The sequence below is a fragment of the Streptomyces sp. NPDC051664 genome (genome assembly GCF_044453545.1).
Classification (GTDB): domain Bacteria; phylum Actinomycetota; class Actinomycetes; order Streptomycetales; family Streptomycetaceae; genus Streptomyces.
This window is the reverse complement of sequence record NZ_JBITCU010000003.1, coordinates 56,095-113,765: the sequence shown is the minus strand read 5'-3', so window position 1 is coordinate 113,765 and position 57,671 is coordinate 56,095. Positions and strand designations below refer to the sequence as shown.

At 68.5% G+C, this 57,671-nt stretch carries 44 protein-coding genes and 1 pseudogene (2 of these 45 only partly in view); 7 read left to right on the top strand and 38 right to left on the bottom strand.

The features are described from left to right. The 4 genes from ACIA8E_RS06610 to ACIA8E_RS06595 form a co-directional block, all read right to left on the bottom strand. A protein-coding gene (locus ACIA8E_RS06610) for an LCP family protein (protein WP_399295232.1) crosses the window boundary here: on the bottom strand, positions 1 to 543 show its 5' end (the start). The gene continues 1,167 nt to the left of window position 1, outside the view; the window shows 543 of its 1,710 coding nt (coding positions 1–543); it begins with the start codon at positions 541 to 543; the stop codon falls past the left edge of the window. A 19-nt stretch (positions 544 to 562) separates the two neighbouring features. Next, positions 563 to 1,180, bottom strand: coding sequence for a nicotinate-nucleotide adenylyltransferase (nadD, locus tag ACIA8E_RS06605; protein ID WP_030970147.1), 618 nt, complete (start codon positions 1,178 to 1,180; stop codon positions 563 to 565). Positions 1,181 to 1,218: 38 nt separating this feature from the next. Next, a complete protein-coding gene (locus ACIA8E_RS06600) occupies positions 1,219 to 1,383 on the bottom strand; it encodes a hypothetical protein (RefSeq protein WP_030921167.1) in 165 nt (54 codons plus the stop codon). An 84-nt stretch (positions 1,384 to 1,467) separates the two neighbouring features. Next, positions 1,468 to 1,620, bottom strand: coding sequence for a hypothetical protein (locus ACIA8E_RS06595; protein ID WP_399295229.1), 153 nt, complete (start codon positions 1,618 to 1,620; stop codon positions 1,468 to 1,470). A gap of 112 nt (positions 1,621 to 1,732) precedes the next feature. On the opposite strand from ACIA8E_RS06595, the gene ACIA8E_RS06590 reads away from it, so the two are divergent. Further along, positions 1,733 to 2,878 carry a M48 family metallopeptidase gene (locus ACIA8E_RS06590; RefSeq protein ID WP_399295227.1) on the top strand — a complete coding sequence of 382 codons (1,146 nt, stop codon included), beginning with the start codon at positions 1,733 to 1,735 and terminating at the stop codon, positions 2,876 to 2,878. Here the strand turns inward: ACIA8E_RS06590 and ACIA8E_RS06585 are convergent. The 5 genes from ACIA8E_RS06585 to proB all read right to left on the bottom strand — a co-directional run bounded on the left by ACIA8E_RS06585 (position 2,796) and on the right by proB (position 7,947). Further along, a complete protein-coding gene (locus ACIA8E_RS06585) occupies positions 2,796 to 3,932 on the bottom strand; it encodes a hypothetical protein (RefSeq protein ID WP_399295225.1) in 1,137 nt (378 codons plus the stop codon). The genes ACIA8E_RS06590 and ACIA8E_RS06585 overlap by 83 nt on opposite strands. 228 nt (positions 3,933 to 4,160) lie before the next feature. After that, entirely contained in the window at positions 4,161 to 4,760 is a 600-nt protein-coding gene (locus ACIA8E_RS06580) for a hypothetical protein (protein WP_399295223.1), read from the bottom strand. A 66-nt stretch (positions 4,761 to 4,826) separates the two neighbouring features. Next, positions 4,827 to 6,110: a glutamate-5-semialdehyde dehydrogenase gene (locus ACIA8E_RS06575; protein WP_399295221.1), complete on the bottom strand. Its 1,284-nt coding sequence runs from the start codon at positions 6,108 to 6,110 to the stop codon at positions 4,827 to 4,829. A gap of 82 nt (positions 6,111 to 6,192) precedes the next feature. Further along, complete coding sequence (locus ACIA8E_RS06570) at positions 6,193 to 6,696, bottom strand: hypothetical protein (RefSeq protein ID WP_030921180.1); 504 nt, start codon at positions 6,694 to 6,696, stop codon at positions 6,193 to 6,195. A gap of 144 nt (positions 6,697 to 6,840) precedes the next feature. After that, a complete protein-coding gene (gene proB, locus ACIA8E_RS06565) occupies positions 6,841 to 7,947 on the bottom strand; it encodes a glutamate 5-kinase (RefSeq protein ID WP_030921183.1) in 1,107 nt (368 codons plus the stop codon). Positions 7,948 to 8,323: 376 nt separating this feature from the next. Between proB and ACIA8E_RS06560 the strand changes: the two genes are divergently transcribed. Then, on the top strand, positions 8,324 to 8,923 hold the full coding sequence (locus tag ACIA8E_RS06560; RefSeq protein WP_399295219.1) for a dTDP-4-dehydrorhamnose 3,5-epimerase family protein: 600 nt from the start codon (positions 8,324 to 8,326) through the stop codon (positions 8,921 to 8,923). A gap of 65 nt (positions 8,924 to 8,988) precedes the next feature. Here the strand turns inward: ACIA8E_RS06560 and rfbD are convergent, their stop codons facing one another. The 3 genes from rfbD to ACIA8E_RS06545 are packed head-to-tail and all read right to left on the bottom strand — an operon-like array spanning position 8,989 to position 11,935. Beyond that, entirely contained in the window at positions 8,989 to 9,885 is an 897-nt protein-coding gene (gene rfbD / locus ACIA8E_RS06555; protein WP_399295217.1) for a dTDP-4-dehydrorhamnose reductase, read from the bottom strand. After that, entirely contained in the window at positions 9,882 to 10,868 is a 987-nt protein-coding gene (gene rfbB, locus ACIA8E_RS06550) for a dTDP-glucose 4,6-dehydratase (RefSeq protein WP_399295215.1), read from the bottom strand. The genes rfbD and rfbB overlap by 4 nt, the downstream gene beginning before the upstream one ends. Next, the gene (locus ACIA8E_RS06545; protein ID WP_399295213.1) at positions 10,865 to 11,935 is read right to left on the bottom strand and encodes a glucose-1-phosphate thymidylyltransferase; all 1,071 of its coding nucleotides are present in this window, start codon (positions 11,933 to 11,935) and stop codon (positions 10,865 to 10,867) included. Before ACIA8E_RS06545 ends, rfbB begins: the two co-directional genes overlap by 4 nt. 529 nt (positions 11,936 to 12,464) lie before the next feature. Between ACIA8E_RS06545 and ACIA8E_RS06540 the strand changes: the two genes are divergently transcribed. Continuing rightward, on the top strand, positions 12,465 to 14,567 hold the full coding sequence (locus tag ACIA8E_RS06540) for a hypothetical protein (RefSeq protein ID WP_399295211.1): 2,103 nt from the start codon (positions 12,465 to 12,467) through the stop codon (positions 14,565 to 14,567). A 68-nt stretch (positions 14,568 to 14,635) separates the two neighbouring features. Here ACIA8E_RS06540 and galE read toward each other — a convergent pair whose 3' ends face one another. Next, positions 14,636 to 15,607 carry a UDP-glucose 4-epimerase GalE gene (gene galE, locus ACIA8E_RS06535; protein WP_399295209.1) on the bottom strand — a complete coding sequence of 324 codons (972 nt, stop codon included), beginning with the start codon at positions 15,605 to 15,607 and terminating at the stop codon, positions 14,636 to 14,638. Between the two features lie 280 nt (positions 15,608 to 15,887). Between galE and ACIA8E_RS06530 the strand changes: the two genes are divergently transcribed. Both ACIA8E_RS06530 and ACIA8E_RS06525 read left to right on the top strand, forming a co-directional pair. Beyond that, on the top strand, positions 15,888 to 18,119 hold the full coding sequence (locus tag ACIA8E_RS06530) for a CDP-glycerol glycerophosphotransferase family protein (RefSeq protein ID WP_399295207.1): 2,232 nt from the start codon (positions 15,888 to 15,890) through the stop codon (positions 18,117 to 18,119). Positions 18,120 to 18,142: 23 nt separating this feature from the next. Next, the gene (locus tag ACIA8E_RS06525; RefSeq protein WP_399295205.1) at positions 18,143 to 21,751 is read left to right on the top strand and encodes a CDP-glycerol glycerophosphotransferase family protein; all 3,609 of its coding nucleotides are present in this window, start codon (positions 18,143 to 18,145) and stop codon (positions 21,749 to 21,751) included. Positions 21,752 to 21,823: 72 nt separating this feature from the next. Here ACIA8E_RS06525 and ACIA8E_RS06520 read toward each other — a convergent pair. The 10 genes and pseudogenes from ACIA8E_RS06520 to ACIA8E_RS06475 form a co-directional block, all read right to left on the bottom strand. After that, positions 21,824 to 22,009, bottom strand: a pseudogene (locus ACIA8E_RS06520) (transposase); the annotation flags it as partial. A gap of 154 nt (positions 22,010 to 22,163) precedes the next feature. Further along, positions 22,164 to 24,188 carry a glycosyltransferase family 4 protein gene (locus ACIA8E_RS06515; RefSeq protein ID WP_399295203.1) on the bottom strand — a complete coding sequence of 675 codons (2,025 nt, stop codon included), beginning with the start codon at positions 24,186 to 24,188 and terminating at the stop codon, positions 22,164 to 22,166. Between the two features lie 320 nt (positions 24,189 to 24,508). Next, positions 24,509 to 25,948 carry a GTPase ObgE gene (gene obgE / locus ACIA8E_RS06510; protein ID WP_399295201.1) on the bottom strand — a complete coding sequence of 480 codons (1,440 nt, stop codon included), beginning with the start codon at positions 25,946 to 25,948 and terminating at the stop codon, positions 24,509 to 24,511. Between the two features lie 143 nt (positions 25,949 to 26,091). Continuing rightward, the gene (gene rpmA, locus ACIA8E_RS06505; RefSeq protein WP_028813462.1) at positions 26,092 to 26,349 is read right to left on the bottom strand and encodes a 50S ribosomal protein L27; all 258 of its coding nucleotides are present in this window, start codon (positions 26,347 to 26,349) and stop codon (positions 26,092 to 26,094) included. A 14-nt stretch (positions 26,350 to 26,363) separates the two neighbouring features. Continuing rightward, a complete protein-coding gene (rplU, locus tag ACIA8E_RS06500) occupies positions 26,364 to 26,684 on the bottom strand; it encodes a 50S ribosomal protein L21 (protein WP_030921216.1) in 321 nt (106 codons plus the stop codon). 195 nt (positions 26,685 to 26,879) lie between these two features. Further along, positions 26,880 to 27,941 (bottom strand): iron-containing alcohol dehydrogenase family protein, encoded by a 1,062-nt coding sequence (locus tag ACIA8E_RS06495; protein WP_329163824.1) that lies wholly within the window; start codon positions 27,939 to 27,941, stop codon positions 26,880 to 26,882. Further along, positions 27,929 to 28,681: a sugar phosphate nucleotidyltransferase gene (locus tag ACIA8E_RS06490; protein ID WP_399295200.1), complete on the bottom strand. Its 753-nt coding sequence runs from the start codon at positions 28,679 to 28,681 to the stop codon at positions 27,929 to 27,931. The genes ACIA8E_RS06495 and ACIA8E_RS06490 overlap by 13 nt, the downstream gene beginning before the upstream one ends. A gap of 273 nt (positions 28,682 to 28,954) precedes the next feature. Beyond that, complete coding sequence (locus tag ACIA8E_RS06485) at positions 28,955 to 32,974, bottom strand: Rne/Rng family ribonuclease (protein ID WP_399295199.1); 4,020 nt, start codon at positions 32,972 to 32,974, stop codon at positions 28,955 to 28,957. 232 nt (positions 32,975 to 33,206) lie between these two features. Continuing rightward, positions 33,207 to 33,989, bottom strand: coding sequence for a TIGR03936 family radical SAM-associated protein (locus tag ACIA8E_RS06480; protein WP_399295197.1), 783 nt, complete (start codon positions 33,987 to 33,989; stop codon positions 33,207 to 33,209). A 123-nt stretch (positions 33,990 to 34,112) separates the two neighbouring features. Next, complete coding sequence (locus ACIA8E_RS06475) at positions 34,113 to 35,342, bottom strand: hypothetical protein (RefSeq protein WP_399295195.1); 1,230 nt, start codon at positions 35,340 to 35,342, stop codon at positions 34,113 to 34,115. 603 nt (positions 35,343 to 35,945) lie between these two features. Between ACIA8E_RS06475 and ACIA8E_RS06470 the strand changes: the two genes are divergently transcribed. After that, positions 35,946 to 36,323, top strand: coding sequence for a hypothetical protein (locus tag ACIA8E_RS06470; RefSeq protein WP_399295194.1), 378 nt, complete (start codon positions 35,946 to 35,948; stop codon positions 36,321 to 36,323). Positions 36,324 to 36,383: 60 nt separating this feature from the next. On the opposite strand, the gene ACIA8E_RS06465 is transcribed toward ACIA8E_RS06470, so the two are convergent. The 11 genes from ACIA8E_RS06465 to ACIA8E_RS06415 all read right to left on the bottom strand — a co-directional run bounded on the left by ACIA8E_RS06465 (position 36,384) and on the right by ACIA8E_RS06415 (position 51,650). Continuing rightward, positions 36,384 to 38,309: a TIGR03960 family B12-binding radical SAM protein gene (locus tag ACIA8E_RS06465; RefSeq protein WP_399295192.1), complete on the bottom strand. Its 1,926-nt coding sequence runs from the start codon at positions 38,307 to 38,309 to the stop codon at positions 36,384 to 36,386. A gap of 50 nt (positions 38,310 to 38,359) precedes the next feature. After that, on the bottom strand, positions 38,360 to 39,901 hold the full coding sequence (locus tag ACIA8E_RS06460) for a CHAD domain-containing protein (protein WP_399295190.1): 1,542 nt from the start codon (positions 39,899 to 39,901) through the stop codon (positions 38,360 to 38,362). A gap of 61 nt (positions 39,902 to 39,962) precedes the next feature. Next, entirely contained in the window at positions 39,963 to 41,153 is a 1,191-nt protein-coding gene (rodA, locus tag ACIA8E_RS06455; RefSeq protein WP_399295188.1) for a rod shape-determining protein RodA, read from the bottom strand. Further along, on the bottom strand, positions 41,153 to 43,327 hold the full coding sequence (mrdA, locus tag ACIA8E_RS06450; RefSeq protein ID WP_399295186.1) for a penicillin-binding protein 2: 2,175 nt from the start codon (positions 43,325 to 43,327) through the stop codon (positions 41,153 to 41,155). Before mrdA ends, rodA begins: the two co-directional genes overlap by 1 nt. Positions 43,328 to 43,388: 61 nt before the next feature. Next, entirely contained in the window at positions 43,389 to 44,051 is a 663-nt protein-coding gene (gene mreD, locus ACIA8E_RS06445) for a rod shape-determining protein MreD (protein WP_399295184.1), read from the bottom strand. A gap of 11 nt (positions 44,052 to 44,062) precedes the next feature. Continuing rightward, positions 44,063 to 45,082, bottom strand: a complete 1,020-nt coding sequence (gene mreC, locus ACIA8E_RS06440) for a rod shape-determining protein MreC (RefSeq protein WP_354392162.1) — start codon at positions 45,080 to 45,082, stop codon at positions 44,063 to 44,065. Between the two features lie 108 nt (positions 45,083 to 45,190). Next, entirely contained in the window at positions 45,191 to 46,210 is a 1,020-nt protein-coding gene (locus tag ACIA8E_RS06435; protein WP_030970092.1) for a rod shape-determining protein, read from the bottom strand. Positions 46,211 to 46,502: 292 nt separating this feature from the next. After that, on the bottom strand, positions 46,503 to 46,916 hold the full coding sequence (gene ndk / locus ACIA8E_RS06430) for a nucleoside-diphosphate kinase (protein ID WP_399295182.1): 414 nt from the start codon (positions 46,914 to 46,916) through the stop codon (positions 46,503 to 46,505). Between the two features lie 112 nt (positions 46,917 to 47,028). After that, entirely contained in the window at positions 47,029 to 47,370 is a 342-nt protein-coding gene (locus ACIA8E_RS06425; protein WP_399295180.1) for a DUF4233 domain-containing protein, read from the bottom strand. Between the two features lie 4 nt (positions 47,371 to 47,374). After that, positions 47,375 to 48,898 carry a bifunctional folylpolyglutamate synthase/dihydrofolate synthase gene (locus ACIA8E_RS06420; protein WP_399295178.1) on the bottom strand — a complete coding sequence of 508 codons (1,524 nt, stop codon included), beginning with the start codon at positions 48,896 to 48,898 and terminating at the stop codon, positions 47,375 to 47,377. Positions 48,899 to 49,028: 130 nt separating this feature from the next. Further along, a complete protein-coding gene (locus tag ACIA8E_RS06415) occupies positions 49,029 to 51,650 on the bottom strand; it encodes a valine--tRNA ligase (protein ID WP_399295176.1) in 2,622 nt (873 codons plus the stop codon). Positions 51,651 to 51,788: 138 nt separating this feature from the next. Between ACIA8E_RS06415 and ACIA8E_RS06410 the strand changes: the two genes are divergently transcribed. Next, positions 51,789 to 52,802 carry a hypothetical protein gene (locus ACIA8E_RS06410; RefSeq protein WP_399295174.1) on the top strand — a complete coding sequence of 338 codons (1,014 nt, stop codon included), beginning with the start codon at positions 51,789 to 51,791 and terminating at the stop codon, positions 52,800 to 52,802. Between the two features lie 1,656 nt (positions 52,803 to 54,458). Here ACIA8E_RS06410 and clpX read toward each other — a convergent pair. The 4 genes from clpX to tig form a co-directional block, all read right to left on the bottom strand. Beyond that, a complete protein-coding gene (gene clpX, locus ACIA8E_RS06405) occupies positions 54,459 to 55,757 on the bottom strand; it encodes an ATP-dependent Clp protease ATP-binding subunit ClpX (RefSeq protein ID WP_399295172.1) in 1,299 nt (432 codons plus the stop codon). Positions 55,758 to 55,914: 157 nt separating this feature from the next. After that, positions 55,915 to 56,598 carry an ATP-dependent Clp protease proteolytic subunit gene (locus tag ACIA8E_RS06400; protein ID WP_030921266.1) on the bottom strand — a complete coding sequence of 228 codons (684 nt, stop codon included), beginning with the start codon at positions 56,596 to 56,598 and terminating at the stop codon, positions 55,915 to 55,917. Between the two features lie 47 nt (positions 56,599 to 56,645). Continuing rightward, positions 56,646 to 57,251: an ATP-dependent Clp protease proteolytic subunit gene (locus ACIA8E_RS06395; protein WP_018551584.1), complete on the bottom strand. Its 606-nt coding sequence runs from the start codon at positions 57,249 to 57,251 to the stop codon at positions 56,646 to 56,648. 264 nt (positions 57,252 to 57,515) lie between these two features. Further along, positions 57,516 to 57,671 carry the 3' portion of a trigger factor gene (gene tig, locus ACIA8E_RS06390; RefSeq protein ID WP_399295170.1) on the bottom strand. 1,230 nt of this gene lie beyond the right edge of the window, so only the last 156 of its 1,386 coding nucleotides appear in the window; its start codon lies off the right edge, out of view — the gene reads right to left on this strand; the stop codon is at positions 57,516 to 57,518.

The following is a 57,671-nucleotide window of genomic DNA, read 5'->3' as shown; positions in this document are numbered from 1 at the left end:
GCTCTCGGTGAACTTCAGCCAGTCGATGACGTCTTCGGAGTCCTCGTCAGGCTCCTCGATGAAGGAGAACTGCCCGGTGCCGTAGTCACGGTCCGCGCGGCGCTGCTCGGGAACGACCGGCTCCGGCTCGGACTCCGGCTCCCGCTCCTGCTGCGGGGCAGGGGCCGGCGCAGCCGTCGGCCTGGGAGCCTGCTGCGGGATGTTCCACTGCGCCGTGGTGTCGACCGCGGCCGGCTGCTGGCCGGTGTCATAGCCGTATCCGTCGTAGCCGTAGGGCTGCTGCTGAGGCTGCTGGGAGGCGTATGGGTCGTACTGCTGAGGCTGCTGGGAGTGCTGAGGCTGGGCATACGGGTCGTATCCGTACCCCGGCTGCCCCTGCCCCTCCCCCTGCTGTGCATACGGGTCGTACTGCCGCTGGGGCTGCTGGTGTTGCTGCTGCTCCTGCTGCCCAGGCTGCTGATACACCGGCTGCCCGTACTCGTCGTAGCCGACGATCTGCGGCTGCTGGTAGTACGGGTCGTACGGGTTCTGTCGGTCGTTCACCGGTGCCCCTCTCCGTGGCTCATTCGCCGCGGTACAGCTGGCGCTTGTCGATGTAGCGGACCACACCGTCCGGCACCAAGTACCAGACCGGCTCCCCCTGCGCGACTCTCGCACGACAGTCCGTGGACGAGATCGCGAGCGCCGGGACCTCCACGAGGGAGACACCGCCCTCCGGCAGCCCGTCGTCCGTGAGCACGTGCCCAGGCCGTGTCACACCGATGAAGTGGGACAGCGAGAACAGCTCCTCGGCGTCGCGCCAGGTGAGAATCTGCGAGAGCGCGTCGGCGCCGGTGATGAAGAAGAGGTCCGCGTCGCCATGGACCGCGCGCAGGTCCCGCAGCGTATCGATCGTGTACGTCGGTCCGCCACGGTCGATGTCACTGCGACTGACTGAGAACTGCGGATTGGACGCCGTCGCGATGACCGTCATCAGATAGCGGTCCTCGGCCGGGGAAACCTCCTTGTGGCTCTTCTGCCACGGCTGCCCGGTCGGAACGAAGACCACCTCGTCGAGGTGGAACTGGGCGGCCACTTCGCTGGCCGCCACCAGGTGTCCATGATGAATCGGGTCAAACGTCCCGCCCATCACACCGAGTCGGCGTTTGCCGCGGCCGGTAGGCACTTCCTGCTCTCCCATGCGTGCAGAGCCTACTGGCACAGCTGTACGCCTCCGCCTCAGCGGTCGCGGTTGAAGCGGGTGGTGATCCACAGCAGGAGCAGAAGCGTGACGAACGCACCGCCTCCGGTGAGGTACGGGCTGAGGCTTTCGTGGTTACCACCGTGCTCGCCACCCTCGGAGGCGAGAGTGACCAGCTGGTGTGCGGTGCTCGTGAGGCTCATCTTCGGCAGGACCTATCGATCGGGAGTCGGAAGGAAGACGTCGCGGACATCGTATGCGGGGGCCCTGGGCACGCTCACGCCGACTCAGTCGTTGTTGTCGTCGTTGCGGTATCCACGCAGCAGGAACCAGGCGAGCAGCGCCGCGCCGATGAGCGCGGCGAGCAGCACGATCCGAAGGGTGTTGCCCGGGCCCTGGTCCTCGGATCCGGCGGCGAGCAGAGCAACGGTGTGCGGCATGTTGGGCGTCTCCTCAGTTATCCACAGCCCCCCGCACACCGTAGCCCCAGCACCTACGCTGGGACTTGTCAGGGGGGCGAGCGACGTCTCGTACGAACAGGGGGCCCACTTCATGACCGACAACAGCCACGCGAGTCACGAGCACGTGCCGAGCAGGCAGCGCAGGCGCTTCTCGGGCATCTCGTCCCGGGCGTACGAACACCCGGCGGACCGGTCGGCTCTGGTGGCCCTGCGCAAGCTGAGCGGTTTCGACACGGTGTTCAAGGCACTGAGCGGCCTGCTGCCCGAGCGCAGCCTGCGGTTGCTCTTCCTCTCCGACTCCGTACGGGTGAGTGACGCCCAGTTCGCCCATCTCAATGACATGCTGCGCGACGCCTGTTACATCCTGGACCTGGAGAAGGTCCCCCCGATGTATGTGAACCAGGACCCGCAGCCGAATGCCATGTGCATCGGTCTCGACGAGCCGATCATCGTGGTGACGACGGGGCTCGTGGAGCTGCTCGACGAGGAGGAGATGCGGGCGGTCGTCGGCCATGAGGTGGGGCATGCCCTCTCCGGTCACGCCGTCTACCGCACGATTCTGCTGTTCCTCACCAATCTCGCACTGAAGGTCGCCTGGATCCCGCTCGGCAATGTGGCGATCATGACGATCGTGATGGCGCTGCGCGAGTGGTTCCGCAAGTCGGAGCTGTCCGCGGACCGGGCGGGGCTGCTGGTCGGCCAGGATTCGCAGGCCTCCATGCGCGGTCTGATGAAGATTGCCGGTGGCAATCATCTGCACGAGATGAATGTGGACGCCTTCCTCGCCCAGGCGGACGAGTACGAAAAGGGCGGCGACCTGCGCGATTCCGTACTCAAGATCCTCAATGTGCTGCCCCGCTCCCACCCGTTCACCACGGTGCGCGCGGCCGAGTTGAAGAAGTGGTCCGAGAGCCGCGACTACCAGCGGATCATGGACGGCCACTACCCGCGGCGCGAAGACGACAAGGACACGTCGGTGACGGACTCGTTCCGGGAGTCCGCCTCGCACTACGCCGACTCGGTGCGCACCAGCAAGGACCCGCTGATGAAGCTCGTGGGCGACATAGCCGGTGGCGCCGGGGACCTGGGCGGCAAGCTCCGCGACAAGTTCACCGGCGGCAGCCACGGCGGTGGTGCGGCAGGCAAGGGTGGCGCTACGGATGACTCCGGGGCGCCCCGGCAGTCGGGGACGGAGGACCCGGAGAGCCCTCAGGGGCCCGGGACAGCCGGGAGCTGACCTCCAGCGTCCCGCAGAGCGCCGTCGTGGGCCGGCCCGTCGCATACGGGTCGGTGCCCGCCGGCCCGCGGTAGGCCGCCCGTTCGCCGGCGAGCAGCGGGTGCAGGGTGCCGGTCGTGTCCGTCGAGCAGGCCTGCGGTCCGGCCTGGACGTAGCTGGTCCGCAGCTCCAGCCGGTGCAGCCGCAGGTCCTCCCGGTCGAAGCGGAAGTGCAGCTCGCGCCGTACGGTGAACAGCGAGACGCCGCCCGCTTTTTGAGGACCTGAGACGGCCGGGCGCAGGGCGTACGTGAAGGTGTGGTCCGACACCACCTCAAGGGTGTCGGACCCCGCCTCGGAGTAGGCCAGGGTCCCCTGGACCCGGATGTCCGGGTCTGCCAGCGTCACCTTCGTCGGGTCGAACCGCACCAGCCAGCCGGTCGCGGCATGCTGCCCGTCGTCGGCCGATCGGGTCATGCTCCGGTCGAACTGGTTCGCCTGGTCCGGGTCGAGCAGCAGCCCCACCGGCCGCACCGAGCCGCCGGTGAGGACGTCGGGGTCGAGGGAGGACGCCACCAGATAGTCCTTGACCGTGGTCAGGGCGGTGGTCACCTGGCTGTCCGAGAAGTTTTCGGTCCGCCGGGTCATCGGAAGGTTGATGCCTGCGGCACCTGTCCGGAAGTGGGCGGCGGGGCTCGTGGCGAAGAGGTCGGCGGCCTTGCCGCCGGGGACGGCACCGCGGGGCGCCAGGGGTATGACGGTCGACCGGAGCGGCTCGGCTCGTCTGCCGACGGGTGGCTGGTACGGATTGCTGAGACCCATGTAGACGGCAGTGGCGAAGGCGATGGCTATCAGGACGATCAGAGCGATGACGGCCCGGGATCCGGTGCGGAAGTGCCGGGCCGGGAGGCTGCGTACGGCGCGGGCGTGCTCGCCCATGCGTTCCTGAGCGGAGAATTCCTGGAGCCGGGCAGCACGGACGAACGACTCGTCGAAGACGACGGACCGGTACTCGTCCTCACCACCACCGGGGAGCCCCTCGGGTGCTCCTTCTGGCGGTTCTCCACGGCCTGTCATGACTTCTCCCGACTCCACGTCACCGGCCGAAGCCGACACGCTACGCTCTGCTTCGGCCGAAAGGGCCTCGGGCAGGGCCCGTCCGTCACGGGTTCGCTTGTGCGGACGAGTGAGAAGCCCCCTCCGGGGGAGGGGTCACACCTTCAGAGTAGGTCGATTGCCGCGAACGTAAACGCTCTGGCGTGTGAGAACTCGATCCGGGTTCCCACACGCCAGGGGCCGCGCGTATCAGGGCGTGCGTGGGACCGCAGACACCGTGGGGCGGAAATAGTCGGCGGTAGCGGACGGGGCGACACCGGAGCCGGGCGCGCTGTCCACGCCGGTCGTGGCGGGTGGTGGGATCTGGTCCTGACGGTTGGCCGAGGCACCCCGGTAGACGGCACTGAAGGCCAGCGCGACCATGCCGATGCCCATCAGCAGCGCGAGCAGCCAGGCCACCGGGCGGTGCCACCGGGCGGCACCCCGGTACGGGCGCAAGGAGCCGCCGTGGCGCCCGTACGGGCCGTTGTCGTAGTCGTCGAGCCCGTCGTTGTCCAGCGGGTCGCCGTAGGGGCTCCCACGGCCGTATGCGCCGCCCGGGCCGTATCCGTCGTCGTACAGGTCGTCGTCGGCGGGGCCGCCGCCGGCGCGGGCCCGGGCGGCCTCGGCCTCGGCACGCGCCTGGGCGGCCGCCAACAGCCGCTCGACCGCGGTGGCTTCATGGAACTCGGCAGCCCGGACGAAGTCCTCGTCGAACACCACGGAGGCGAAGTCCTCGTCCGCGCCCCCGCGGTCGTCGTCGGGCTCCCAGCCGTCCGGAAACGGCCTGCCCCCCACGTCGTCCGGCACAGCTTCAGCGTAGCCCCGGCGAGTCGTTTTGGGCAGGGAGACTGCAAACTCGCCGGGCACCGAAGATCACCGTACGTGACCGTCCCCGGTCACGATGTACTTCGTCGTGGTCAGTTCCGGCAGGCCCATCGGGCCCCTGGCGTGCAGCTTCTGGGTGGAGATTCCGATCTCCGCACCGAACCCGAACTGCCCCCCGTCGGTGAACCGGGTGGACGCGTTCACGGCGACCGTCGTGGAATCCACCAGTTGAGTGAACCGGCGGGCGGCAGCCTGCGACGTGGTGACGATCGCCTCGGTGTGGCCGGAGGACCAGAGCCGGATGTGGGCGACGGCGGCGTCCAGCGATTCGACGACGGCGGCCGCGATGTCGTACGAGAGGTACTCGGTCTCCCAGTCCGCCGGCGTCGCCGGCACGACGGTGGCCTTGGACCCCTCGGCGAACTCCAGCACCCGCTCGTCGCCGTGCACCGTCACCCCTGCCTCGGCCAGCGCGTCCAGCGCCCGGGGCAGGAACTCCGCGGCGATGTCCTTGTGGACCAGCAGCGTCTCGGCGGCGTTGCAGACACTCGGCCGCTGGGCCTTGGAGTTGATGAGGATGTCGACGGCCATGCCGAGGTCGGTCTGCGCGTCCACGTACACATGGCAGTTGCCGGTACCGGTCTCGATGACCGGAACGGTGGATTCCTCGACGACCGTGCGGATCAGGGAGGCACCACCGCGCGGGATCAGTACGTCGACGAGACCGCGGGCCCGCATCAGCTCCCGTACCGAGTCGCGGTTCTCGCCCGGCACCAGCTGCACCGCGTCGGCCGGCAGACCGGAGCCGCCGACCGCGTCGCGCAGCACCCGGACGAGTGCGGTGTTGGAGGCGTACGCGGAGGACGAGCCGCGCAGCAGAACGGCATTGCCGGACTTCAGGCAGAGCGCCGCGGCGTCCACCGTCACATTGGGCCGGGCCTCGTAGATGATCCCGACCACGCCGAGCGGCACCCGCACCTGGCGCAGGTCGATGCCGTTGGGCAGGGTCGAGCCGCGCACCACTTCGCCGACCGGGTCGGGCAGCGCCGCCACGTCCCGCACATCGGCGGCGATGGCCCGGATCCGCTCGGGAGTGAGGGTGAGCCGGTCGACGATCGATTCGCTGGTCCCGGCCTCGCGGGCGCGGGCCACGTCCTCGGCGTTGGCCGCGACGATCTCGGCCGTCCGCACTTCCAGCGCGTCCGCGATCGCCAGCAGCGCGTCGTCCTTCGCCGCGCGCGGCAGTGGCGCGATGTCGGCGGCGGCGGAGCGGGCCCGGTAGGCGGCCTGGGCGACCGGGGACATGTTGTCGTACGGCGAAAGCGTGGTCATGCCCGCAGAGTAGTGCGCACACTGCGGGCATTCCGCAGGTATCCCGTGATGCGAGACGGCCGTCCCGAGCGGAGCCGACCGGTCAGTACGGGTGCACGCCGACCGGGGCCGCCGGGGGCGGTCCGTATCCCTCGGCGATGCGCTGGTGGTACGTCTCCCGGTCGATGACCTCCAGGCCGACGATCTCCCAGGGCGGCAGCTTGGCGCTGGAGCGGTGCTCGCCCCACAGCCGCAGTGCGACCGCCGCCGCGTCGTGCAGGTCCCGTGCCTCTTCCCAGTAGCGGATCTCCGCATGGTCGTTGGCGTACCGGCTGGTCAGCAGGAAGGGATGGTCATTGGCGAGCTGTTCGAGACCGCGTCTGACCTCCTTCAGCGGTGTCTCGGTACCCGAGACGCTGAGCGTGATGTGCCACAGCTTCGACCGGGTGTGTTCCTCCTTCGCCGCCACCGGCTCGGGGTCGGTGGTGGTCCCGTCGGCGGTCCGGTCGACGGACCGGACCTCGTCGAAGCCGACACCTGCTCCGACGCTGGTCAAGGCGCGGCCACCCGTTCCTCGGGGCGGCGCCCCCGGGCGAGCTCGTCTCACCGGCGGCCTCCTGTGAATGCGTTGCTGTGCTGTACCCCCGCTGTGTCCCCGTTACAAAGTTGACCAGCCCGGGGCCTGGCGTGGGGCGGTTTTCATGAAGGTCCCTGCCCGAAGTCCGGACTTTCAGCCGTTTCAGGGGGCCGGTCAGGGGTGCAGGATGACGAGATCGTCCCTGTGTACGACCTCGCGCTCGTACGCCGGGCCGAGTTCGCGCGCCAGGTCCCGGGTGGACCGGCCGAGCAGTTGTGGAATCTCCTTGGCGTCGAAGTTGACGAGCCCGCGGGCCACGGGGCGGCCTTGGAGGTCGCGCAGTTCCACCGGGTCCCCCGCGGTGAATTCGCCCTCGACGGCGGCGATCCCGGCCGGCAGCAGCGAGCTGTGGCGTTCGACGACGGCCTGCACCGCCCCGTCGTCGAGCGTCAGCGACCCCTGCGGGGTGGAGGCGTGGGCCAGCCAGAGCAGCCGGTCCGCCGAACGGCGTCCGGTGCGGCGGAAGTACGTACCGGTGTCGCGGCCCGCGAGGGCGTCGGCGGCTCGGCTCGCGGAGGTCAGGACGACGGGCACTCCGGCGGCCGTGGCGATTCGGGCGGCTTCGACCTTGGTGACCATGCCACCCGTGCCGACGCCCGCCTTTCCCGCGCTGCCGATGGTGACATCGGCCAGATCGGCCGGGCCGGTCACTTCGGCGATGCGTGAGGTGCCAGGGGTGCTGGGATCGCCGTCGTAGAGACCGTCCACATCGGAGAGGAGGACCAGCAGATCGGCGCGGACGAGATGGGCGACGAGCGCGGCGAGCCGGTCGTTGTCGCCGAACCGGATCTCGTCGGTGGCGACGGTGTCGTTCTCGTTGACGATCGGGAGCGCACCCATCGCCAGGAGCTGGTCCAGGGTGCGGTAGGCGTTGCGGTAGTGAGCGCGGCGGCTGGTGTCGTTGCTGGTGAGCAGCACCTGGCCGACGCGTACGCCGTAGCGCGCGAAGGAGGCGGTGTAGCGGGCGACGAGCAGCCCCTGGCCGACGCTGGCGGCGGCCTGCTGCCTGGCCAGGTCCCGAGGCCGGCGGTGCAGGCCGAGCGGGGCGAGTCCGGCGGCGATGGCTCCGGAGGAGACGAGGACGATCTCCTTCTCCCCGCCGCTCCTGACCTTGGCGAGGACATCGACGAGCGCGTCGACCCGGTCGGCGTCGAGGCCGCCGGCCGCGGTGGTCAGGGACGAGGAACCGACCTTGATCACGATCCTGCGCGCTTCGGTCACGCCCTGCCTTGCCCCTGCCACGTGCACGTTCCTGCCCTCGTCGTCTTCGTCATCATCGGCTGCGTCTGCCTGGCCGTCAGAGTACGCGAGCGGGTGGACCATCAGACCGAACATGCGTTCCCGATAATCGGACTCCCACTTTCCGCCTTCCGGCCACGGATTCATGACCGCACAGCCTGCGGGTGATGCGACAACGAAAGTCGGATCAAATGATTCACATATTCCGTACCGACATGACCGGTCCCAATCATTGCGTATCGATCCAATCGGCCATCGGGACATCTCATTCACCGGAGCCCTGAACGGCGACAATTCCCGTTAAATTGGCTTTCGCCATTCCGGTCTGTCTCAAACGCCAGAACAAGGATGTGATCGCATGCGGCAGCTCTCCTTCCCAGGGGCCTGGGTGCATGAACCCAAACTCTTCCCGGACAGTCGCGGCAGCTTCCACGAGTGGTTCAAGAGGTCCGACCTCGATGACGCCACCGGACACGGTCTGCAGCTGGCGCAGGCCAACTTCTCGATCTCCAGCCGGGGCACCCTGCGCGGCATCCACTTCGCCGATGTGCCGCCGAGCCAGGCCAAGTACGTCACCTGCGTACGGGGCGTGGTGCTCGACGTCATCGTGGACATCCGGGTCGGCTCCCCCACGTACAGGCAGTGGGAAGCGGTACGCCTCGATGACGTGGTCCATCACGCCGTCTACGTCGCCGAGGGACTCGGTCACTCCTTCATGGCGCTGACCGACGACGCAGCGGTCGTCTACCTGTGTTCCGAGGGCTTCGCGCCCGGTCGTGAACGCGGCATCAATCCGCTCGACCCCGAACTGGGCATCGAATGGCCCGAGGGCGTCACGCCGCTCCTCTCCGACAAGGATGCCGCCGCACCCTCACTGGCCGAGGCCGAGGAGCAGGGGCTGCTGCCGTCGTACGAGGCCTGTCAGGCGTACTACGCCGAGCTGCGAGCCCGAGGCTGAACCGGCCGGGACCGCGGGAAGTACGGGCGGCCCCGTCGGAATTCAGCGGGGTTCGGAGGGCGAGGTCATCGCTGCGAGCTGCGCCGTTCCGCTGCGAGCAGGGCGGGGAACGCCTCCGCCAGCGCCGCCCGCCAGTCGCGGATCGGTTCCATACCGGCCGCCGCCCAGCGGTCGTGCCCGAGCACACTGAACGCGGGCCGGGGTGCCGGCCGGACGAAGGCGTCGCCGGTGGCGGGGCGGACACGCGCCGGGTCGGCCCCGAGCAGCCGGAAGATCTCCCGGGTGAAGCCGAACCACGTCGTCTGCCCGCCGCTGGTGCCGTGGTAGATGCCCGCGGGGACGGCGCCGGCCAGGGCGGCCTGTCCGAGCCGGACGAGCCGGTCGGCCAGATCGGCGGTCCAAGTGGGCTGCCCACGCTGGTCGTCGACCACATCGAGAGCGTCCTTGACGCCCTCCAGTTTGATCATCGTACGGACGAAGTTGGGGCCGTACGCGCCGTACAACCAGGCGGTACGGACGATGTAACCGGTGTCCGGGAGGGTGTCCAGCACTGCGCGTTCCCCGGCCAGTTTGGTCCGGCCGTAGGCACTGCGCGGGCCGGCGGCGGCGTCCTCCGGGTACGGCTTCCGGGCGTCCCCGGCGAAGACGTAGTCGGTGGAGACCTGGAGAAGCACGACGTTGTGCTCACGGCAGGCCTCGGCGAGGACCTCGGGGCCCGTGCCGTTGACCCGCAGCGCCGCGTCCTCCTGGGACTCGGCGTCGTCGACGGCGGTCCAGGCGGCGCAGTTCACCACGACGGCGGGGCGGTGGAACTCCAGGGCGGCATGCACCAAGGCGGGGTCGGCGATGTCGAGGGCCACGCGGTTCGCGGCGACCGCGGTGACGGACTCGCCGGCGAGCCGGGCCAGGACGTCCCGGCCGAGCATTCCGGCGGCTCCGGTGACCAGCCAGACGGGGCTCACAGCGCGGCCGTGTCCTTCAGCGGTTCCCACCAGGCGCGGTTGTCGCGATACCACTGCACGGTCTCGGCGAGACCGGTACGGAAGTCCTTGCGGGGCTCGTAGCCGAGCTCGTTGCGGATCTTCGTGCAGGCGACGGAGTAGCGGCGGTCGTGGCCCTTGCGGTCCTCGACATGGATGACGCCGGTCTCCCAGTCGGCACCGCAGGCGTCCAGCAGCAGGCCGGTGAGCTCCTTGTTGGACAGCTCGGTGCCGCCGCCGATGTTGTAGACCTCACCGGCGCGGCCCTGCGTGCGGACCAGTTCGATGCCCCGCACATGGTCGTCGATGTGCAGCCAGTCCCGGACGTTGGCGCCGTCGCCGTACAGCGGTACCGGCTTGCCGTCCAGCAGGTTCGTGACGAACAGCGGGATGACCTTCTCGGGGAAGTGGTGGTGCCCGTAGTTGTTGGAGCAGCGGGTCACGCGCACGTCGAGGCCGTGGGTGCGGTGGTACGAGAGGGCGATCAGGTCGCTGGACGCCTTGGCCGCGGAGTACGGCGAGTTGGGTGCCAGCGGGTCGGTCTCGGGCCAGGAGCCCTCGTCGATCGAGCCGTAGACCTCGTCGGTGGAGATGTGCACGAAGGTCTCGATGTCCGCCAGATGCGCGGCATGGACCAGGGTGTGCGTGCCCACCACATTCGTACGGACGAACTCGGCGCCGCCGTCGATGGACCGGTCCACATGGGACTCGGCGGCGAGGTGCACCACCTGGTCGTGCTCGGCCATCAGTTTGGCGACCAGTTCCGCGTCGCAGATGTCGCCCTGCTCGAAGGCGAAGCCGGGGTGGCCGCGGACCTCGTCGAGGTTGGCCGGGTTGCCCGCGTAGGTGAGCTTGTCGAGCACGGTGACGGAGACATCTCCGGGCCCCTGCGGGCCGAGCACCGTACGGACGTAGTGAGAGCCGATGAAGCCGGCCCCGCCGGTCACCAGGATGCGAGTGGTCATGAGGAGATCTGCACCTTGCTGTGGTCGCCGAGCACGAGTCGGTGGGCGGACGGGGAGCGGGGCGCGGGGGTCACTTCGACGTCATGGCCGATGAGTGACGCCTCGACGCGGCGGACACCGTCGATCGAGGCACCCCGCAGGACGATCGAGTACTCGATCTCGCTGTCCTCGATCCGGCAGTCCTCCGAGACCGAGGTGAACGGACCGACATACGCGCCGCTGATCACCGAGCGGGCGCCGATGATCGCGGGACCGACGATCCGGCTGCCGCTGACCTTGGCGCCCGCCTCGATCCGGACCCGGCCGATGATCTCGCTCTCGTCGTCGACGTCGGCGCCCTCGACGGACGGCTCGACGGTCTCCAGTACCGTCCGGTTGACCTCCAGCATGTCGGTGACATTGCCGGTGTCCTTCCAGTACCCGCGGATCGTGGTGGAGCGGACGTCGCGCTTCTGGTCGATCAGCCACTGGATGGCGTGCGTGATCTCCAGTTCGCCCCGCCAGGAGGGTGCGATGGAGCGCACCGCCTCATGGATGACGGGGGTGAAGAGGTAGACACCGACCAGCGCCAGATCGCTCTTCGGCTCCTTCGGTTTCTCCTCCAGCGCCGCCACCCGGCCGTCGCCGTCGAGTTCGGCGACACCGAAGGCGCTCGGGTCGGGCACCTGGGTCAGCAGGATCTGCGCATCGGGCCGGTCGGCGCGGAACCCCTCGACCAGGCCGGCGATCCCGCCGACGATGAAGTTGTCACCGAGGTACATGACGAAGTCGTCGTCCCCCAGGAAGCGCCGGGCGATCAGCACCGCGTGCGCGAGCCCGAGCGGCTCGTCCTGCGGGATGTACGTGACCTCGATGCCGAACCGGGAACCGTCGCCGACGGCCGCGCGAATCTCTGCGGCAGTGTCGCCCACAATGATGCCGACCTCGGTGATGCCCGCTTCCGCGATGGCTTCCAGGCCGTAGAACAGCACCGGCTTGTTCGCCACCGGGACCAGCTGTTTGGCAGAGGTGTGCGTAATGGGACGGAGCCGGGTGCCGGCCCCACCGGAAAGTACGAGAGCTTTCATTTTCCCTGCCCGATGGTGAGATTCCGGTCATGTCGCGACCGCGACCTTCGGGACGATTTTACTGAGATTCGCTGTCCGATCCGCCGCGAATGGGCCCACGGAATCGAGATGCGCCCGATTGACACTCGGAAACATTTTGCTGTTTCGTACATTTCTTCCACCGCGACAGAGGATTGCGGGAATTACCTTCCGTACCGACCTCGTTTCCCCCGTCCGAGGCCACCTGGGGCATGCCCGGACGCCGGTCCGGTCTCCATCCGGGCGGACCGGACCGCGACTGTCCGCACACAGCCGGCTGACGGGATGTGCACAGCCGCATGGTCATCATTTAGAATGGTTGTACGAAGCTGCATATCGTTACACAGCCTTCACCTGAGCCACACAAGCGGATGACGTGGCCTCTCTACGGTGGGGGCGGATCACACCCGCTTCCGGGGCCCCGGCCCTGGCTTTACCAGTCGGCTCGATCACCGTGCCATCCGGCCGCAATCGCGCCCTGCGCGAGCTCGAGCTGCTTGGAGTCCCCCGAGTGCAACCTCTTCTCCTCACCGTGCGGCCTGCCGCGAAGCCCTTCCTGATCTTCGTGCTGGCCGCGTCGTTCGTCGCCCAGGCCACCGCCGCACTTCTTCCGAACGTCCCCCTGCTCATCGCGGCAACGGCGACCGGTCTCGCGACGGAAGCCGCCCTGCACCGCTGGCAGCCAGGCCTGAACTCGCAGTTCGCCAAGGTCAGAGCCGATGTCACGGTACGACAGGTCATACGCGACCTCCTGCTCGTCGTGGGCGTGCTCGAACTGCATGGCCAGCCGCGGGAGACGGCCTACCTCCCCCTCGTCTGCGGTCTGCTCTTCTTCTACGCGCTCCACTTCGCCGGCCACGCCACGGCGATCCTTGTGCGCACCAGCCGCACCATGCCCCTGCTCACGCGGAACATCGACGCCTCCGCCCTGCGGATCACCCCGGCACCCCCCGCGCTGCTGATGGGCGGCCCCGGACCGCGGCTGCTGCTGTTCGGTCTGCCCGCGACCGCGGGCCTGCTGACGACGGCGGCGAGCGACGAGCCGGAGTTCGCCGCGGCCGGCATCGGGCTTTCGGTCCTGCTCGCCTGCGCCGGACTGGCCGTGCTGCTGTGGCGGCTCGCCCGTCGCCGCCCCGCCTCGCAGGAAGAGGTGCTCGCCTGGTTCGACTCCTGGCTCGCCGAGTACCAGCCGACCGTCGGCATGTACTTCTCGGGCGGCTCCTCGTCCGCCTACCAGGCCAATATGTGGCTCGACACGCTGGCCCGGACGGACGGCCGCCCGCTCATCGTGCTGCGCGAGCGCTTCATGATGCAGAAGATCGGCCCGACGGACATCCCCATCGTGTGCATCCCCAGGGTCGCCCAGCTGATGCGCCTCGAGCACTCGACGCTCAAGATGCTGATCCACCCCGCGAACTCGGGCAAGACCTCGCAGATCCTGCGCATCCCGACGATCAAGCACGCCTTCGTCAACCACGGTGAGAGCGACAAGCTCTCCAGCTGCAATCCCTACGCGAAGGCGTACGACGAGGTCTGGGTCGCGGGACCGGCCGCCCGGGAGCGCTACGCCCAGGCCGAGGTCGGTATCGACGACCGTGACGTGGTGGAGATCGGCCGCCCGCAGCTGGCGCCGATCGCCCCGTACGCGGGCCCGCCCACCGGCCCGCACACCACCGTGCTCTACGCCCCGACCTGGGAGGGCTGGGACGGCAACCCCGGCAACACCTCGGTGATCCTGGCCGGCGAGAACATCGTCCGTGCGCTGCTCGCCGATCCCGGGGTACGGCTCCTCTACAAGCCGCATCCGATGACGGGTTCGGTCGATCCGCGCGCGGGAGCCGCGAACGAGCGCATGCAGGAGCTGATCCGCGAGGCCAACCGCCGGCGCACCGGCCCCCGGCCCGGCCCTGCGGCCGCGGCCGCGCTCGCCCTGCGGACCACGGAGCTGGAAGGGATCACCGCCTCCTCCTTCCGGAATGGTGCGGACGACGCGGAGCGGATGCTGGCCCAGAGCGCACCGCCTGCGGGCCGCGCCGAAGCGGTCGCCGCGGCCACGGCCGCCTGGGAAGACGCCTACTGGGAATCCCTGCCCGACTGGGAGCACCAGATCATCACGGCCCCGCAGCCCGCGCTGTACGCCTGCTTCAACCAGGCGGATCTACTGATCAGCGATGTGTCGAGCGTGGTCACCGACTACCTGGCGAGCGAGAAGCCGTACGCCGTCGCGAACACCAGCAAGCTGCCGGAGGACGCCTTCCGCGAAACGTTCCCGACGGTCCGCGCGGCGACGATCCTCACCCCGGACGCCGAGGGTGTGGCGGCGCTGCTGCACTCCGTACGCGATCCGGAGCACGACACGCTGGTCCGCAGCCGTGCTGAGCTGAAGGTTCATCTGCTCGGCCCCTCGGATCCGCCGTCGCTGGAGCGCTTCAACGAGGCAACACGCAGTCTCTGCGCGGCGGCGGACGGTCACCGTGCACGCATGTCGCAGCGGCTGCTGTCCACGATTCCGGGGCCGCGCGCGGCCGTGACCGAGGAAATGACGACGTCGGCGGAGGCTTCGAAGTCCCTGGTGGATTCGAAGCCCCTGCTGAACGCGACGCCCGAGGTATAGCGCCCGGCGCACCGGCACAACGGCGAAGGGGCCCGCAGGTATGCGGGCCCCTTCGCCGTTGCTCTTCGTCACGGGTGGTGGCGGAGCCAGCCCTGCCACGCGGAGTCGATCATCTCGTCCACTCCGTACGTGGCCGACCAGCCCAGCTCCGTCCGGATCCGGTCGGCCCCGGCGACCACGCGCGCCGGGTCACCGGGACGGCGCGCCGTCACCTCAGGGGCGAGGTCGCCGCGGCCGGTCACCTTGAGGATCCGGTCGACCATCTCCTTCACGGAGCTGCCCTCCCCCCGGCCGATATTGAGCGTGAGGTCGGTACCGCTCTCGGCCTCGTCGAGCCTGCGCGCGGCGGCAAGATGCGCGGAGGCTATGTCCTCCACATGGATGTAGTCACGGATGCATGTTCCGTCAGGCGTCTCGTAGTCGTCGCCGAAGATCCTCGGTCCCTCACCGGCCGCCAGCCGCTCGAAGACCATCGGGATGAGATTGAACACCCCGGCGTCGGCGAGCTCGGGTGAGGCGGCACCCGCGACATTGAAGTAACGGAGCGACGCGCAGCGCAGTCCGTGGGCCCGAGCGGCTGCATGGATCAGCCACTCGCCGACGAGCTTCGTCTCGCCGTACGGGCTCATCGGCAGACACGGAGTGTCCTCCGTGACCAGATCCACATCCGGCATGCCGTAGACGGCGGCCGACGAGGAGAACACCAGCCGGTCGACGCCTGCCGTGACCATGCTCTCCAGGAGAGTCTCCAGCCCGGTCACGTTCTCCCGGTAGTAGTGGAGCGGCCGCTCGACGGACTCGCCCACCTGCTTCTTCGCTGCGACGTGCACCACGCCTGTCACACCGTGATCACGGATCGCCACGTCGAGCCGCTGCCGGTCGAGCACGCTGCCGATCACCAGGGGCACCCCCGCGGGAACCTTTTCGGCGCTCCCCGTCGACAGGTCGTCGTAGACGACCACCGACTGACCGCCCGCAAGCATCGCACGCACGACATGTGCGCCAATATATCCCGCCCCACCTGTAACCATCCAGGCCATTTGCGCGTCTCCCTGTACGAGATCTCACCGTCGGCTTCACTCTACGTGTGGGAAAAGTGGAGTCGAGCAAATGGGACCAATCAGCACTATCGTTCAATATGCCCCCTTGCGGAGGGATGCCAGGTCGGACATCTCCGGGTGAAGTCCGGGCCAACGCAGGGCGACAGTGAGCCAATGACGATCAATTACCCTGTCCGGGTACTTCGGCGCCGCCCCGTCGGTCGACGGGTACGAATCGGTGCTTACACGGACCCTCGACAGCTCTCGGGACTGGTGAAGGATGCCTCGACTGACACTCATCGTGCCTGCCTACAACGTGCAGGGGTACATCCGGGAGTGCATCGACTCCGTGCTGCAGCAGGACTTCACCGACTTCGAGATCGTCGCCGTCGACGACTGCTCGCCGGACGGTTCCGGCGAGATCATGGACGAGTTCGCCCGTCGCGACACCCGTGTGCGCGTCCTGCACCTCGGTGAGAATGTGGGCCTGGGCCGCGCCCGCAACGCCGGCATCGAACAGGCCTCGGGTGACTATCTGCTGTTCCTGGACAGCGACGACACCCTTGCGCCCGGCTCCCTGAGCGCCATCGCCCGGCGGCTCGACACGACGGACGATCCCGACATCCTGATCTTCGACTACACGCGCACCTACTGGGACGGCCGACGCCTGCCGAACCAGCGCGCCGACCTGCTCGCCGAGACCGGCCCCGCGGTCTTCTCGTTGGCGGACCGGCCCGAGCTGCTGGATCTGCTGCAGATCGTATGGAACAAGGCATACCGTCGCGACTTCGTCACCCGGCACGGCTTCCATTTCCCGCCCGGTTATTACGAGGACGCCCCCTGGACGTACTCCACCCTGATAGCCGCGGACCGCCTTGCGGTGCTCGACCGCACGTGCGTCTTATACCGGCAGCGACGCGAGGGCGGCAACATCCTCCGTACCGTCAGCCGCAAGCACTTCGACGTCTTCGACCAGTACGACCGCGTTTTCGCCTATCTGGACGAACACCCCGAACTCGACCACTGGCGCACATCAGTCTTCCGGAAGATGGCCGACCACTATCTGACCATCATGGAAAAGCCGGGCCGGCTGCCGCGCAACGCACGGTCCGAGTTCTTCCACCGGGCGTCCGCGGACTACAAGCGAAGACTGCCGGACGGCTTCGTACGTCCCCCGGGCGGCCGCGGCCGCAAGTACGCGCTGCTCGGCATGGGCTCCTATCCGGCGCTGGCGGCCGCCACCCGGGCCCGTCGGCTGCGCAACCGGTCCCGCCTTCGCAGCCGCGAGCGCGTCATCCGTGCCAAGCGCGCCGCCATGGGGATGTTCTACCAGTCCCAGCTGAGGATGGGACTGGACGACAACCTGGCGGTGTTCTCCGCCTACTGGAGCCGCGGCTACTCCTGCAACCCCGCGGCCATCGACGCCGAACTGGCCCGTCTGGCCCCGCACATCCGCCGGGTGTGGGCGGTCAGGGCCGACCAGGTCGGCCGGGTACCCAAGGGCGTCGAGGTGGCCGTCGTGGGCTCCCGTTCGTACTGGTCGGCAGTGGCCCGCGCCAAGTACCTGGTCAACAACGTGAACTTCGCCAACGCGGTGGTCAAACGCGAGGGCCAGATCCATCTGCAGACCCATCACGGCACCCCGTTGAAGACCATGGGGCTCGACCAGATGAACTTCCCGGCCTCCACCAGCATGGACTTCGAGGACCTGCTCGAGCGCTGCGACCGCTGGGACTACAGTCTCTCCTCCAACCGGTTCTCGACCACTGTGTGGGAGCGGGTGTACCCGTGCCGGTACACCTCCCTGGAGACCGGCTACCCGCGCAACGACGTCCTGATCAAGTCAACTGCAGCGGATGTGGCAAGGGTTCGCCGGGAGCTCGGCCTGAAGGACGGCTCCAGCGTCTTCCTCTACATGCCCACCCACCGCGAGTACCAGAAGGACTTCGTCCCGCGGCTCGACCTTCCACGGCTGGCCGATGAACTGGGCGAGGACGTCACTCTCCTGGTGCGCGGCCACTACTTCTACAAGCCGAACGGGCGGATGGCCGAGCTCCAGACCAGCGGCCGCATCATCGATGTGTCGGCACACCAGTGCGTCGAGGACCTCTACCTCGCCTCGGACGCCCTGATCACCGACTACTCGTCAGCAATGTTCGACTATGCGAATCTTGATCGGCCGATCGTGATCTTCGCCGACGACTGGGCCACCTACAAGGCGGTCCGCGGTACGTACTTCGACCTGATGACCGAGCCTCCCGGCGCCGTTGCGACCAGCCAGGCGCAGCTCACCGAGATCCTCGGATCCGGCGAGTGGCAGAGCGAGAAGTCCGCCACCTTCCGCAGCGAGTTCCGCGAACGATACTGCGGCTACGACGACGGTCACGCGGCAGAGCGTGTCGTCCGCAAGGTCTTCCTGGGCGAGGAGAGCCTCCTTCCCGTCACGCCACTTGCCGACCGCAAAACGGTGCCGACCCCAGCCCAGGCGCTCGAACCGGTCGAGCGGGTCTGACCCGAAAGGAAACCGCAACAACCATGGCCCCTCGCCTCAGCGTCATCGTGCCGATCTACAACGTGGAGCGGTATCTGCCTGCCTGTCTGGACTCGCTGGCCGCGCAGACTCTCAAGGACCTGGAAGTCATCATGGTGGATGACGGGTCCCCCGACGGTTCGGGAACCATCGCGGCCGGGTACGAGGCTCGAGACTCGCGGTTCAAGCTGGTCAGCAAAGAGAACGCCGGCCTCGGCGCAGCACGGAACACGGGGCTTGAGCACATCGCGCCCGAGAGCGAGTTCATCGCCTTCGTCGACAGTGACGACATGATTCCGCCGGATGCCTACCGCCTCATGCTGGCCAGCCTGGACGACAGCGGTTCGGACTTTGTTACGGGCAACGTGCTGCACATCAACAGCACCAAGCTGTGGCAGTCCCCGATGCACCGCATCCTCGCCGGCGGCGCCGTCCAACGGACCCATGTGTCTGTGAACCAGAAGCTGCTCACCGACCGGATCGCCTGCAACAAGGTCTTCCGGCGCTCCTTCTGGGAGAAGCACGAGCTCGCCTTCCCTGAAGGAGTGCTCTACGAGGACGTTCCGGTCATCGTGCCCGCCCAGTTCCTGGCCGAAGCCGTCGACATCATCAGTGCTCCTACGTACTACTGGCGGCTGCGCGAAGGGGAGTCCGCCCCGTCCATCACCCAGCGCAGGACCGAGCCGAAGGCCGTACGCGACCGATCCGCCGCGGTGGAATCCGTGAGCCGGTTCTTCGGCAAGCAGCCTGGTGATGAGGCCGCGAAGCTGAAGCGCGAGTACGACCGCACCGCCCTCAGCGGCGACCTGCGGATCTTCCTGAACGTGGTGCCGGACGCGGACGAGGAGTTCCGCGCCGAGTTCCTGCGTGTCATCAATCAGTACCTGGACCAGGTGGATCCGAAGGTGGTCATGGAGCTGACCGCCATCCAACGGATCAAATGGCTGCTGGTACGCAAGCACGCCATGAACGAACTGGTCGAGCTGATCAATTCCGAGCGGCGCGGTGACGCGATTGAAATCGCGGGGAGGCTTCGGAAGTACGCAAGCTTCTCTGCCCTGGACAACAGCTCTCAGTTGATACCCAAGCGGGCACGAAGGATCGACCTTGATCTCACGCCACGTGCTCCGCTCCAGAAGATCACCTGGGAGAATGGGGAACTGCGGCTGTTCGGGCACGCGTGGATCGACCGGATTGACCAGTCGACGAAGCGCAGCGCGGTCAAGGTTCTGGTGCTCAAGAAGGACGGCTCACGGCGGCGCACGGTGCTGCCCCTGCGCAACGTCTACAGCCCGGAGTGCACCGCGCTGTCCTCCCAGAAGCAGTACAACTACGACTGGGCCGGCTGGGAGTTGCTGTTCGATCCCGCCAAGCTCCGCAAGGGCGGCCAGTGGGTGGAGGGCACCTGGCACGTCGGCCTGGGCATCGCCTCCGCGGGGCTCATCCGCAAGCGCGCCGTGCATGCGAGTGGTGCGAGTGCGGCCAATCACTCGCCGTACCAGTGGCTGGACGAGAACTTCCGGCTGCTCCCCACTACCTCCACCGGTGCCCTGAAGCTGCGTGTCGAGCGGGTACGCGCCCTGATCACCGATCACCGTGCCGTGGGCGAGAGCGTGGAGATCGATGGTGAGATCCGCGTCCCGCTGACCGCGGGCGAGTCGGTGAACCTGAAAGTCTCCAACCGCAAGAGCGGGGAGGTCATCTCCTACCCCGTCGTCCTGAAGTCCGCGCCGGGTGGCCGCACTTCCTTCCGGGTCCTGGTGCCGCTCAAGGACATCGCGCTGCTGCCCGAACACCAGGACATCATCGACGAAGGCACCGCCGCCGAGGGTGCAAATCCCGCCCTGGCCTCACGCCGCAACTGGGGCACCGAGCTGGTTGCCACCGGCCCCGACGGAACGGAGCGCCGGTTGAGCACCGTGGTCCGTGACGGACTTGCCGACCGGCAGATCCGGCTCCCCGCGACCATCGCCCAGGATGCCGAGCGGAACGAGCTTGCGCTGATCTCGGGACACAGCGGCTATCTGAAGTTCTCCGGCCGTCCGCTCCAGGCCAAGATCACCGATGTGCAGTGGGCCGACGGCGAATACACCGTCCACGGTTCCACGCCGGCCGATCTGAGCGATCCGGTCTTCCTCATCAAGGCCCGTGACTTCTTCGACGAGAAGACCGTGCCGCTGCAGATCTTCCCGGACGGTACGTTCGTCGCCAAGTTCACGCCCTCCGCCATGGGAACCAACGGTCCCCGGCCGCTGAAGAGCGGTCGGTGGAACTTCTTCCTGCGGTCCCGGGACGGCGGCCCCGAAGTTCCCTTCGTCATCGACCGGCTCGCAGTGCCGAGCTTCCCGGTTTCCGGAGAGCACGCAGGTCGTGAGTACCACTTCGAATCCCGCTGGCACGACTTCCCCCAGCTGCACTGTCCCTCGGATCTGTCCATCCTCGAACGCGGCCGCTACCGGCAGGACAAGCTGTACCGCGAGGTGTACGAGGCCGGCCGCAAGGAGCCGCTGCGCGACGCCGTGCTGTACATCAGCTACAACGGCAAGCAGTACTCCGACAGCCCTCGGGCCATCCACGAGGAGCTGCTCCGGCGCAATGCGGATGTTCAACACCTGTGGCTGGTGAGGGACGGGCAAGTGGACCTCCCGCCCACGGTCGAGAAGGTGCGCTTCTGGGGGACCGAGTGGTACGAGGCGCTGGCTCGCTGCCGGTACATCGTGACCAATGCCCATCTCCCGCACTGGATCGAGCGCCGACCCGGGCAGGTCATCGTCCAGACCTGGCACGGCACCATGTTGAAGAAGATCGGCCTGGACATCACCGCGCCGAAGTTCAATCCCCGGTACCACATCCAGCTTCAGCAGGAGGCCCGCAGCTGGAACATGCTGGTGTCCTCGAACCGGTTCAGCACCCCGATCCTCAAGCGGGCCATGGGGTACGACGGTGAGATCGTCGAGGCCGGCTATCCGCGCAACGACTACCTCTACGCGTCCGACCGCGGTGCCAGGGCCAAGGAGATCAAGGAACGGATCGGGCTCCCCGACGGCAAGAAGATAGTGCTGTACGCCCCCACCTGGCGCGACGATCTGGCGCACCGGCAGGGTCAGTTCAAGTTCGAGCTACGACTGGACACCGAGGACGCGCAGCAGCGGCTCGGTGACGATCACATCCTGTTGATCCGTCGCCATTCCAACGTGGTGGACAGCATCCCCGGAGCAGGGAACGGGTTCGTCTTCGACGTGTCCGAGTACCCCGACATCGCCGATCTCTACCTCATCGCCGATGTCCTGATCACGGACTACTCGTCCGTGATGTTCGACTACGCGCATCTCAGGCGGCCGATGCTCTTCTTCACCTACGATCTGGAGCACTACCGCGACAAGCTGCGCGGCTTCTACTTCGACTTCGAGAAGGACGCGCCCGGCCCGCTGATCAGCACCTCCGAGGAGCTGATCGGCGCGATCCGGGACATCGACAAGGTGGCGGCCGAACACGAGGCCCGCTACGAGCGGTTCCACAATCTCTTCTGCGACCTGGACGACGGCCATGCCTCGGACCGGGTGGTGGACCGAATGCTGCAGAAGGCGAAGGAACTCGCCGACGAGCGCTGGTAGCGACAGACGACAGGGAGGGGCCCCGACCGATTCGGCGAATTCGAGGGGCCGTTGCATCACGTGGTCGGTTGATCAGGCCGCGAGCAGTTCGGACAGGCGCTCGGCTGGGGTTCCCCAGCCGAGCGTTTTGCGTGGGCGGCTGTTGAGTTCGGCGGCGACGGCGTCGAGGTGCTCGCGGCTGTGGGTGGCGAGGTTGGTGTCCTTGGGCAGACACTGGCGGAGCAGGCCGTTGGTGTTTTCGTTCTTGCCGCGCTGCCAGGCACGGGTCAGCTTCTTCCGCGCCTGCGGCCCCCGGTCCTTGCGTATCTCGAAGTCCATTGCATCCCCTGAGCTGGGATGTTGCAACGATCACTAGAACTCAGGACGTCTCGGGGGCCCCTCCCTGCCTTGCCTGCTAGCAGCATCCCGAGCGCTATACACACACCGTCTTCAGGGCAAACTGTGCGGCGCTGGTGAAGTACGGCCGAATCTCAACCGTCGTTTCGGGACGCGGCGGCTGGGTGCCACCGTTACGGACCCTCGCGATGCACCGGCCGGCCCTGGCCCGGAGCGTCTTCCTGGGGGCGCGGGTCACCGTGACCCTGGGCCGAGGGAAGGTGAACACGTTGATCGGCTGCAGCACGTCGGTGGCCAGCTTTGACAGCGGCACCCTCTCGGCGCCCTCCGCCGGCCGCAGCCACACGTCCCAGATCTGCTCGGTCCCCGCGTGCTCCTCCACCAGCGCACCGCATTCAACAGTGCTTGTGATCCGGGTGCCTTCGCCGGCCAGGGCCGGGAACGTCAGCACGCGCGACTTGTCCTTGCGCAGGACAGCTTCGATCTGCGCTCCCCTGCCGAGCTCACCGCCCCAGTATTCCGCCTGCAGCTCAACCGTCTGAGCAGTCACCGCGAGGTCGCCGACCTCCACATGGGACGCACGCGCGACACTGCGGATCCGGAGCCGGCCGTCGGAGCTGCGGTGCGGCAGCAGCAGTTCCATGGCCCGCGCCCCAGCCCGGGGCAGCGGGACATGCAGCAGCTCCCGTACGTCACAACCGTAGCCGTCCACGCTCAGCGGCACCTCGTGGCCGTCCGCGGTGCGCAGGGACAACTCCCAGATTGCCTCCGGCAGGCCGCCCCTCCAGGGAACAACTGCCGTGCCCTCGGCGGAAACCGGGAACCGCTCCTCGACATCCCCGCCGCCGGTGCGGCGGCACACGACTGTGACGTCCCGCGCCTCTGCGGGCAGTGCGCCGACATCGATCCTGACAGAGCCTTCGGCGTCCATCCGGGCGGTGACACCGGTCGGCAGCGCCTTTCGGGCGAAGGCATCGCGCAGGATCGCCTCGAAGCGCTCGCGGCTGGCCTCCTCGTGGAAGCGGACGGCGCCACGGACGGCTGCCTCCGACATCCGTTTGCGGCGCTCGTCGTTCCCGACCAGTTCGAGGACGGCCTCGGCCATGGCGTCGGTGTTGCCGCACGGGACGATGAGACCGTCCTCGCCGTGGGTGATGATGTTGCGCGGTCCGTGGTCGGCGTCGGTGCTGACCACGGGCAGACCGGCGGCCATCGCCTCGACGATCACATTGCCGAACGCCTCCCGTTTGGACGGGAGCACGAAGATCGAACCCTTGCTGAATTCGGGGGCGACCGGGGCGGCCGGTCCCATCAGCGCCACGGTGTTGTGCAGGCCGAGGTTCTCGATCTGCCTGCGCAGATTGGCCTTCTCCGGTCCTTCGCCGTAGATGCGCAGCCGCCAGTCGGGATGCTTGCGTACGACGGTGGCGAAGGCTTCGACGAGTGCCGCGAAGTTCTTGTTCTCCTTGAGGAGACCCGCCGCGATGATGACCTTGCTGGTGCTCTTGGACTGCATCGGGGCGGCGGGCACGCAGTTCGGCATGACGGCCAGCCGGTTACGGACGCCGGGCACCTGCTTGCCGATGCTCTCGGCCTCCTCGGGCGTGAGAGCGGCGAGCGCGTCCAGCAAGTGGTACGCCTTGAACAGTCGGCCCTGGTAGTACTTCTCGTAGATCGAGGGCATCGAGTGCTCCTGCGTGACCCGCAGGTAGTCACCCTCGGCGTACGAGAGCATGATCGTGATCCGTGGGCTGGAGCTCACCACGACGTCGGAGTCGGTGGTCGCGAGGAATTCCAGCAGCCGCAGTTCGGCCAGTCTGCTGACCACCGGCTTCTCCTCTGCCGGGTCGACCGGGTAGACCTTCGGGAAGACCTCGACCAACGGGTGCTCAAGGTCGGAGGCGGGGGAATGCCCCCGCAGGTCGGTGAGGACGCGCACCGAGACCCGCGGGTCGAGCGGGAAGTACGACGTGTCCCGCACCTTGCGCAGGGCGACGATCTCCACCTCGTGGCGGGAGGCAAGCGCGCCCGCAAGGTTCTGCGTCGCACTGATCACCCCGCCCATATGGCACAGGTCGCGTACCAGGAATGAAATCTTCAACAGCGTCTTTCGTCCGGGCCGCAGCTCGCAGCAATCCCCGGGCAGCCTCGCGCGAGTGTCATCACGCTCCCCCTACCCCCTCGGTCGGCGCGAGGGCAGGCCTCTGCCCTCGCGCCTCGCATCGAGGTAGACACACAGAAGCACCAAAAGGCGTACACCGGGCGAAAGTTTATCCATGCCTTGGACAAAACGCGCCATTTACCGTGATCCCGTATGGAATCAAGCCAGAGCCAGGCCGGAAAGCTCCCGCAACGGCCGAGGGGCCTGTCCCCGGACCAGGGATTTCCCTGGTCCGGGGACAGGCCCCTCGGCGTCCCGCGCTACGCGAACGGGTCGAACTCCTGGTATTCCTTGCTGGCTTCGTCCTGCTCCGACTCACGGTCGCGACGGCGCTGAGCAGCCGGACGCGGCGCTTCGAGACGGTGGTCCTCGCCACGGCGTCCGAGCATCTCCGCACCCGCCGCCACGGTCGGCTCCCAGTCGAAGACGACCGCGTTGTCCTCGGCGCCGATGGCCACACCGTCGCCCGCCCGGGCGCCCGCCTTCATCAGCTCGTCCTCGACACCGAGACGGTTGAGACGGTCCGCCAGATAGCCGACGGCCTCGTCGTTGTTGAAGTCGGTCTGCCGCACCCAGCGCTCCGGCTTCTCGCCGCGCACCCGGTAGATGCCGTCCTCCTCCAGCGTGACGGTGAAGCCCGCGTCGTCCACGGCCTTCGGGCGGATGACGATGCGGGTCGCCTCCTCCACGGGCTTGGCGGCACGCGCCTCGGCGATCACACCGGCGAGCGCGTAGGAGAGCTCCTTGAGGCCGGTACGGGCGACGGCGGACACTTCGAAGACGCGGTAACCGCGCTCCTCCAGTTCCGGTCGGATCAAGTCGGCGAGATCCTGGCCGTCCGGGATGTCGATCTTGTTGAGGACGACGATGCGGGGCCGGTCGTCCAGACCGCCGTACTGCTTCAGCTCCTCCTCGATCATGTCGAGATCGGAGACCGGGTCGCGGTCGGACTCAAGCGTCGCCGTGTCCAGTACGTGTACGAGGACCGAGCAGCGCTCGACGTGGCGCAGGAACTCCAGGCCGAGGCCCCTGCCCTGGCTGGCGCCCGGGATCAGGCCCGGGACGTCGGCGATGGTGTAGACGGTGCTGCCCGCGGTGACCACGCCCAGGTTCGGGACGAGCGTGGTGAACGGGTAGTCGGCGATCTTCGGCTTGGCCGCGGACAGGACCGAGATCAGCGACGACTTGCCGGCACTCGGGTAGCCCACCAGAGCCACGTCGGCGACGGTCTTGAGCTCCAGGACGATGTCCCGGGACTCTCCCGGCTCGCCGAGCAGCGCGAAGCCGGGGGCCTTGCGGCGGGCGGAGGCGAGTGCCGCGTTGCCGAGGCCACCGCGGCCGCCCTGGCCGGCCACGAACGTGGTGCCCTGACCGACCAGGTCGGCCAGCACGTTGCCGTTCCTGTCGAGCACGACCGTGCCGTCGGGGACCGGCAGGACAAGGTCCTGGCCCTCCTTGCCGGTGCGGTTGTCGCCCGCGCCGGGCTGGCCGTTGGTGGCCTTGCGGTGCGGACTGTGGTGATAGTCGAGGAGTGTGGTGATGTCCTGGTCGACGACCAGGGTCACATCGCCGCCACGGCCGCCGTTGCCGCCGTCCGGGCCGCCGAGCGGCTTGAACTTCTCACGGTGAACGGAGGCACAGCCGTGGCCTCCGTTACCCGCGGCGACATGCAGCTCGACGCGGTCCACGAAGGTGGTCATGGGGGGAACCTCCAGTTACATACCTGCAGAAATGTTTCAAGCTCATGCTGTCTCTCTTAGGAGAAACACGCGAAAGGCGGACCCGCTTCCCATACGGGAAGTGAGGTCCGCCTCCGCAGAAACCGCTCGACGAGCGCCGAAAATTACTCGGCGATCGGAACGATGTTCACGACCTTGCGGCCACGGTGGGTGCCGAACTCGACCGCACCAGCGGCGAGCGCGAACAGCGTGTCGTCGCCGCCACGGCCGACGCCCGTGCCCGGGTGGAAGTGGGTGCCACGCTGGCGGACCAGGATCTCACCGGCGTTGACGGCCTGGCCGCCGAAGCGCTTGACGCCGAGCCGCTGAGCGTTGGAATCGCGCCCGTTCCGGGTGGACGATGCGCCCTTCTTGTGTGCCATCTTTTCTCAGTCCCTTACTTCGCAGCCGCGGGGATACCGGTGACCTTGATCGCCGTGTACTGCTGGCGGTGACCCTGGCGACGGCGGTAGCCGGTCTTGTTCTTGTAGCGAAGGATGTCGATCTTCGCGCCCTTGTGGTGGTCCACGACCTCGGCCTGGACCTTGATCCCGGCCAGCACCCACGGGTCGCTGGTCACGGCGTCGCCGTCGACCACGAGCAGGGTCGAGAGCTCGACCGTGTCACCAACCTGGGCAGTGGAAATCTTGTCAACCTCAACGATGTCACCGACAGCAACCTTGTGCTGGCGGCCACCGCTGCGCACGATGGCGTACACGCGGATCTCACTCTCGCTCGGAACGGAAACCCCTGATGCCAGCCGCTCACACGGGTCCGAAGACCCGCGACGATCCGGATTGGACGAGCGGCCTCTCCCGTACGAGCGGGAGGTCAGTGCTCAGAGGTGTGGCGAACAAACGCCGACGGTCCAGGCTACGGGGCCTTCGACAGCCGGTCAAACCGGGCCCCTGATTCAGGCCTCGACAGCCTTCACGTACTCGGCGTAGGCATCCCGGATCCCGTCCACGGACAGGTTCAGGTGTTCCAGGATCGTGTAGCGCCCGGGTCTGGTCTGGGGAGCGAATTCGACCACCGAGACGAACTCGTCCGCAGTGAAGCCGATCTCCTCGGCCAGCACGGGCAGGCCGTGGCTCCGCAGCGTCCGGGCCATCTGCACGGACTCCTCGCGGGCACCGCGCAGATGCATCGCGAACGCCGCGCCCAGACCGCACTGCTCGCCGTGGCTGGCGGCACGCTGCGGGAAAAGGAGATCGAAGGCGTGGTTGATCTCGTGGCACGCGCCGGAAGCGGGGCGGCTGTCACCCGCGACCGACATCGAGATGCCGGTGATCACCAGCCCTTCGGCCAGCACCTGCAGGAAGCTGTCGTCCCCGATGCCGCCGGGGTGGCGCAGCACCGCCTCACCGGCCTGGCGGGCCATCGCGGCAGCGAGGCCGTCGATGTCCTCGCCCTTGACCTCATGAGCCAGCTCCCAGTCCGCGACCGCGGAGATGTTGGACAGCGCGTCGCCGATCCCCGAGCGCACGAACCGGGCCGGGGCCTCGCGGATGATGTCGAGGTCGATCAGGACCGCGATCGGGTTCGGGACACCGTACGAGCCACGGCCCGCGTCGTTGTCCAGTGTGGCGACCGGCGAGCAGAGACCGTCGTGGGAGAGGTTCGTCGCCACCGCGACCAGCGGCAGACCGACACGCGCCGCGGCGAACTTCGCACAGTCGATGATCTTGCCGCCGCCGAGGCCGACCACGGCGTCGTAACGCCCGGACTTCATGGCCTCGGCCAGCTTGATCGCGTCCCCGAGGGAGCCACCACCGACCTCGAACCAGGAAGCGCTCGGCAGGCTCGCCGACAGCCGTTCGCGCAGCGCCTGACCGGACCCTGCGCTGATCGCGACCGCCAACTTGCCCGAGCTGGAGATCCTCTGGTCCGCGAGGACGCTCGCGAGGTCGGCCAGGGCACCCGCGCGGATATCGACGACGATCGGCGCCGGTATGAGGCGGGTCAGTACTGGCACGCGATCCTCCTGCCCTTGGCGAGGTCCTCGTGGTTGTCGATCTCGACCCACTGGACGTCGCCGATCGGCTCCACGTCGACCTTGAAGCCTCGGTTGACGAGCTCCTGGTAGCCGTCCTCGTAGTACAGGTCCGGGTCGCGCTCGAAGGTCGTCCGCAGCGCGTCCGCGAGCTCGTCGGCCGCATCGCCCTCGATGAGGGTGACGCCGATGTACTCGCCCGTCGCGTCCGCCGGGTCCATCAGCTTGGTGATCCGCTGGACGCCCTTCTCGGGGTCCACGACGACCTTCATCTCCTCGTCGGCGAGCTGCTTCACCGTGTCGAGGGCGAGGATGATCCTCTTGCCGTCACCGCGGGCGGCCAGCAGCGTCTTCTCGACGGAGACCGGGTGCACGGTGTCGCCGTTGGCGAGGATCACGCTGTGCTTGATCGAGTCGCGGCCGCACCAGAGGGAGTACGCGTTGTTCCACTCCTCGGCCTTGTCGTTGTCGATCAGCGTGATCGTGACGCCGTACTTCGCCTCAAGAGCCTCCTTGCGGGCGTACACGGCCTCCTTGCGGTAGCCCACGATGATCGCGACCTCGGTCAGCCCCACCTCGGCGAAGTTGCCCAGCGTCAGATCGATGACGGTGAGGCTCTCCTCGTCACCCTCGGGGCCCACCGGCACCAGGGCCTTCGGAAGGGTGTCCGTGTACGGGCGCAGACGCCGTCCGGCACCGGCTGCGAGTATCAGGCCGATCATGAAGGTTCTCCTTGCTTCTTGGTTCTCGTTCTCTACGAGGTCATTGTCCCGTCGCGGCGTGTTCACCGACGGCCCGTGGACAGTTGCCTCGGTCACTTGAGCGGGGTCCGCCCCGGCCGGGCCCGGTTCCACGCGGTCTCCGAGGACCGGGTCGGGTACGGCAGGTGCGCCTGACGCAGCCGACCGGCCACGCGTGCGGGGCCGGTCAGCCATGCGTCGGCTGCTGCGGAGGCCGGGCCCGGCGGGGGCCCGGCCTCCGAAAGCCTGCGGCGGCTACTGCTCCGCCGCCGCCGTCTTCTTCGCCGCCGCCTTCTTGGCCGTCGTCTTCTTCGCGACGGTCTTCTTGGCAGCCGTCTTCTTGGTGGCTGCCTTCTTGGCGGTGGCCTTCTTGGCGGTCTTGCGGGCCGTCTTCTTGGCCGGGGCCTCGGCCTCCGCGGCTTCCGGGGCAACGGCTGTGGCGTCGGCCGGGGCCGGTTCGGCCTCGGGCTTCGGCTCGGTGGAGCCCGTCACCACGACGACCTCCGCACCGTCCACGCCTGCGGGCGAGCCCGCAGGGGCGGTGACCTTACGGGTCACCCGGCGCCGGGCACGCGGCGGGGCGGCCACCTCCTCGGGCGCGGCCTCGGCCACCGGGGCCTCGACCACCACGGCCTCTGCAGCAACCACGTCCGCTACGGGCAGCGGCGCCTCGACCGTCTCGGCCGCGACCGGCGAGCCCGCCGGAGCGGTCGCCTTGCGGGTCGCCCGACGGCGCGTACGGCCCTGCGGAGCCTCGGCCACCGGGGCCTCGACGACCGGCACGGGCTCGGTCACCGGCTCCGGCTCCGGCTCCACGACCGGGGTGGGCTCCGGCGCCGTCCTCGGGGCGCCGGCCGGGGCCGATGCCTTGCGGGTCGCGCGCCGACGTCCACGACCGCGCGAAGCGGCCGCCTCGGCCTCGGCCGGGCTGCTGTACAGCTCCTCGTCCGGTACGAACTCCGGCTCGGGAAGTGCCACCGGAGCGGCGACCTCGGCAGCCACCTCGGCCTCGGTCTCTACATGCTCGTGCTCGTGCTCGACGAGAGCCTCGGGCTGCTCACCGGCGCCCCCGCGGCCGCGCTTCTTCGCACGCTTGCCGTTACCGCCGCCACCGACCGTGGTCGGCTGCTCCATGTGCACGATCACGCCGCGCCCGTTGCAGTGGACACAGGTCTCGGAGAAGGACTCCAGCAGACCCTGTCCCACCCGCTTGCGGGTCATCTGGACCAGGCCCAGCGAGGTGACTTCGGCGACCTGGTGCTTCGTACGGTCGCGACCCAGGCACTCCAGCAGACGCCGCAGCACCAGATCCCGGTTGGACTCGAGGACCATGTCGATGAAGTCGATGACGACGATGCCGCCGAGGTCGCGCAGCCGCAGCTGGCGCACGATCTCCTCGGCCGCTTCCAGGTTGTTCCTGGTGACGGTCTCCTCGAGGTTGCCGCCCTGACCGGTGAACTTGCCGGTGTTGACGTCGACGACGACCATCGCCTCGGTCTTGTCGATCACCAGCGAGCCGCCGCTGGGCAGCCAGACCTTGCGGTCCAGCGCCTTCATCAGCTGCTCGTCGATCCGGTAGGTAGCGAAGATGTCGACCTCTGAGGTCCACCTCGACAGACGGTCCGTCAGGTCGGGGGCGACGTGCGCGACGTAACCGTGGATGGTCTCCCACGCGTCGTCACCGCTGACGATGACCTTCGAGAAGTCCTCGTTGAAGATGTCGCGGACGACTCGGACCGTCATGTCCGGCTCGCCGTAGAGCAGCGTCGGCGCGTTGGCGCTGCCGTTGCTCTTCGACTTCTCCTGGATGTCCTCCCACTGCTGCTGCAGCCGCTCGACGTCGCGGCGCAGCTCGTCCTCGCTCGCGCCCTCGGCGGCGGTGCGCACGATGACGCCCGCGTCCTCGGGGACGATCTTCTTGAGGATGGTCTTCAGCCGGGCGCGCTCCGTGTCGGGCAGCTTGCGACTGATACCGGTCATCGAGCCCTCGGGCACATAGACCAGGTAACGGCCGGGCAGCGAGACCTGGCTGGTCAGGCGGGCGCCCTTGTGGCCGATCGGGTCCTTCGTCACCTGGACGAGGACGGACTGGCCGGACTTCAGCGCGGTCTCGATCCGGCGCGGCCCGTGGGCCATGCCGAGCGCCTCGAAGTTGACCTCACCGGCGTACAGGACGGCGTTGCGACCCTTGCCGATGTCGACGAAGGCAGCCTCCATGGACGGCAGTACGTTCTGCACCTTGCCCAGGTAGACGTTGCCGACGTAGCTGGTGGCCTGCTCCTTGTTGACGTAGTGCTCGACGAGCACGTTGTCCTCGAGGACGCCGATCTGGGTGCGCTCGCCGTTCTGACGGACGACCATCACGCGCTCGACGGCCTCGCGGCGGGCCAGGAACTCCGCCTCCGTGATGATCGGGACGCGACGGCGGCCCTGCTCACGGCCTTCGCGGCGGCGCTGCTTCTTCGCCTCCATCCGGGTCGAACCCTTGATGGACTGGACCTCGTCGAAGCCGGTGCCGGGCTCGCGCTCGGCTTCCTTCTTCCGGGGCTCGCGGACCTTGACGACCGTACGCTCGGGGTCGTCCGTACCGGCTTCGGCCTCGGTCGAGGCGTCACCGCTGCGACGACGGCGACGACGCCGGCGACGGCTGCTGCTGGAGCCGGAAGCGGACATCTCGTGGTCCTCTTCCTCCTCCTCGTCGGCCTCGTGAGCGCGCTCGTGCTCGTCCTCGGACGTGTCGGCGGCGTGCTGCTCCGCGGCTTCTTCGGCCTCGGTCGACTCACCGCGGCGACGGCGACGGCCACCGCGACGGCGACGGCGCGAGGGCCGGTCCCCGTACTCGTCCGACTCGTCGCCCTCGTGCTCGGCCTCGCCTTCGGCCTCCAGCTCGTGCTCCTCCTCGGCCGGCTCCTCGACCGGGGCGGTGGGGGCGGGCGTCCGCTCGGCGGCCGGCTCGGTCTCGGCGGCCTCGCCGCGACGGCGACGACGACGGCGGGAGCCGCCCTGCGGCGCGGCCTCGGCGACGGGGGCCGCCTCGGCAGCGGCCTCGTCGGCGGCCTCGTCGGTCGCGGCGGTCTCCTCGACCGTCTCGATCTCTTCCTCGGTCTCGTCGTGGCGCGAGGGGGTGCCGACGGCCGCAGCCGCGGCTGCGGCGGTCTCCGGGGTCTGGAACATCGGCTCGGCGAAGACCGGCGCCTGGAAGACGGCCACGGCCGGGCGCGTCGCGCGACGGCTCTTGCGGGCGGGCTCCTCGACCTTTCCGGTGAACTCCGGCCTGCCCGCGGCGGCGGTCGCCCGCCGGCGCTGACGGCCACGCGGCGCGGCGCTCTCGGCGCCCTCTGCCGCCTCCTCCGGCTCGGCGGCCGGCTCCTCGGCGGCAGCGGCCTCGACCGGGGTCTCGGTGACGATCTCGGCAGGTTCAACGGCCTCGGCGGCCTGCGGCGCACCCGCCGGAGCGGTCGCCTTACGGACCGCACGGCGACGGCCGCGCGGTGCCTCCGGCTCAGCGGCCTCGGCGACCGGTGTGGCCTCCGCGGTCTCAGCGGTCCCGGCGTCGGCCGGCGTGGTCTGCGGCGTTCCGGCCGGAGCGGATGCCCGGCGGCGGGTACGGCCACGGGGCGCCTCGGCCACGACAGGCTCGGCGACGGCGGGCTGCACGGGCGCCTCGGTCTCGACGGCCGGGGTGGGCTCGACGACCTCCACGACCTCGGCGGCCGCCGGAGCACCTGCCGGAGCGGTGGCCTTGCGGGACGCCCTGCGACGCGCACGCGGCGCCTCAACGGCCTCAGGGGTCTCTTCCGCCGGGGCGGTCCCGGTCTCGGCGACCTCGGCGGTCTTATCGGCCTGCGGCGCACCCGCCGGAGCGGTCGCCTTACGGGTCGCCCGGCGACGCGCACGCGGCGCCTCAACGGCCTCAGGCGTCTCTGCGGAAGGGGCGGTCTCCGCGGTCTCTGCGGGGGCAGCGCTCGTGGAGGTCTCCACGACCTCGGCGGTCTCCGGCGCACCCGCGGGGGCGGTCGCCTTGCGGACCGCACGGCGACGGGTACGCGCCGGCGGCGCGGCCTCCGCCTCGTCGGCGGCGACGGTGGTGCTGTCGGACACTGCGGCGTCAACGGCCGGTATGGCCGGCGCCGCAGCCTCCGAGCCGGCGGCGCCCGACGGCGGGCCGGCCGGGCGGGAAGCGGCACGGCGCCTGCGGCGCGGCGGCAGCTTGTCCCCGGGGGTGTTGTTCTCTTCGGCGTTCCCGGTCGTGCCGGGCTCGTTCGGTTCGAGCATGCGGGCGGTTCTCCCGTCACGCTCCCGGGCGCCACGCCTGATTCCGGTCCGGCACGGTCCGCGTGGGAAACGCGGTACCGCCGTCCGGGGCGCGGGCGCCGCACGGGAGCTGAATGTCTGGCTCGCCGGTTCCGTACGCGATGTACGCACGGCCTGGCGAAAGTCTTATGGGTCAGCGCGCTGCCCGACCCAGGTGGCTCCCGAGTCCGAGGACTGCGCTACAACGACCGCCTTACGCGGAACCTGCACCTTCCGGCGCCGTCGCGACGGCTGTCCCGGTGGCCGTGGGTAGCACGGTCGGGGCTGCCTCGCGGTCGGGCGCGAGCGGGTCGGTCACCGTGCCGGACTCCTCGTCGAAGAGCCCCTGCGCCAGCCTGGTCACCGCTGCGGGGACCGGCGGCGCCAGGTCGGCCACAACGCGGAGACCGGACAGGACGTCGTCAGGTCGCACGGCAGGTGTCACGTGCCGAACAACCAGCCGCAGTATCGCACAGGGCTTGTCCCCCGGCCTATCAGCCTGGGGATCGACGGCTTCCAGGTCCGCCACAGCGGCGCGGGCGTCGAAGGTCCGCACGCCGTTCTTCGTACGGCGCTGGACCTCGACGTTCTCGGCGCCGAGGAAACCGGCGACGGCCTTCTCGGCGTCCTCGAACGGGACCCCGTCGAGCCGCATCTCCCAGACGGAAGCAGTCAGCCGCTCGGCGAGACCCGAGGTGCGGGCCTCCACGGCGTCGGTGATGTCGAGGCCGTCCGGGAGCGACGCGTCGAGCAGGTCGCGCAACGTGTCGGGGTCCCGCGCCTCGGTGAGGGCGATCTCCAGGAACTCGGCCTCACTGCCCGTGCCGGTGGGTGCGGCATTGGCGTACGACACCTTGGGATGCGGGGTGAAGCCCGCCGAGTAGGCCATGGGCACCTCGGAGCGGCGCAGCGCCCGCTCGAAGGCGCGCTGGAAGTCGCGGTGGCTGGTGAACCGGAGGCGGCCGCGCTTGGTGTAGCGCAGTCGGATGCGCTGCACTGCCGGTGCGGGCGGCGGGCCTTCGGGCTGTCGCTTGCCCAGTGGTTCTTCTCCTCGGTGCGGAGCGGACGCGGTGGCACGCCGCCCTCGAAATACGGGTGGCCCGGGGGTGTCCGGTCCGGCTCACCCCTGCTTTCGCAGGGAGATCTCTGGTTCGGGCGCCGCGCTGGGCACAGTCGTTGTACTACCCAGAGTACGCGCAAGGGGGGCCACCGGTTCCCGGGGCTCGGGGACCGGGCCCCCGCCGACCAGTGCCCGCCATGCGTCGCGGCGGGCCTGGCGCACGGTCTCGCGTGCGGTGCGCAGGGCATCGCGGGCCGCGCGTCCCGCCTCTGCGGCGGCACGTCTGGCCGGGGCCCAGACCATGTCGCGCACGAAGTGTCCGGCGGGCGTGCACACGGCGCGGTAGGTCCAGGCCACCGGGGCTCCGACGAGATGCCACGCCAGCCAGGCGAGAGCGCGGCCGACGGCCCGCGAGAGGTACCCGGCGACGCGCCAGGCGACACCGATCGCGTCGGCGACCTCCCGGCCGACCGGGGCGAGGACCCGCCGCCGGAACCACCTCGCGGGGGTGACGAGCACCGCCATGACCAGCCAGGCGACGGCTGTGCCCAGCCCCCGGGCCCCCACGACGACGCCGCTCGCCACCGCGCCGACCAGCCACGCGATGCCGTGGCCGAGCGGGGTGAGCAGTGCCCGGTACGTCCAGGCCAGCGGCGCGACGATCAGGTACTTCACGAGCCGGTCGAGGGCCATCGCGAGCGGCACCAGGAGATACCGCCACAGGCCGACCACCGGCCATACGAAGAGAGCGGTGAGTACCCACACCGTCACGGCGGCGACGCCCCGTCCGACGGGGGTGAGCAGTGAGCGGTACACCCGGCACAGACCGCGCCCGAGCGGGGTGAGGACCCACGCGTGGACCCGGACGGCCGGCGCGACGATGCCGTACCGGACCACGGGCACGACCACGTACCGCCACAGCACCACCCACGGCCACACGAAGACCGCCGCGCCCAACCACCGCACGCCCCGGCCGACCACGGCGGCCAGCCACCGCAGTCCGTGCCCCAGCGGGGTGAGGACCGACTCGTACAGCCGGACCAGCGGGATCACGACGAGGACCCGGCACAGCCACGCCAGCGCCCGCCCCACGGGGCGCAGCAGCATCCGGTCGGCGGCGCGGGAGGTGGCGACGAGCGAGTCCCAGACCATCCGTACGGGCAGGACGATCACGAGCACCACGATCCGTACCGGAATCCTGATGAGCGTGGCCAGACAGCCGTCGCCGGACTCGTAGTGCGCGGGCGCCTGATGGTTGCCGTACGCGCGGGGCTGCTTCTCCTGGTCCATGCCGGACAGGACGCGAAGTCCCGGCCCAGGGTTTCGCGGGCCGGGTCTTCGTCATCGAGCTGTCACCCGAACCGTGACGTGCGGTGTCACCTGGATGCGGGTGTGCATCGGGGGCCACTCGCCAGCGGACCCGCAACCGCTCGGCCATTCCGGCCGCGAGGAGGACGGCACCGGCGATATGGCCTGATCCGAGGTGCACCGTTCCCGCTCGGTGACCGCACCGGGCATGTCGACTTGACCCATGTGGTCTGCGCGCTCGGCTCGGAGTGCTGTGCAAGTCGCCGAGCAGGCACGGGACTTGGCGAGGATGTGACCTCGGCCGTACCCGGCGGCGGATCCCGGCGCTCAGGGCCCCGTCCGCCACACCCACAGCGCGGCGACCCGCACCGCGTCCCAACGGCGCCGGCACGTATCGCCACAGCGCCACCCACGGCCGCACGAACAGCGCCTTGCCGGTGCCCAACCCCCTGCGCGCCCGGGGCGGTACGCGTGTCCAGCGCCACACCAGCAGCGCCACGAACACCGTTCGCAACAGCGTGCCGGTCCCACGCGCCAGGGGCAGGAGACCCCTTTCCCGGCCGGGCGGCCGCTGGCGGCCAGCACGTGCCGGACCAGGCGGACCGGCACGACAAGGACCAGGACGACGATGCGCACCGGCATACGGATCGCGGCCACGAGGCAGCCCTGGGGCGGCCGTTCGTCGCCTTCGACTCGCACTACCGGCAGGAGGCCCCGCAGAAGGTGGCCGTCACGGCGGTCTTCGACACGGGCGAGGAGGTTCGGCTGCTCCACTACAGCGCCGACGCGACGGGCAACGACAACGCGGGCAGTGACGCCGAGAACACCTTCGTGACGAAGGAACTCCCGGTCCCGGCGAACACGAAGACCGTCACCCTGAAGTTCCGCATGTACGACACGGGCGACAACTGGTACTGGGCGATCGACCACGTACGCGTGGACAGCAAGCCCATCACCGCCTGACACAGCTGAGGGGCCGGGACACCTTCAAAGGCGTCCCGGCCCCTCACCATCCGCCAGGAGTTACTTGACGACAGTCAGAGGAAGCATCTTCTTGCCGGTCGGGCCGATCTGGATGCTCGTGTCCATCTGAGGACACACGCCACAGTCGAAGCACGGGGTCCAGCGGCAGTCCTCGACCTCGGTCTCGTCGAGCGAGTCCTGCCAGTCCTCCCAGAGCCAGTCCTTGTCGAGACCGGAGTCCAGGTGGTCCCAGGGCAGGACCTCCTCGTACGTGCGCTCACGGGTGGTGTACCAGTCGACGTCCACCCCGAACCCGGGGAGCGTCTTCTCGGCGCACGCCATCCAGCGGTCGTACGAGAAGTGCTCGCGCCAGCCGTCGAAGCGGCCGCCGGCCTCGTAGACGGCGCGGATGACGGAGCCGATGCGGCGGTCGCCGCGCGAGAGCAGGCCCTCGACGATGCCGGGCTTGCCGTCGTGGTAGCGGAAGCCGATCGAGCGGCCGTACTTCTTGTCGCCGCGGATCTTGTCGCGCAGCTTCTCCAGGCGGGCGTCGGTCTCCTCGGCGCTGAGCTGCGGGGCCCACTGGAACGGGGTGTGCGGCTTGGGTACGAAGCCACCGATGGAGACGGTGCAGCGGATGTCGTTCTGCCCGGAGACCTCACGGCCCTTGGCGATGACGTTGACCGCCATGTCGCCGATCTGGAGGACGTCCTCGTCGGTCTCGGTGGGCAGGCCGCACATGAAGTACAGCTTCACCTGGCGCCAGCCGTTGCCGTACGCGGTGGCGACGGTCCGGATGAGGTCCTCTTCCGAGACCATCTTGTTGATGACCTTGCGCATGCGCTCGGAGCCGCCCTCGGGGGCGAACGTGAGGCCCGAGCGGCGGCCGTTGCGGGTCAGCTCGTTGGCCAGGTCGACGTTGAACGCGTCGACGCGGGTAGAGGGCAGCGAGAGGCCGATCTTGTCCTCGGTGTACCGGTCGGCGAGGCCCTTGGCGATGTCGCCGATCTCACTGTGGTCCGCGGAGGACAGGGACAGCAGGCCGACCTCCTCGAAGCCGGTCGCCTTGAGACCCTTCTCGACCATTTCGCCGATGCCGGTGATGCTTCGCTCCCGCACAGGGCGCGTGATCATGCCGGCCTGGCAGAAACGGCAGCCGCGGGTGCAGCCGCGGAAGATCTCGACGGACATCCGCTCGTGGACGGTCTCGGCGAGGGGGACGAGGGGCTGCTTCGGGTACGGCCACTCGTCGAGGTCCATGACGGTGTGCTTGGAGACCCGCCACGGCACGCCCGACTTGTTCGGCACGACGCGGCCGATGCGGCCGTCCGGGAGGTACTCGACGTCGTAGAACCTCGGTACGTAGACGCCACCGGTCTTCGCGAGCCGGAACAGCACCTCCTCGCGCCCACCGGGGCGGCCCTCGGCCTTCCAGCCGCGGATGATCTCGGTGATCTCCACGACCGCCTGCTCGCCGTCGCCGATGACCGCGCAGTCGATGAACTCCGCGATCGGCTCGGGGTTGAAGGCGGCGTGGCCGCCCGCGAGGACGATCGGGTCGTCGAGGCCGCGGTCCCGGGCTTCGAGGGGGATGCCCGCGAGGTCCAGGGCGGTGAGCATGTTGGTGTAGCCGAGCTCGGTGGAGAAGCTCAGCCCGAAGACGTCGAACGCCTTCACCGGGCGGTGGCTGTCCACGGTGAACTGCGGGACCTTGTGCTCGCGCATCAGCTCTTCGAGGTCCGGCCAGACGCTGTACGTGCGCTCGGCCATGACGCCGTCGCGCTCGTTGAGCACCTCGTACAGGATCATGACGCCCTGGTTGGGCAGTCCGACCTCGTACGCGTCCGGGTACATCAGCGCCCAGCGGACGTCACACTCATCCCACGGCTTGACGGTGGAGTTCAGCTCACCGCCGACGTACTGGATGGGCTTCTGCACATGCGGGAGCAGAGCTTCGAGCTGTGGGAAGACCGATTCGACAGACATCGCGAACTTTCGAGAGCCGGCAGGGGTGACCATCCAGCGTACCCCGGTGCTCAGCCTTCCAGCGCCGCCCGCAATTTCGGCCGGGACGCCCGCTCCCACACCTCGGGAAGCTCCTGTTCGCGGGCGGCCGCGGTCGCCTCCTCGTGCCCGTACAGCAGTCCCCAGGTGAATGCGGTCTCCCCCGCGGCGTGCGCCTGGGCGGCCAGTGTGCGCAGGGCGTCGCGGGCGACGACGCTGTCCTGGTGATCGCCGAGCACGGTCTGCACGGCCTTCATCCGCCGGGCGAACTTCTTGGCGGGACGGCCCAGCGCGGCGGTCGCCGCCTCCCCCGCGTACCGGGCGCGTTTCGCCGCCTTGCGGGCGTCGTGCATGGCGAGGTCGCGGTCGGGGCCGGGCCCGATTTCCAGGGCGTGGCCGATACGGGTGGCGAGGCGCTCGTAGTCCCGCAGCACGGCGCGGGGCAGTGCGTCCTCGGGGGCGTGGGCCGCGGCGGGCAGCAGCGGCGGCGCGGCCTGGAGCGCGTCGAGGCCTTCCAGGAGGGCCAGGTAGCGCTTCCCGTCGAGTACGCCGACGGTCCGGCGCCGGGAGCCGTGCCGGCGGGCCACGGACCAGATCCGGAGCCGGCCGCGGACGGGTCCGAGGACCAGGGTGCCGGGCAGGTCGGCGATCCGGGCGCGCAGGCGTTCGTCGAGGACCTCCTGGTCGCGGTCGATTCCGAGCTCGGCCGCCAGCCATTTCAGCTCGTCGCCGACGGGGTCGGTGACGGTGCGGTCGAGGATCTTCCGGTACGTCCTGAAGGCGCTGCGCAGTCTGCGGGTGGCGACCCGCATCTGGTGCACGGAGTCGGGGAGGTCGCGGCGTACGGCGGGGTCGAGTGCGACGACGGCGGTGATCTGGTCGCGTACGTAGGCCATGACGTGGTCGCCCGCCGTCCGGGGCCGCGCTGCGGTCTTCTTCGCGGTGCGCTGCTTCTTCGGGGCCGTCTTGCTTCCCGGGGCTGTCTCGGCGAGGGCCCTGGCCAGTTTGGAGGCCGATGCGGACGGCCTTACGCCGGCCTTGCGGAGCCGGTGTTCGACGGCGTCGAGGAAGGCGGGGTCGCCGTCGTCGGCGAGTTCGACCTCGATCTCGGTCCAGGCCGCTGCGCCGCTGCCGCCCGCGAGCCGAACGGCCCGGACCTCGTCGACGCTGAGTTCGGCGAGGAGTGACCCGTCGGGGCCGAGCAGATGGTGGACGTCGCGGGAGGAGAGCAGCCGGACCACGGGGACGAGTTCCGTCTCCCTGACCCGGGAGCGCAGCAGTGCGGCGAGGCTGCCCGGGAGGGTGTCCGAGAGCGGGGCCCGGATCTCGTCGCGGATGCCGGAGGCGACCGGAAATTTGAGGTGCCAGCCCGCGTCGTCACCGCCGGTGCGACGACGCAGGGTGAGTGAGTCGGCGGCGAGCCGCTGGTCCTCGGTGTCGTAGTAGACGGCGTCGAGTTCCATGACGCCGCGGTGGTCCACGGCCGCGACCCCGGCCACCCGGGTGAGCTCGGGGAGCCGGGTGTCGACGGTGGCTTCGTACTTCCGCTCGATTTCGCGCTTCGAGTCCGCCATGCACCGAATCTAGACGCGTTTTCCGCCGTCCGGCAGGGGGCCCGGCGGACGGGTCACCTGCTCAGGCCGTTATCGGCCGCTGCATCCTGATCGACTGGAGCAGTCCGATGGCCACCCAGACGGCGAACATGGACGACCCTCCGTACGACACGAACGGCAGGGGGAGCCCGGCGACGGGCATGATGCCGAGCGTCATGCCGACGTTCTCGAACGCCTGGAAGGCGAACCAGGCGATGATTCCGGCGGCGACGATCGTGCCGTACAGCTCGGTGGTCTCGCGGGCGATCCGGCAGGCGCGCCACAGGACGATACCGAGGAGCACGAGGATCAGTCCGGCGCCGAGGAAGCCGAGCTCCTCGCCCGCGACGGTGAAGACGAAGTCGGTCTGCTGCTCGGGGACGAACTGGCCGGTGGTCTGGGTGCCCTGGAAGAGGCCGGTGCCGGTGAGTCCGCCGGAGCCGATCGCGATGCGGGCCTGATTGGTGTTGTAGCCGACGCCAGCCGGGTCGAGAGCCGGGTTGGCGAAGGCGGCGAAGCGGGCGATCTGGTAGTCGTCGAGCAGGCCGAGCTGCCAGACGGCGACGGCTCCGGCGATTCCGGCGCCGAGGAGGCCGAAGATCCAGCGGTTCGACGCCCCGGAGGCGAGGAGCACGCCGAGCACGATGACGGCCATGACCATGACGGAGCCGAGGTCCGGCATTCCCATGACGATCACCATCGGGAGGAGCGCGAGGCCCAGCGCCTTGGCGACGGTCCGGTGGTCGGGGTGCACCTGGTCGCCCGCGTCGACGCGGGCGGCGAGGATCATCGCCATGACGAGGATGATGGTGATCTTGGTGAACTCGGACGGCTGCAGGGAGAAGCCGCCGCCGATGATGATCCAGGCGTGGGCGCCGTTGACGGTGGCGCCGAGCGGGGTGAGCACGGCGAGGACCAGGAGCACCGAGAGGCCGTAGAGGATCGGGACGGCGCCGCGCAGGGTGCGGTGGCCGAGCCAGATCGTGCCGACCATCAGGGCGAATCCGATGCCGGTGTTGAGGGCGTGCCGGAGCAGGAAGTAGTACGGGTCGCCGTGGGTGAGGGCGTCGCGGCCGCGGGTCGCGGAGTAGACCAGGGCGGAGCCGATGAGGGAGAGCGCGATGGCGGAGCCGAGGAGCGGCCAGTCGAGCCGGCGTACGACGGAGTCGCGGGCGGTGAGCCGGCCCCAGGCGGAGCGCTTGGGGGCGTACCGGGAGACGGAGAAGCCGGACATCAGTCGCGCCTCCCGAGCACCGCGGCGAGTGTCTGCTCCGCCGGGACCTTCTGCGAGTCCGGGTCATAGGGCTTGATCGTCGGGGCGTCGATCGAGCCGTCGTGCTGGATCTTGGGCAGGGACTTCTGCGGGTGGGGCAGCAGCGCCTTCTTGAGGTCCTGCTTGCCGGAGTCGTCGAGTCCGTAGAGCGCGTCGTAGATGTTGCGGACAGCAGGCCCGGAGGCGCCGGAGCCCGTACCACCTTGGGAGATCGTCATGACGATCGAGTAGTCCTTGGTGTACGTGGCGAACCACGAGGTCGTCTGCTTGCCGTAGACCTCGGCCGTGCCCGTCTTGGCGTGCATCGGGATCTTGTCCTGCGGCCAGCCGCCGAACCTCCAGGCGGCGGTGCCGCGGGTCGCGACGCCCGCCAGTGCCCCCTCCATCTCCTTCAGGGTCTTGGCGCTGGCCGGCAGCTTGCCGTGCGACTTGGGCCCGATCATGCTGACCTGCTTGCCGTCGGGGCTGACGATCGCCTTGCCGACGGTCGGGTCGTAGAGCGTGCCGCCGTTGCTGATGGCGGCGTAGATGGTCGCCATCTGGATCGGGGTGACGAGGGTGTCGCCCTGACCGATGGAGTAGTTGATCGAGTCATAGGCGTGCAGCTTCATGCCCTCGAGGCAGTTCTCGTGGGCGAGCACGGTGTTGAAGTCCTTCTTCTTGGGCCACTTCTTGGCCTGTTCGCACCAGGTGTCCTTGTTGGCCTTCCAGAAGTCCTTCTTCCACTGGCGGTCGGGGACGCGGCCGGTGACCTCGTTGGGGAGGTCGATGCCGGTCTCCTTGCCGAGGCCGAACTGGTGGGCGGTCTTGAAGAACCAGTCCTTGGGGTTCTTCTTGGGCTTCATCCCGCCGTCCTTCTGCCACTGCTGGTAGCCGAGGCCGTAGAAGACGGTGTCGCAGGAGACCTCGAGTGCCTGGCCCAGGGTGATCGGGCCGTGGCTCTCCGATTCGAAGTTCTGGTAGGTGTGGCCCTCGGCGGTGTACGAGCTGCCGCAGGTGTAGTGGCCGTCGAACGGGTAACCCGCCTGGATGGAGGCCGCGGTCGAGACGACCTTGAAGATCGAGCCCGGTGCGGCCTGGCCCTGGATGCCCCGGTTGAGCAGCGGATAGTTGGACTTCTTGCTGGTCATCCGGGCGTAGTCCTTGCCCGAGATGCCGCCGACCCAGGCGTTGGGGTCGTAGTCGGGCAGGGAGGCCATCGCGACGACGCGGCCGGTCTTGGCTTCCATCACGACGACGGCACCGGAGTCCGCCTTGTAGTTCTCGTTGGTGTTCTTGTCGAACTGGGTGCGGGCGACCTTCATCGCGTCGTTCAGCTCGTACTCCGCGACGGCCTGGACCCGGGCGTCGATGGAGGTGACGACGCTCGATCCGGGCTCGGCCTTGTCGTCCTTCGCCTGGCCGATGACCCGGCCGAGGTTGTCGACCTCGTAGCGGGTGACGCCGGCCTTGCCGCGCAGTTCCTTGTCGTACGTCCGCTCCAGGCCGGAGCGGCCGACCTGGTCGGAGCGGAGGTACGGCGAGGCGGTGTCCTTGGCCTTGGTGATCTCTCCGTCGGTGACGGGCGAGAGGTACCCGAGGACCTGGGCGGTGTTGGCCTTGCCGGGTGCGGCGTAGCGGCGTACGGCGGTGGGTTCGGCGGTGATGCCGGGGAAGTCCTCGGCACGTTCGCGGATCTGGAGGGCCTGCTGGGTGGTGGCCTCGTCGGTGACCGGGATCGGCTGGTACGGCGAACCGTTCCAGCAGGGCTGCGGCGTCTTCGCGTCGCAGAGCCGGATCTTGTCGAAGACGTCCTTCGGCTTCATGCCGAGCACATCGGCGAGGCGGGTCAGGACGCCCTTGCCGTCGTCGTCCATCTTCATGAGATCGGTGCGGTTGGCGGAGACGACGAGGCGGGTCTCGTTGTCGGCGAGGGGCACTCCCCGCGCGTCGAGGATGGAGCCGCGGACCGCGGGCTGGACGACCTGCTGGACGTGGTTGTTCTTCGCCTCGTCGGTGTACTCCTGGCCGTTGCGGATCTGGAGGTACCAGAGGCGGCCGCCGAGCGTCAGCAGCAGGGAGAAGACGAGGACCTGGATGATGACGAGCCGGATCTGGACCCGCTGGGTCCGGCCCGTCTCCGGGATGTTGCTCACGCGGCGCCCCCGGTAGTGGTCGGGCCGGGGGTGCGAGGGGTGTCCCCGGCGAGGTTCAGCCTCACAGTCGCTTGACTCCCTTGATCCGTCCGGCCCGTGCCGCTCGGCTGCGGGCAGCCTTCAAACGCAGTCCGCCGCGCGGGCCGCCGATCCTGAGTCCGGTGCCGGAGGAGAGCCAGCCCGCGGCCATGTCGCCACTGCTGGAGGACTCGGAGAGCGGGTCGTTCTCGGTGCGTCTGGCGAGCGCCATGATCAGTGGAACGGTGAACGGCGCGAGGAGCAGATCGTAGACGGCTGCGGTGAACAGCAGGCTGCCGAGGCCGACATGACGGGCGGCGGTGTCCCCGACGAGGGCGCCGACGAGGGCGTACAGCAGGGTCGATCCGATCGCTGCGGCCACGACGGCGGCCATCGGGACGAACGCGGACTTGAGCCGGCCGTTGTCCGGCCGGGCAAGTCCGGCGCAGTAGCCGATGACGCAGAGGACCAGGGCGTACCGTCCGGCGGCGTGGTCGGCGGGCGGTGCCAGATCGGCGAGGAGTCCCGCGCCGAAACCGATCAGGGCACCGGCGACATGTCCGTACACGAAGGCCAGACCGAGCACGACGAGGAGCAGCAGGTCGGGGACGGCCCCGGGGAGTTGCAGTCGGGCGAGTACGGAGACCTGCACGACGAGGGCGATCACGACCAGGGCGGTGGAGAGCAGAGTCCGGTTGAAGCGCATGGGGATCAGCTCTACCTCTGCTCGTTGACCGCGTTGCCGGTGGATCCGGTGGGGCTGGGACTCCCGCTGGGGGTCCCGTTGACGTTCCCGACCACCTTGCCGTTGGTGTCGACGATGTCGCCGTTGGGCGAGATCGTGACGGTGACCGTCGGGGTGGGCTTCGGCTTCTCGGCCTTCTTCGGCAGGACCATGTCGCGGGGGTCCTCGCGCGGTGCCTGGACGACGATGCCGACGATGTCGAGCTTGCTGAAGGCGGCGTACGGGCGGACGTAGACGGTACGGGTGAGGTCACCGCCCGACGGGTCGACGCGGACGACCTCGCCGACCGGGACGCCCGGCACGAACGGCTTGCCCTTGCTGGAGCCGAAGGTGACCAGCCGGTCGCCCTTCTTCACCTTGGCCTTGCCGTTGAGGAACTGGACGGACAGCGGACGGTCGCCCTGGCCGGTGGCGAAGCCGAGCTCGTCGGTCTTCTCCATCCGGGTGCCGACGGTGAAGTCGGGATCGTTGGCGAGGAGCACCGTCGCGGTGTCCGGGCCGACGGTGGTGACCCGGCCGACGAGCCCGTCGCCGTTGATGACGGTCATGTCGCGCTTGATGCCGTCGTCGGAGCCGGCATCGATGGTGACGGTCCAGGAGAAGCCCTGGGCCGCTCCTATGGCGATGACCTCGGCAGCCTTGATGCCGTACTGCCCGGCGGACGACTTCTTCAGCAGCTTGTCGAGTTCGCGGACCCGGTTGCGGTTGCGGTCGTCGCTGCCGAGCTTCGCCTTCAGCGCGGCGTTCTGCTGTTCCAGGACGGCGATCCGGTCGTGTCGTGCACCGGATGCACGGATCGCCCCTATGGCGTTGCCCACCGGATCGACGGCTGCCGCGACGCCTTTCTCGACCGGCCCGAAGGCCGTTGCGGCGGCCTGCCGGGCGCCGTCCACCGGTGACTCCTCGCCGCCGCGGATGTCCACCGTAATCAGGGCGAATGCGATGGCGATCAGCAGCACCAGGAGCAGCCGGCTCTCTCGTGTGTCCCTCACGTGCGGCGGCCGTGCCTTCCTCGTCGGAATGTTCGTGCCTGTATATCAACGATCCGCCGTACGGGCGGAAGCGCCCGTACGGCGGACCGCTGTGTTGTCGACCCGGTGTTACCTGCGGGGCTGGGCGTCCAGTACCTGCTGGAGCGCCTCGAACTCCTCGACACACTTGCCGGATCCGAGCGCCACCGAGTCCAGGGGGTCCTCGGCGATATGGATCGGCATGCCGGTCTCGTGGCGCAGCCGCTCGTCCAGTCCGCGCAGCAGCGCACCGCCGCCGGTGAGGACGATGCCGCGGTCCATGACGTCACCGGACAGCTCCGGCGGGCACTTGTCGAGCGTCGTCTTCACGGCGTCGACGATCGCGTTGACGGGCTCCTCGATGGCCTTGCGGACCTCGGCTGCGGAGATGACCACGGTCTTGGGCAGTCCGGAGACCAGGTCGCGACCGCGGATCTCGGTGTGCTCGTCCTTGTCGATCTCGTACGCCGAGCCAATGGTGATCTTGATCTGTTCGGCGGTCCGCTCACCGAGGAGGAGCGAGTACTCCTTCTTGATGTGCTGGATGATCGCGTTGTCCAACTCGTCGCCGGCGACCCGGATCGACTGGGCAGTGACGATTCCGCCGAGCGAGATGACGGCGACCTCGGTGGTGCCGCCACCGATGTCGACGACCATGTTGCCGGTGGCCTCGTGGACCGGGAGGCCCGAGCCGATGGCCGCGGCCATCGGCTCCTCGATGATGTGCACCTGGCGTGCGCCGGCCTGCGTCGACGCCTCGATGACGGCGCGTCGCTCGACCCCGGTGATGCCGGAGGGCACGCAGACGACGACCCGCGGTCGGGCCAGGTAGCGGCGCTTGTGGATCTTCAGGATGAAGTAGCGGAGCATCCGCTCCGTGATCTCGAAGTCGGCGATCACGCCGTCCTTCAGGGGGCGCACGGCAACGATGTTGCCCGGCGTACGCCCGATCATCTTCTTGGCCTCGGAACCGACTGCCAGGATGCCGCCGGTGTTGGTGTTGATGGCCACGACGGACGGCTCGTTCAGAACGATGCCGCGCCCCCTGACGTACACCAGCGTGTTGGCAGTCCCGAGGTCGATAGCCATGTCACGGCCGATGAACGACATTGAGTTCCCCTTGTTCCCCATGAGGATGCGTCGGGCCTTCCCAAGAAAGCAATGATGGCTTGTTTTTGGTAGGCGAAGTGAGCGCTGCGGGCCTGGAAGATTCCATCGTAGTGCCGTATGCACGGACACCGCGCGAGGGGCCTTCGCCAGTGTGGGCGGAACGGGTGGCCGTTCCACTCATGGTGACGCTACGTCGGAGGGATGCGTTCCCCCGATCGGCGGTCATATGCCGAAGGGCGACCGAATTACTTCGGTCGCCCCAGGTCATCAGCGCTGTTCGGCTGATCCGAGGTCAGGAAAGTCCCGGAAAGAACAGCTTCAGTTCTCGCTCTGCGGACTCCTCGGAGTCCGAGGCGTGGATGAGGTTCTCTCGGGTGATCGTCCCGAAGTCGCCACGGATCGATCCGGGCGCGGCGGAAATCGGGTCGGTCGGGCCGGCCAGGGCGCGGACGCCCTCGATGATCCGCTCGCCCTCGGCGACCAGGACGACGACCGGGCCGGACTGCATGAACTCGACGAGCGGCTCGTAGAACGGGCGGCCGACGTGCTCGGCGTAGTGCTGCTCCAGGGTCGCACGGTCCAGCGTGCGCAGCTCCAGCGCGGTGACCTGCCAGCCGGCCTTGCGCTCGATCCGGCCGACGATCTCGCCGATCAGCCCGCGCCGGACGGCGTCGGGCTTGAGAAGGACGAGGGTGCGCTGAGTCATGTGCGGCTCCTTGAAGACATGCAGGTGCGGTGAGGCGAGATTACAGGTCTCCGCGGACGGGCCGGCGGCCGGGTTTGCCCGCCGTCACAGGCTTCAGCCGGCCGCCGACGTCCTAGGTGGTCGCTTCCTGCGCAGCCCAGCGGGCCTTGGCCTCATCGATCTTGCGGCCGTAGTGCACCGAGGCCCACCAGAGTGCGCCGAAGAGCAGACCGAGGATGTACATCATCGGGATGAAGAACCCGCCGGCGACCAGCGCAACCTGCAGCGCCCAGCCGAGCTGCACGCCGCCGGGGCGGGTGATCACGCCGCAGAGCAGGACGGACAGCAGCATGCCGACGCCGCAGACCGTCCAGACGGTGGCGTTCGACAGGTCGTCGGACTTCATGGCGACGAGTCCGGCGAAGCCGATCACGAAGAACTCGCCGATCAGCGTCGATGCACAGAGCGTACGCACAGGGTCAGTGCCTTCCCAGAAGCAGCCGGGCCTCGCCGACCGTGATCACGGAACCGGTGACGAGGACGCCGGCGCCCGCGTACTCGTCCTCCTCCTCGGCGAGGGTGATCGCCGCCTCCAGCGCGTCGTCGAGGCGCGGTTCGACCTGGACGCGGTCGCCGCCGAAGACCTCGACCGCGACGGCGGCCAGTACGTCGGCGTTCATCGCGCGGCCGGTGGAGTTCTGTGTGATGACGACCTCGGCGAAGATCGTCTCGAAGGCTTCGAGGAGCCCCCGGACGTCCTTGTCGTCGCTGGCGCCGACGACACCGATCAGCCGGGAGAAGCCGAACGCCTCGGACAGCCCGTCGGCGGTGGCACGGGCACCCGCCGGGTTGTGGGCGGCGTCCAGGACGACGGTCGGGCTGCTCCGTACGACTTCGAGGCGGCCGGGCGAGCGCACCGAGGCGAAGGCCCGGCGGACCGTGTCGTGGTCGAGCGAGCCGGGCTGCTCGGCACCGATGCCGAAGAACGCCTCGACCGCGGAGAGCGCCACCGCCGCGTTGTGCGCCTGGTGGGCGCCGTACAGCGGGAGGAAGATCCCCTCGTACTCGCCCCCGAGGCCACGCAGGGTCAGCAGCTGCCCGCCGACCGCGATCTCGCGGGAGACGATGCCGAACTCCATGCCCTCGCGGGCCACCGTGGCGTCGACCTCCACGGCCTTCTTCAGCATCACCTGGGCGGCGTCGACCGGCTGCTGCGCCAGGATGACCGTGGCGTCCTGCTTGATGACCCCGGCCTTCTCACCGGCGATCTCGGCGGGCGTGGTGCCGAGCCGGTCGGTGTGGTCCAGCGAGATGGGGGTGACGACGGCGACCGAGGCGTCGATCACGTTCGTCGCGTCCCAGCTGCCGCCCATGCCGACCTCGACGACCGCGACATCGACCGGCGCGTCGGCGAAGGCCGCGTACGCCATGCCGGTCAGCACCTCGAAGAAGGAGAGCCGGTACGGCTGCTGGGCGTCGACCATCTCGACGTACGGCTTGATGTCCTGGTACGTCTCGATGAACCGCTCGGGGTCCATCGGCGAGCCGTCCAGACTGATCCGTTCGGTGATGGACTGGACGTGCGGCGAGGTGTAGCGGCCGGTGCGCAGGTCGAAGGCGCCGAGCAGCGCCTCGATCATGCGGGCCGTGCTCGTCTTGCCGTTGGTGCCGGTGATGTGGATCGAGGGGTACGCGCGCTGCGGCTCGCCGAGCACGTCCATCAGTGCGGCGATGCGCGCCACCGAAGGTTCGAGTTTGGTCTCGCCCCAGCGGCCGGCGAGCTCCTGCTCCACCGCGCGCAGCGCCTTGTCCACCTCCGGGTCGGCGGGGCGGGCAGGGACCTCGTCGCCCGGGACCGGTCCCGAGGCGGTGCGCAGGGTGCGGCTGCCGGCCTCGATCACCGCCAGGTCGGGGTCGCGTTGGGTCGCTTCGTCGACGATCTCCGCAAAGGTGTCGTCGGACTCGGACGCGTCATGCCGGTCGGAAGGGCGGGGCTCACTCACGGGGCCCAGTCTACGGACCGGGACGGACATCCGGCGCAGCGCCCGGGCAATGGGCACGAATGGGCGCCCGTACGGCGAAGCCCCCGTGCCGCTGGTCGGTCAGGGGCACGGGGGCTTCGCACTCAGGTCATCAGCTCTGCGGCAGGTTCGCCAGCTGAGCGGTGATCCGCGCGATGTCCGCGTCGGCCTTGGCGAGCCGGGTACGGATCTTGTCGACCACGTTGTCCGGGGCCTTGGCCAGGAACGCCTCGTTGCCGAGCTTCGCGTTGGCCTGGGATTTCTCCTTCTCGGCGGCGCCCAGGTCCTTCGTCAGCCGCTTGCGCTCGGCCTCCACGTCGATGGTTCCGGACAGGTCGAGGGCGACGGTGGCCCCCGCGACCGGCAGCGACGCGGTGGCGTGGAAGCCGTCCCCGGCGGGCTGCAGGCGCAGCAGCTGGCGGATGGCCGCCTCGTGCGGGGCCAGCGCCGTGCCGGTCAGGGTGAACTCGGCCGGGACCTTCTGGCCGGGCTGCAGGCCCTGGTCGGAGCGGAACCGGCGGACCTCGGTGACGACCTGCTGAACGAGCTCGATCTCCTGTTCGGCGGCCTCGTCACGGAAGCCGGAGTCCTTCGGCCAGTCGGCGATGACGACGGACTCGCGACCGGTCAGGGAGGTCCAGAGCGTCTCGGTGACGAACGGGACGACCGGGTGCAGAAGCCGCAGCATCACGTCGAGGACCTCACCGAGGACCCGGCCGGAGACCTTGGCCTGCTCGCCGCCGGCGAAGAACGTGGTCTTCGACAGCTCGACGTACCAGTCGAACACCTCGTCCCACGCGAAGTGGAAGAGCGCCTCACTGAGCTTGGAGAACTGGAAATCGTCGTAGAACGCGTCGACTTCGGCGACGGTCTTGTTGAGCTTCGACAGGATCCAGCGGTCCGTCGCGGACATCTGCGACGGGTCGGGCAGCTCGCCCTCGATCGTGGCACCGTTCATCAGCGCGAAGCGCGTGGCGTTCCAGATCTTGTTGGCGAAGTTACGCGAACCCTGGACCCAGTCCTCACCGATCGGGACGTCGACACCGGGGTTGGCGCCACGCGCCAGGGTGAAGCGCAGCGCGTCGGAGCCGTACTTGTCCATCCAGTCCAGCGGGTTGACCGCGTTGCCGAAGGACTTGGACATCTTCTTGCCGAACTGGTCGCGGACCATGCCGTGCAGAGCGATGGTGTGGAAAGGCGGGGTGCCGTCCATCGCGTACAGGCCGAACATCATCATCCGGGCGACCCAGAAGAAGAGGATGTCGTAGCCGGTGACCAGGACGGAGTTCGGGTAGAACTTCGCCAGACTCTCGGTCTGCTCCGGCCAGCCGAGCGTCGAGAACGGCCACAGGCCGGAGGAGAACCAGGTGTCGAGGACATCGGTCTCCTGCGTCCAGCCTTCGCCGCTCGGCGGCTGCTCGTCGGGGCCGACGCAGACGATCTCCCCGTCCGGGCCGTACCAGACGGGGATGCGGTGGCCCCACCACAGCTGACGCGAGATGCACCAGTCATGGAGGTTGTCGACCCAGTCGAAGTACCGCTTCTCCATCTCCTGCGGGTGGATCTTGACCTGGCCGTCGCGGACCGCGTCGCCCGCCGCCTTGGCCAGCGGGCCGACCTTGACCCACCACTGCATGGACAGTCGCGGCTCGATCGTCGTCTTGCAGCGCGAGCAGTGGCCGACGGAGTGGACGTATGGGCGCTTCTCGGCGACGATCCGGCCCTCGGCGCGCAGAGCGCCGACGATGGCGCTGCGCGCCTCCAGCCGGTCCAGGCCCTGGAAGGGACCGTGCGCCGTGATGATCGCGTGCTCGTCCATGACAGCGAGGCTCGGCAGACCGTGCCGCTGGCCGATCTCGAAGTCGTTCGGGTCGTGCGCGGGCGTGACCTTGACGGCGCCCGTGCCGAACTCGGGGTCGACGTGCTCGTCGGCGACGACCGGGATACGGCGACCTGTGAGCGGCAGCTCGATCTCCTTGCCGACCAGGTGCTTGTAGCGGTCGTCCCCCGGGTGGACGGCGACGGCCGTGTCGCCCAGCATCGTCTCGGCACGGGTCGTCGCGACGACGATGGAGTCCTCGCCCTCGCCGTACCGGATGGAGACGAGCTCACCGTCGTCGTCCTGGTACTCGACCTCGATGTCCGAGATGGCCGTGAGACAGCGCGGACACCAGTTGATGATGCGCTCGGCCCGGTAGATCAGCTCGTCGTCGTAGAGCTTCTTGAAGATGGTCTGGACGGCCTGGGACAGGCCCTCGTCCATGGTGAAGCGTTCCCGCGACCAGGCGACACCGTCACCCAGGCGCTTCATCTGCCCGGAGATCTGTCCGCCGGACTCGCCCTTCCACTGCCAGACGCGGTCGATGAAGGCCTCGCGCCCCAGGTCGTGGCGGGACTTGCCCTCCTTGGCGAGCTCACGCTCGACAACGTTCTGCGTGGCGATACCGGCGTGGTCCATGCCGGGCTGCCACAGCGTCTCGTAACCCTGCATCCGCTTGCGGCGGGTGAGGGCGTCGATCAGCGTGTGTTCGAAGGCGTGCCCCAGGTGGAGGCTGCCCGTGACGTTCGGCGGCGGGATGACGACGGTGAACGGAGGCTTGTCGCTCGTCGCGTCGGCCTCGAAGTAACCACGTTCCACCCAGCGCTCATACAGCTTCCCCTCTACCTCGGCCGGTGCGTACTGGGTCGGCAGTTCGGGGTTGCTGGCTGGCGTCTGCTGAGTGTTCTCGGTCACGGGGGACAGTTTAGGGCCGTCACAGTCGTGCACTGAAACCGGTTTGTTCAGTAACGGTGTGGCTCCCGCCGCCCCATGCCCGCGGGGCTTCCGACAGGATGTTCGGAACGCATAAGCATTGTGGAGGGGACAGCGCAGATGAGCTACAACCAGCCGGGCCCGTACGGGAGCCAGCCGCCGCAGGGCCAGCCCGGACCGTACGGCAGCCAGCCGCCGCAGGGTCAGCCCGGCCCGTACGGCCAGCAGCCGGGCCCGTACGGCGGTCAGCCGCCGCAGGGCGGCCAGCCGGGGTACGGCTACCCGCAGCAGGCCCCCCAGGGTGTTCCGCAGCAGCCTCAGCCGGGATACGGCTACCCGCAGGCCCAGCAGCCGGGCCCGTACGGACAGCAGCCCCAGGCCCCGTACGGCCAGGCCCCCTATGGCGGCCAGGTCCCGATGCCGCCGGCTCCGCCGAAGAAGAAGACGGGTCTGATCATCGGCGTCGTGGTCGTGGCGCTGGCGGTCATCGCGGGCGGGGCGTACTTCCTGACGTCGGGCGGGGGCGCGAGCAACAGCGATGTCGCGGACTCCACCAAGGGCTACAAGCTGACGCCTACTGCCTCCGTGGACGGCTACAAGAAGGAGACGACCGGTTCGTCGGCGTCCACGCCCATGACCGGCAACGACAAGGCCAAGGCTGAGGGCATGGGGATCAAGGATGCCCAGCAGGTGACAGCCCAGTACAGCTCGGGTTCGACGGACAACCCGCTGACCAACAAGGCCCTGACCCTGTCGGGTATCTGGGGGGACGTCACCGACCCGGCGAAGGTCATCGACAACTCCTTCAACAACACCGAGGCCGACATGAAGAAGGGCGGGAAGAGCATGGACATCCAGCTCGTCGGCAGCCCCAAGGCCGTGACACCGGCAGGGTTCACGGGCGCACTGATGAAGTGCCAGGACATGAAAGTGATCAACAAGGACGGCGACGGCACTGCCGCGAAGGGACCGAAGGAATTCGTGATCCCCATCTGTGTCTGGGCCGACTACAGCACGGTCGGTGTAGTCACCGGCGTCGACGTGGCGCTCTCCATGACGGGCAAGGGCATGTCCCAGGACGACGCGGCCGCCCTGACCGCCAAGCTCTACAACACGTCCCGCACCAAGATCTGATCGACCATATCGCATCAGCGAAGTAGTGGGTGCCCGAGCTGAATCGGGCACCCACCTACCCAAGGACCATTCTGAACTACGGTCGCACTGCAGCGCTACAAGCGCCAGCAACGTCCTGGGCGTTGCTTATGAGCTGGGAGAGCTCAAGGACGCAGAGGTACTTACTAGACCAAGTGTCATGACTGCACGCGTGCTTCACTTTCGCCCCCACAACGTACCCTTGATTGTGCATATAAGTCTCACAATTCGACGAAGTGGCACTTGCCGTTTCGGCAGTCGCAAGCGGAATCAAAATTGCCGCCGCAGTTACACTCACAGCCGTAAACGTGCGCTGGAATTTCTGCAACTTCATGAGTACACCTCGCCCCGATCGTGAAGCATGAGTGAACTTGATCGACGATCACATAAACACCATTAAGCACTCACCGCCAGGGGTCATCGCTCGACTGTCTTGATCTTGATGCTCTTCAACAGCGAATGGCGTGAACATGACGTGCAAATATGCATGGCTTCCAAAGCCGGACATATCGGAGAACGGTGTCACCATTGTGACGGCGACGCGGCAACCACCGCGCCAGGGGCGGCAAGTTCCTGAACCCTCCGGCATGTCGGCAGCCCTTGAGGCGATGCTGGATTGCACCCCGGCCGACATCGGAATGAGTGGCTTGCTGTGGACTCGCGCCTCGGTCCGCGCGCTGATCAAGCCGCTGTCCGGAGCGTCGTGACTGAGCAGAGTATGGGCAAGCGGCTGCGGTGGCACTGCTCTACTCGGCAGCGGCCCGCGCGTCGTTCCTTCGGCAGCAGCCCGCTCAGTTCCGGGCCTGCTTCGACGAAGACCGAACTGGCGTGGGTCGACCCGTGCAGACTAGGTCTATGCGGAATTCGACGTCTATCACTCCTGCCAGGGCTTCAGAGACACATTTCTGACCGCGGCCGGTATGTCAGTTCCCCGCCGATCGCTTCGAGGTAGGCCGACATCGTCGCCGTATCCAGGCGCAACCCACCACGCTCGATCTTGACTGATCCATCCCTGCGTCACACCCATCGCCTTCGCGACCTTGTAACCGAGTCATACCCTGCACTCTCCGGAGAGAGGCCAGCTCATGACCTCTGGCATCACCCATTTCGCTCTTGATGGCATCGATTCGGGTGCTTCGCCAGCGTGACGCCGCGGTCTGCCGAGCTTCATCAGTTGTCCCCCTTCTCCCCACGGCTTCAAGGTAAGCGGCGCGCCTGCCATCAGGCGCTTCGACGGCCTTCGGGTAACGGCCCTCCACTGTCGGCCGCTCGTCTTATTTCCTGCAACGAGAATGACTGCCGCGGCACTGGGCCGAAGACGAAGGGCATCCGGATATTGACCGCGCTGCCGTTGCACGGCTGAAGTTCGCACAAGTCGCGGAAGCGACTGCCCTCTATGGCACGCACCGTCGGGCGCCGACGCCTGGAGGCACTCCGGGACGGCGATAATGTGATCGTGGCTGTTCGGGTCCCTCTTAGTCAGCGCGCGAATCCACTTCAGAACCTCTACGAAGAATCTGAGTTCGGAGGGACTGTCCACAGCGGGAAATATCACCACCGACTAAAATATAACCGCCAAGAAGAAGGCGCCCGGCCAGTCACCTGGCCGGGCGCCCCTTCATGTACGTATCGCAGCCGCTACGCGGACTTCTCGTGCCGTCCGTCGTCGTTCTTGCCGATCGTGCGCGGCTCGCGCGGGACCAGCGTCGGGTTGACGTTGTTACGGACCACGTCCGCCGTGATGACGACGCGGGCGACGTCCTTGCGGGACGGCACCTCGTACATCACGGACTGCAGGACTTCCTCCATGATGGCCCGAAGACCACGCGCCCCGGTGCCGCGCAGGATCGCCTGGTCGGCGATCGCCTCCAGCGCGGGGCGGTCGAAGTCCAGCTCCACACCGTCGAGTTCGAACAGCCGCTGGTACTGCTTCACCAGTGCGTTGCGCGGCTCGACGAGGATCTGCAGCAGCGCCTCGCGGTCCAGGTTGTGGACCGAGGTCAGCACGGGGAGGCGGCCGATGAACTCGGGAATCATCCCGAACTTCACCAGGTCCTCCGGCATGACCTCCTGGAACTGGTCACTCGCCTCGATCTCGCGCTTGGAGCGGATCGTCGCGCCGAAGCCGATGCCCTTGGCGCCCGCCCGGGACTCGATGATCCTCTCCAGGCCGGCGAAGGCACCGCCCACGATGAACAGCACGTTCGTCGTGTCGATCTGGATGAACTCCTGGTGCGGGTGCTTCCGGCCGCCCTGCGGCGGTACGGAGGCGGTGGTGCCCTCCAGGATCTTCAGCAGGGCCTGCTGGACGCCCTCGCCGGAGACATCACGGGTGATCGACGGGTTCTCGCTCTTGCGGGCGACCTTGTCGATCTCGTCGATGTAGATGATCCCGGTCTCGGCCTTCTTGACGTCGTAGTCCGCGGCCTGGATCAGCTTCAGCAGAATGTTCTCGACGTCCTCGCCGACATAGCCGGCCTCCGTCAGCGCCGTCGCGTCGGCGATGGCGAACGGAACGTTGAGCATGCGGGCCAGCGTCTGCGCGAGGAGCGTCTTGCCGGAACCCGTGGGGCCCAGCAGCAGGATGTTGGACTTGGCCAGCTCGATGGCGTCGTCCCGGCCCTGCGCGCCGGCGTTCTCGCCTGCCTGGACCCGCTTGTAATGGTTGTACACAGCGACCGAGAGGGCCTTCTTCGCGGGCTCCTGACCGACGACGTACCCCTCGAGGAACTCGTAGATCTCGCGCGGCTTGGGGAGTTCCTCCCACCGCACCTCGGAGGTCTCCGCGAGCTCCTCCTCGATGATCTCGTTGCAGAGATCGATGCACTCGTCGCAGATGTACACACCGGGTCCCGCAATGAGCTTCTTCACCTGCTTCTGGCTCTTTCCGCAGAACGAGCACTTGAGCAGGTCGCCGCCATCACCGATGCGTGCCACGAGGTGCTTCCCCTTCGCCTGGGAGCAGCTTGGTGCAGCGGCTCCTGGTGCCTCTATCCGACGGTACCTTGCCTGGCCCCCCGTTCGGGCCCCCCTTGGCACGGTTCACGCGGTCACGACCGTGTGAACCGACCGTGCCAAGGGGTAAAGACCGACGTCAGGCCATCGCTCCGGCCGCGCTCTTGCGGGTGGAGACGATCTGGTCGACGAGACCGTAGGCGAGGGCATCCTCGGCGGTCAGGATCTTGTCGCGCTCGATGTCGTCGCGGATCTTCTCCAGCGGCGTGGTGGAGTGCTTGGCCAGCATCTCCTCCAGCTGGGTGCGCATCCGCAGGATCTCGTTGGCCGCGATCTCCAGGTCGGAGAGCTGCTCACGGCCCGTCTGCGAGGACGGCTGGTGGATCAGCACACGGGCGTTGGGCAGTGCCATGCGCTTGCCGGGTGTACCGGCGGCGAGCAGCACGGCCGCGGCGGAGGCCGCCTGGCCCATGCAGACCGTCTGGATGTCCGGCTTCACGAACTGCATCGTGTCGTAGATCGCGGTGAGCGCGGTGAACGAGCCGCCGGGGCTGTTGATGTAGATCGAGATGTCGCGGTCCGGGTCCATCGACTCCAGGCACAGCAGCTGCGCCATGACGTCGTTGGCGGAGGCGTCGTCGATTTGGACGCCGAGGAAGATCACGCGCTCCTCGAAGAGCTTCGCGTACGGGTCGTACTCACGCACACCCTGCGAGGTGCGCTCCACGAAGCGCGGCACGATGTAGCGGTTGTCCACCTGCGGGCCGGTGTAGAGACCGCTCGCGGAGGCGCCGGGGAAGTTGTTCATGTGGGTGTTCACCATCCTGGTGGCGTTCTGGGGGCTGGGGCTGCGGGCTGGGCGGACAGGGCTCAGGCCCCGGTGCCGCCGCCGCCCGGAACGCCCGAGGCGATCGTGATGATCTCGTCGATGAGGCCGTAATCCTTGGCCTCCTCCGCGGTGTACCAGCGGTCGCGGTCACCGTCGCGAATGATCGTCTCCACGGTCTGACCGGAGTGGCGGGCGGTGATCTCCGCCATCCGCTGCTTCGTGCGGAGCAGGTACTGCGCCTGGATCTTGATGTCCGACGCGGTACCACCGATGCCGGCCGAACCCTGGTGCATGAGGATGTCGGTGTTCGGGAGCGCGAAGCGCTTGCCCGCGGTGCCACCGGTCAGCAGGAACTGGCCCATCGAGGCCGCCATGCCCATACCGATGGTGACCACGTCGTTCGGGATGTACTGCATGGTGTCGTAGACCGCCATGCCGGCCGTCACCGAGCCACCGGGGCTGTTGATGTAGAGGTAGATGTCCTTGTCCGGCTCCGCGGCAAGGAGAAGCAGCTGCGCCGTGATCTTGTTGGCGATGTCATCGTCGACCTGCTGACCGAGGAAGATGATGCGCTCGCCGAGCAGTCGGCTGTAGACCTGGTCGCCGAGGCCACCACCGAGGGACGGCTCTCCGGCGGCGTAAGGCATCAGATTCGTCACGTATCCACCTGCTCGTCTCTGACGGCTCCGGCCGTCTCAGCGTCTTCGTACCGGGCGGGCGGGGGCTCCCCCACCCTTCCTATTCATGGACCCTAACGCGCAGGTGGGACAACGCCATCCCGCTTCCGCAACTGTTCGCTGGGAGCGCAAGCTGAGCAGTGCGCACAAGGGTTGTGGGGGTCGGCCACCGATACGACGACGGGCTCCGGACGCTTAGCGTCCGGAGCCCGTCGTGCGGGTTCAGCGCGAGGCTCAGGCCTCGGTCTTCTCCTCGGCGGCGGCCTCGGTACCCTCGGCGGCCTCGACCGTCTCGACGGCCTCTTCCTCGTCGTCCTCGAGCTCGACGAGCTCACCGTTGGTGTCGACGACCTTGGCGGCCTCGACGACCACGGCGAGCGCCTTGCCGCG

What these genes read in the sequence shown, in the direction of transcription:
- ACIA8E_RS06435 (WP_030970092.1), bottom strand. Translation starts at nt 46,210, where the DNA reads ATGTCGTTCATCGGCCGTGACATGGCTATCGACCTCGGGACTGCCAAC.
- ACIA8E_RS06490 (WP_399295200.1), bottom strand. Translation starts at nt 28,681, where the DNA reads ATGATCGGCCTGATACTCGCAGCCGGTGCCGGACGGCGTCTGCGCCCG.
- rfbB (WP_399295215.1), bottom strand. Translation starts at nt 10,868, where the DNA reads ATGACCACTCGCATCCTGGTGACCGGCGGGGCCGGCTTCATCGGCTCT.
- ACIA8E_RS06575 (WP_399295221.1), bottom strand. Translation starts at nt 6,110, where the DNA reads ATGACCACGCTTTCGCCGTACGACAACATGTCCCCGGTCGCCCAGGCC.
- rpmA (WP_028813462.1), bottom strand. Translation starts at nt 26,349, where the DNA reads ATGGCACACAAGAAGGGCGCATCGTCCACCCGGAACGGGCGCGATTCC.
- ACIA8E_RS06410 (WP_399295174.1), top strand. Translation starts at nt 51,789, where the DNA reads ATGAGCTACAACCAGCCGGGCCCGTACGGGAGCCAGCCGCCGCAGGGC.
- rodA (WP_399295188.1), bottom strand. Translation starts at nt 41,153, where the DNA reads ATGTCCGGCTTCTCCGTCTCCCGGTACGCCCCCAAGCGCTCCGCCTGG.
- obgE (WP_399295201.1), bottom strand. Translation starts at nt 25,948, where the DNA reads ATGACCACCTTCGTGGACCGCGTCGAGCTGCATGTCGCCGCGGGTAAC.
- galE (WP_399295209.1), bottom strand. Translation starts at nt 15,607, where the DNA reads ATGGCCTGGATGGTTACAGGTGGGGCGGGATATATTGGCGCACATGTC.
- ACIA8E_RS06395 (WP_018551584.1), bottom strand. Translation starts at nt 57,251, where the DNA reads ATGCCTTACGCCGCCGGAGAGCCGTCCCTCGGTGGTGGCCTCGGCGAC.
- ACIA8E_RS06460 (WP_399295190.1), bottom strand. Translation starts at nt 39,901, where the DNA reads ATGGCGGACTCGAAGCGCGAAATCGAGCGGAAGTACGAAGCCACCGTC.
- ACIA8E_RS06595 (WP_399295229.1), bottom strand. Translation starts at nt 1,620, where the DNA reads ATGCCGCACACCGTTGCTCTGCTCGCCGCCGGATCCGAGGACCAGGGC.
- ACIA8E_RS06545 (WP_399295213.1), bottom strand. Translation starts at nt 11,935, where the DNA reads ATGAAAGCTCTCGTACTTTCCGGTGGGGCCGGCACCCGGCTCCGTCCC.
- ACIA8E_RS06585 (WP_399295225.1), bottom strand. Translation starts at nt 3,932, where the DNA reads ATGACAGGCCGTGGAGAACCGCCAGAAGGAGCACCCGAGGGGCTCCCC.
- mreD (WP_399295184.1), bottom strand. Translation starts at nt 44,051, where the DNA reads ATGCGCTTCAACCGGACTCTGCTCTCCACCGCCCTGGTCGTGATCGCC.
- ACIA8E_RS06525 (WP_399295205.1), top strand. Translation starts at nt 18,143, where the DNA reads ATGGCCCCTCGCCTCAGCGTCATCGTGCCGATCTACAACGTGGAGCGG.
- ACIA8E_RS06475 (WP_399295195.1), bottom strand. Translation starts at nt 35,342, where the DNA reads ATGGACCAGGAGAAGCAGCCCCGCGCGTACGGCAACCATCAGGCGCCC.
- ndk (WP_399295182.1), bottom strand. Translation starts at nt 46,916, where the DNA reads ATGACTCAGCGCACCCTCGTCCTTCTCAAGCCCGACGCCGTCCGGCGC.
- ACIA8E_RS06560 (WP_399295219.1), top strand. Translation starts at nt 8,324, where the DNA reads ATGCGGCAGCTCTCCTTCCCAGGGGCCTGGGTGCATGAACCCAAACTC.
- ACIA8E_RS06530 (WP_399295207.1), top strand. Translation starts at nt 15,888, where the DNA reads ATGCCTCGACTGACACTCATCGTGCCTGCCTACAACGTGCAGGGGTAC.
- ACIA8E_RS06590 (WP_399295227.1), top strand. Translation starts at nt 1,733, where the DNA reads ATGACCGACAACAGCCACGCGAGTCACGAGCACGTGCCGAGCAGGCAG.
- ACIA8E_RS06485 (WP_399295199.1), bottom strand. Translation starts at nt 32,974, where the DNA reads ATGCTCGAACCGAACGAGCCCGGCACGACCGGGAACGCCGAAGAGAAC.
- ACIA8E_RS06400 (WP_030921266.1), bottom strand. Translation starts at nt 56,598, where the DNA reads ATGGTGAACACCCACATGAACAACTTCCCCGGCGCCTCCGCGAGCGGT.
- ACIA8E_RS06465 (WP_399295192.1), bottom strand. Translation starts at nt 38,309, where the DNA reads ATGTCTGTCGAATCGGTCTTCCCACAGCTCGAAGCTCTGCTCCCGCAT.
- nadD (WP_030970147.1), bottom strand. Translation starts at nt 1,180, where the DNA reads ATGGGAGAGCAGGAAGTGCCTACCGGCCGCGGCAAACGCCGACTCGGT.
- ACIA8E_RS06600 (WP_030921167.1), bottom strand. Translation starts at nt 1,383, where the DNA reads ATGAGCCTCACGAGCACCGCACACCAGCTGGTCACTCTCGCCTCCGAG.